The organism is Blastococcus sp. SYSU D00868 (assembly GCF_054050575.1).
Genome location: NZ_JBJGZO010000017.1, coordinates 1 through 55,052 on the forward strand (window position 1 = coordinate 1; position 55,052 = coordinate 55,052).

60 protein-coding genes (1 of these 60 running past the window's edge) are annotated in these 55,052 nt (G+C 75.9%); 36 read left to right on the forward strand and 24 right to left on the reverse strand.

The annotated features are described in order from the left end of the window. Nucleotides 1-34: 34 nt before the first annotated feature. The 3 genes from msrB to ACI79F_RS14935 are packed head-to-tail and all read right to left on the reverse strand — an operon-like array spanning nt 35 to nt 3,302. Nucleotides 35-454 (reverse strand): peptide-methionine (R)-S-oxide reductase MsrB, encoded by a 420-nt coding sequence (msrB, locus tag ACI79F_RS14925; RefSeq protein WP_456546470.1) that lies wholly within the window; start codon nt 452-454, stop codon nt 35-37. A gap of 44 nt (nt 455-498) precedes the next feature. After that, a complete protein-coding gene (locus ACI79F_RS14930) occupies nt 499-1,155 on the reverse strand; it encodes a response regulator (protein ID WP_456546469.1) in 657 nt (218 codons plus the stop codon). After that, complete coding sequence (locus tag ACI79F_RS14935; protein ID WP_456546468.1) at nt 1,152-3,302, reverse strand: histidine kinase; 2,151 nt, start codon at nt 3,300-3,302, stop codon at nt 1,152-1,154. The genes ACI79F_RS14930 and ACI79F_RS14935 overlap by 4 nt, the downstream gene beginning before the upstream one ends. A gap of 175 nt (nt 3,303-3,477) precedes the next feature. On the opposite strand from ACI79F_RS14935, the gene ACI79F_RS14940 reads away from it, so the two are divergent. Both ACI79F_RS14940 and ACI79F_RS14945 read left to right on the forward strand, forming a co-directional pair. Beyond that, entirely contained in the window at nt 3,478-4,119 is a 642-nt protein-coding gene (locus tag ACI79F_RS14940; RefSeq protein WP_456546467.1) for a hypothetical protein, read from the forward strand. A gap of 69 nt (nt 4,120-4,188) precedes the next feature. Beyond that, nucleotides 4,189-4,650, forward strand: a complete 462-nt coding sequence (locus ACI79F_RS14945) for a hypothetical protein (RefSeq protein ID WP_456546466.1) — start codon at nt 4,189-4,191, stop codon at nt 4,648-4,650. 4 nt (nt 4,651-4,654) lie between these two features. Here the strand turns inward: ACI79F_RS14945 and ACI79F_RS14950 are convergent, their stop codons facing one another. Then, nucleotides 4,655-4,891: a hypothetical protein gene (locus ACI79F_RS14950; protein WP_456546465.1), complete on the reverse strand. Its 237-nt coding sequence runs from the start codon at nt 4,889-4,891 to the stop codon at nt 4,655-4,657. 130 nt (nt 4,892-5,021) lie between these two features. Continuing rightward, nucleotides 5,022-5,225: a cold-shock protein gene (locus tag ACI79F_RS14955; RefSeq protein WP_456546464.1), complete on the reverse strand. Its 204-nt coding sequence runs from the start codon at nt 5,223-5,225 to the stop codon at nt 5,022-5,024. A 227-nt stretch (nt 5,226-5,452) separates the two neighbouring features. On the opposite strand from ACI79F_RS14955, the gene ACI79F_RS14960 reads away from it, so the two are divergent. From ACI79F_RS14960 to gndA, 3 genes are all read left to right on the forward strand, one after another. Beyond that, the gene (locus ACI79F_RS14960; RefSeq protein WP_456546463.1) at nt 5,453-5,710 is read left to right on the forward strand and encodes a hypothetical protein; all 258 of its coding nucleotides are present in this window, start codon (nt 5,453-5,455) and stop codon (nt 5,708-5,710) included. Between the two features lie 149 nt (nt 5,711-5,859). Continuing rightward, nucleotides 5,860-6,927, forward strand: coding sequence for an NADH:flavin oxidoreductase (locus ACI79F_RS14965; protein WP_456546462.1), 1,068 nt, complete (start codon nt 5,860-5,862; stop codon nt 6,925-6,927). After that, on the forward strand, nt 6,924-8,420 hold the full coding sequence (gene gndA / locus ACI79F_RS14970) for an NADP-dependent phosphogluconate dehydrogenase (protein ID WP_456546461.1): 1,497 nt from the start codon (nt 6,924-6,926) through the stop codon (nt 8,418-8,420). The genes ACI79F_RS14965 and gndA overlap by 4 nt, the downstream gene beginning before the upstream one ends. A gap of 93 nt (nt 8,421-8,513) precedes the next feature. On the opposite strand, the gene ACI79F_RS14975 is transcribed toward gndA, so the two are convergent. The 4 genes from ACI79F_RS14975 to ACI79F_RS14990 are packed head-to-tail and all read right to left on the reverse strand — an operon-like array spanning nt 8,514 to nt 11,864. Further along, nucleotides 8,514-9,095, reverse strand: a complete 582-nt coding sequence (locus ACI79F_RS14975) for a TetR/AcrR family transcriptional regulator (protein WP_456546460.1) — start codon at nt 9,093-9,095, stop codon at nt 8,514-8,516. After that, nucleotides 9,092-9,685 carry a sugar O-acetyltransferase gene (locus ACI79F_RS14980; protein WP_456546459.1) on the reverse strand — a complete coding sequence of 198 codons (594 nt, stop codon included), beginning with the start codon at nt 9,683-9,685 and terminating at the stop codon, nt 9,092-9,094. Before ACI79F_RS14980 ends, ACI79F_RS14975 begins: the two co-directional genes overlap by 4 nt. A gap of 26 nt (nt 9,686-9,711) precedes the next feature. After that, the gene (locus ACI79F_RS14985; protein WP_456546458.1) at nt 9,712-10,716 is read right to left on the reverse strand and encodes an SMP-30/gluconolactonase/LRE family protein; all 1,005 of its coding nucleotides are present in this window, start codon (nt 10,714-10,716) and stop codon (nt 9,712-9,714) included. Beyond that, nucleotides 10,713-11,864 carry a phosphotransferase family protein gene (locus ACI79F_RS14990; protein ID WP_456546457.1) on the reverse strand — a complete coding sequence of 384 codons (1,152 nt, stop codon included), beginning with the start codon at nt 11,862-11,864 and terminating at the stop codon, nt 10,713-10,715. The genes ACI79F_RS14985 and ACI79F_RS14990 overlap by 4 nt, the downstream gene beginning before the upstream one ends. Before the next feature lie 124 nt (nt 11,865-11,988). Here ACI79F_RS14990 and ACI79F_RS14995 point away from each other — a divergent pair, with 124 nt between their 5' ends. Continuing rightward, a complete protein-coding gene (locus ACI79F_RS14995; RefSeq protein ID WP_456546456.1) occupies nt 11,989-12,960 on the forward strand; it encodes an NADPH:quinone oxidoreductase family protein in 972 nt (323 codons plus the stop codon). A gap of 10 nt (nt 12,961-12,970) precedes the next feature. On the opposite strand, the gene ACI79F_RS15000 is transcribed toward ACI79F_RS14995, so the two are convergent. Continuing rightward, nucleotides 12,971-13,255, reverse strand: coding sequence for an STAS domain-containing protein (locus ACI79F_RS15000; protein WP_456546455.1), 285 nt, complete (start codon nt 13,253-13,255; stop codon nt 12,971-12,973). A gap of 92 nt (nt 13,256-13,347) precedes the next feature. Beyond that, nucleotides 13,348-14,076, reverse strand: coding sequence for a GerMN domain-containing protein (locus ACI79F_RS15005; RefSeq protein WP_456546454.1), 729 nt, complete (start codon nt 14,074-14,076; stop codon nt 13,348-13,350). A gap of 90 nt (nt 14,077-14,166) precedes the next feature. Between ACI79F_RS15005 and ACI79F_RS15010 the strand changes: the two genes are divergently transcribed. The 9 genes from ACI79F_RS15010 (at nt 14,167) to ACI79F_RS15050 (ending at nt 20,167) form a co-directional block, all read left to right on the forward strand. Then, nucleotides 14,167-14,517: an STAS domain-containing protein gene (locus ACI79F_RS15010; protein ID WP_456546453.1), complete on the forward strand. Its 351-nt coding sequence runs from the start codon at nt 14,167-14,169 to the stop codon at nt 14,515-14,517. 108 nt (nt 14,518-14,625) lie between these two features. Next, a complete protein-coding gene (locus ACI79F_RS15015) occupies nt 14,626-14,781 on the forward strand; it encodes a hypothetical protein (RefSeq protein ID WP_456546452.1) in 156 nt (51 codons plus the stop codon). 146 nt (nt 14,782-14,927) lie between these two features. After that, complete coding sequence (locus ACI79F_RS15020) at nt 14,928-15,866, forward strand: VOC family protein (RefSeq protein WP_456546451.1); 939 nt, start codon at nt 14,928-14,930, stop codon at nt 15,864-15,866. A gap of 75 nt (nt 15,867-15,941) precedes the next feature. Next, nucleotides 15,942-16,178: a hypothetical protein gene (locus ACI79F_RS15025; RefSeq protein ID WP_456546450.1), complete on the forward strand. Its 237-nt coding sequence runs from the start codon at nt 15,942-15,944 to the stop codon at nt 16,176-16,178. A 2-nt stretch (nt 16,179-16,180) separates the two neighbouring features. Then, nucleotides 16,181-16,846 (forward strand): RNA polymerase sigma factor, encoded by a 666-nt coding sequence (locus tag ACI79F_RS15030; protein WP_456546519.1) that lies wholly within the window; start codon nt 16,181-16,183, stop codon nt 16,844-16,846. Then, a complete protein-coding gene (locus tag ACI79F_RS15035; RefSeq protein WP_456546449.1) occupies nt 16,843-17,133 on the forward strand; it encodes a hypothetical protein in 291 nt (96 codons plus the stop codon). Before ACI79F_RS15030 ends, ACI79F_RS15035 begins: the two co-directional genes overlap by 4 nt. An 83-nt stretch (nt 17,134-17,216) precedes the next feature. After that, nucleotides 17,217-17,942, forward strand: coding sequence for a DUF4383 domain-containing protein (locus ACI79F_RS15040; protein WP_456546448.1), 726 nt, complete (start codon nt 17,217-17,219; stop codon nt 17,940-17,942). A 31-nt stretch (nt 17,943-17,973) separates the two neighbouring features. After that, nucleotides 17,974-18,510 carry a DUF2231 domain-containing protein gene (locus ACI79F_RS15045; RefSeq protein WP_456546447.1) on the forward strand — a complete coding sequence of 179 codons (537 nt, stop codon included), beginning with the start codon at nt 17,974-17,976 and terminating at the stop codon, nt 18,508-18,510. Between the two features lie 151 nt (nt 18,511-18,661). Next, on the forward strand, nt 18,662-20,167 hold the full coding sequence (locus ACI79F_RS15050) for an MFS transporter (protein ID WP_456546446.1): 1,506 nt from the start codon (nt 18,662-18,664) through the stop codon (nt 20,165-20,167). A 16-nt stretch (nt 20,168-20,183) separates the two neighbouring features. Here the strand turns inward: ACI79F_RS15050 and ACI79F_RS15055 are convergent, their stop codons facing one another. From ACI79F_RS15055 to ACI79F_RS15090, 8 genes are all read right to left on the reverse strand, one after another. After that, on the reverse strand, nt 20,184-20,660 hold the full coding sequence (locus tag ACI79F_RS15055; RefSeq protein ID WP_456546445.1) for a DUF5709 domain-containing protein: 477 nt from the start codon (nt 20,658-20,660) through the stop codon (nt 20,184-20,186). 387 nt (nt 20,661-21,047) lie between these two features. Continuing rightward, nucleotides 21,048-22,289, reverse strand: a complete 1,242-nt coding sequence (locus ACI79F_RS15060) for an epoxide hydrolase family protein (RefSeq protein WP_456543329.1) — start codon at nt 22,287-22,289, stop codon at nt 21,048-21,050. Between the two features lie 13 nt (nt 22,290-22,302). Next, on the reverse strand, nt 22,303-23,529 hold the full coding sequence (locus ACI79F_RS15065) for an epoxide hydrolase family protein (protein ID WP_456543328.1): 1,227 nt from the start codon (nt 23,527-23,529) through the stop codon (nt 22,303-22,305). A gap of 32 nt (nt 23,530-23,561) precedes the next feature. Continuing rightward, nucleotides 23,562-24,602 carry a redoxin family protein gene (locus ACI79F_RS15070; RefSeq protein WP_456543327.1) on the reverse strand — a complete coding sequence of 347 codons (1,041 nt, stop codon included), beginning with the start codon at nt 24,600-24,602 and terminating at the stop codon, nt 23,562-23,564. A 46-nt stretch (nt 24,603-24,648) separates the two neighbouring features. After that, the gene (locus ACI79F_RS15075) at nt 24,649-25,314 is read right to left on the reverse strand and encodes a DUF6875 domain-containing protein (RefSeq protein ID WP_456543326.1); all 666 of its coding nucleotides are present in this window, start codon (nt 25,312-25,314) and stop codon (nt 24,649-24,651) included. 85 nt (nt 25,315-25,399) lie between these two features. Continuing rightward, nucleotides 25,400-25,720 (reverse strand): DUF6510 family protein, encoded by a 321-nt coding sequence (locus ACI79F_RS15080; protein ID WP_456543325.1) that lies wholly within the window; start codon nt 25,718-25,720, stop codon nt 25,400-25,402. Then, nucleotides 25,717-26,475 (reverse strand): FAD-binding oxidoreductase, encoded by a 759-nt coding sequence (locus tag ACI79F_RS15085; RefSeq protein ID WP_456543324.1) that lies wholly within the window; start codon nt 26,473-26,475, stop codon nt 25,717-25,719. The genes ACI79F_RS15080 and ACI79F_RS15085 overlap by 4 nt, the downstream gene beginning before the upstream one ends. Then, entirely contained in the window at nt 26,445-27,053 is a 609-nt protein-coding gene (locus ACI79F_RS15090; RefSeq protein WP_456543323.1) for a molybdopterin-dependent oxidoreductase, read from the reverse strand. The genes ACI79F_RS15085 and ACI79F_RS15090 overlap by 31 nt, the downstream gene beginning before the upstream one ends. Before the next feature lie 231 nt (nt 27,054-27,284). Here ACI79F_RS15090 and ACI79F_RS15095 point away from each other — a divergent pair, with 231 nt between their 5' ends. Continuing rightward, nucleotides 27,285-27,755: a CBS domain-containing protein gene (locus ACI79F_RS15095; RefSeq protein WP_456543322.1), complete on the forward strand. Its 471-nt coding sequence runs from the start codon at nt 27,285-27,287 to the stop codon at nt 27,753-27,755. On the opposite strand, the gene ACI79F_RS15100 is transcribed toward ACI79F_RS15095, so the two are convergent. Together ACI79F_RS15100 and ACI79F_RS15105 are read right to left on the reverse strand one after the other, a co-directional pair. After that, the gene (locus ACI79F_RS15100; protein ID WP_456543321.1) at nt 27,748-30,543 is read right to left on the reverse strand and encodes an AAA family ATPase; all 2,796 of its coding nucleotides are present in this window, start codon (nt 30,541-30,543) and stop codon (nt 27,748-27,750) included. The genes ACI79F_RS15095 and ACI79F_RS15100 overlap by 8 nt on opposite strands. Before the next feature lie 188 nt (nt 30,544-30,731). Beyond that, entirely contained in the window at nt 30,732-31,478 is a 747-nt protein-coding gene (locus ACI79F_RS15105; protein ID WP_456543320.1) for an alpha/beta hydrolase, read from the reverse strand. A gap of 211 nt (nt 31,479-31,689) precedes the next feature. On the opposite strand from ACI79F_RS15105, the gene ACI79F_RS15110 reads away from it, so the two are divergent. The 5 genes from ACI79F_RS15110 to ACI79F_RS15130 all read left to right on the forward strand — a co-directional run bounded on the left by ACI79F_RS15110 (nt 31,690) and on the right by ACI79F_RS15130 (nt 36,414). After that, a complete protein-coding gene (locus ACI79F_RS15110; protein ID WP_456543319.1) occupies nt 31,690-32,292 on the forward strand; it encodes a TetR/AcrR family transcriptional regulator in 603 nt (200 codons plus the stop codon). Between the two features lie 124 nt (nt 32,293-32,416). Then, nucleotides 32,417-32,797 (forward strand): cupin domain-containing protein, encoded by a 381-nt coding sequence (locus tag ACI79F_RS15115; protein WP_456543318.1) that lies wholly within the window; start codon nt 32,417-32,419, stop codon nt 32,795-32,797. Nucleotides 32,798-32,823: 26 nt separating this feature from the next. Continuing rightward, nucleotides 32,824-33,759 (forward strand): alpha/beta fold hydrolase, encoded by a 936-nt coding sequence (locus ACI79F_RS15120; protein WP_456543317.1) that lies wholly within the window; start codon nt 32,824-32,826, stop codon nt 33,757-33,759. Between the two features lie 572 nt (nt 33,760-34,331). After that, a complete protein-coding gene (locus ACI79F_RS15125; protein WP_456543316.1) occupies nt 34,332-35,942 on the forward strand; it encodes a hypothetical protein in 1,611 nt (536 codons plus the stop codon). A gap of 73 nt (nt 35,943-36,015) precedes the next feature. Next, nucleotides 36,016-36,414 (forward strand): hypothetical protein, encoded by a 399-nt coding sequence (locus ACI79F_RS15130; protein ID WP_456543315.1) that lies wholly within the window; start codon nt 36,016-36,018, stop codon nt 36,412-36,414. A gap of 24 nt (nt 36,415-36,438) precedes the next feature. On the opposite strand, the gene ACI79F_RS15135 is transcribed toward ACI79F_RS15130, so the two are convergent. Beyond that, entirely contained in the window at nt 36,439-37,350 is a 912-nt protein-coding gene (locus ACI79F_RS15135; protein ID WP_456543314.1) for a LysR family transcriptional regulator, read from the reverse strand. Between the two features lie 171 nt (nt 37,351-37,521). On the opposite strand from ACI79F_RS15135, the gene ACI79F_RS15140 reads away from it, so the two are divergent. Genes ACI79F_RS15140 through ACI79F_RS15170 form a run of 7 tightly spaced genes read left to right on the forward strand, consistent with a single transcriptional unit; the run spans nt 37,522 to nt 44,282 of the window. Beyond that, complete coding sequence (locus ACI79F_RS15140) at nt 37,522-38,730, forward strand: cytochrome P450 (protein ID WP_456543313.1); 1,209 nt, start codon at nt 37,522-37,524, stop codon at nt 38,728-38,730. Then, nucleotides 38,727-39,584, forward strand: coding sequence for a fumarylacetoacetate hydrolase family protein (locus ACI79F_RS15145; RefSeq protein ID WP_456543312.1), 858 nt, complete (start codon nt 38,727-38,729; stop codon nt 39,582-39,584). The genes ACI79F_RS15140 and ACI79F_RS15145 overlap by 4 nt, the downstream gene beginning before the upstream one ends. Then, nucleotides 39,581-40,702 carry an AraC family ligand binding domain-containing protein gene (locus tag ACI79F_RS15150; RefSeq protein WP_456543311.1) on the forward strand — a complete coding sequence of 374 codons (1,122 nt, stop codon included), beginning with the start codon at nt 39,581-39,583 and terminating at the stop codon, nt 40,700-40,702. The genes ACI79F_RS15145 and ACI79F_RS15150 overlap by 4 nt, the downstream gene beginning before the upstream one ends. Next, a complete protein-coding gene (locus ACI79F_RS15155; RefSeq protein ID WP_456543310.1) occupies nt 40,699-41,655 on the forward strand; it encodes an ornithine cyclodeaminase family protein in 957 nt (318 codons plus the stop codon). The genes ACI79F_RS15150 and ACI79F_RS15155 overlap by 4 nt, the downstream gene beginning before the upstream one ends. Then, complete coding sequence (gene dapA / locus ACI79F_RS15160) at nt 41,652-42,626, forward strand: 4-hydroxy-tetrahydrodipicolinate synthase (protein ID WP_456543309.1); 975 nt, start codon at nt 41,652-41,654, stop codon at nt 42,624-42,626. The genes ACI79F_RS15155 and dapA overlap by 4 nt, the downstream gene beginning before the upstream one ends. A gap of 19 nt (nt 42,627-42,645) precedes the next feature. Continuing rightward, nucleotides 42,646-42,843 (forward strand): ferredoxin, encoded by a 198-nt coding sequence (locus ACI79F_RS15165; protein WP_456543308.1) that lies wholly within the window; start codon nt 42,646-42,648, stop codon nt 42,841-42,843. Beyond that, nucleotides 42,843-44,282 (forward strand): aldehyde dehydrogenase family protein, encoded by a 1,440-nt coding sequence (locus ACI79F_RS15170; protein ID WP_456543337.1) that lies wholly within the window; start codon nt 42,843-42,845, stop codon nt 44,280-44,282. Before ACI79F_RS15165 ends, ACI79F_RS15170 begins: the two co-directional genes overlap by 1 nt. A gap of 117 nt (nt 44,283-44,399) precedes the next feature. Here the strand turns inward: ACI79F_RS15170 and zwf are convergent, their stop codons facing one another. Then, nucleotides 44,400-45,887 (reverse strand): glucose-6-phosphate dehydrogenase, encoded by a 1,488-nt coding sequence (gene zwf / locus ACI79F_RS15175; protein WP_456543307.1) that lies wholly within the window; start codon nt 45,885-45,887, stop codon nt 44,400-44,402. Between the two features lie 297 nt (nt 45,888-46,184). Then, the gene (locus tag ACI79F_RS15180; RefSeq protein ID WP_456543306.1) at nt 46,185-47,105 is read right to left on the reverse strand and encodes a sensor domain-containing diguanylate cyclase; all 921 of its coding nucleotides are present in this window, start codon (nt 47,103-47,105) and stop codon (nt 46,185-46,187) included. A gap of 286 nt (nt 47,106-47,391) precedes the next feature. Between ACI79F_RS15180 and ACI79F_RS15185 the strand changes: the two genes are divergently transcribed. From ACI79F_RS15185 to ACI79F_RS15220, 8 genes are all read left to right on the forward strand, one after another. After that, the gene (locus ACI79F_RS15185) at nt 47,392-47,979 is read left to right on the forward strand and encodes a carboxymuconolactone decarboxylase family protein (protein ID WP_456543305.1); all 588 of its coding nucleotides are present in this window, start codon (nt 47,392-47,394) and stop codon (nt 47,977-47,979) included. A gap of 2 nt (nt 47,980-47,981) precedes the next feature. After that, nucleotides 47,982-48,695, forward strand: coding sequence for an SDR family NAD(P)-dependent oxidoreductase (locus ACI79F_RS15190; protein WP_456543304.1), 714 nt, complete (start codon nt 47,982-47,984; stop codon nt 48,693-48,695). A 320-nt stretch (nt 48,696-49,015) separates the two neighbouring features. Then, nucleotides 49,016-50,266: an acyl-CoA dehydrogenase family protein gene (locus ACI79F_RS15195; protein ID WP_456543303.1), complete on the forward strand. Its 1,251-nt coding sequence runs from the start codon at nt 49,016-49,018 to the stop codon at nt 50,264-50,266. Beyond that, a complete protein-coding gene (locus ACI79F_RS15200; protein ID WP_456543302.1) occupies nt 50,263-51,072 on the forward strand; it encodes an SDR family NAD(P)-dependent oxidoreductase in 810 nt (269 codons plus the stop codon). Before ACI79F_RS15195 ends, ACI79F_RS15200 begins: the two co-directional genes overlap by 4 nt. A 10-nt stretch (nt 51,073-51,082) precedes the next feature. Further along, complete coding sequence (locus ACI79F_RS15205) at nt 51,083-52,111, forward strand: NADP-dependent oxidoreductase (RefSeq protein ID WP_456543301.1); 1,029 nt, start codon at nt 51,083-51,085, stop codon at nt 52,109-52,111. A gap of 76 nt (nt 52,112-52,187) precedes the next feature. Next, nucleotides 52,188-53,498 (forward strand): CaiB/BaiF CoA transferase family protein, encoded by a 1,311-nt coding sequence (locus ACI79F_RS15210; RefSeq protein WP_456543300.1) that lies wholly within the window; start codon nt 52,188-52,190, stop codon nt 53,496-53,498. Beyond that, entirely contained in the window at nt 53,495-54,760 is a 1,266-nt protein-coding gene (locus ACI79F_RS15215) for a CaiB/BaiF CoA transferase family protein (RefSeq protein ID WP_456543299.1), read from the forward strand. The genes ACI79F_RS15210 and ACI79F_RS15215 overlap by 4 nt, the downstream gene beginning before the upstream one ends. Before the next feature lie 86 nt (nt 54,761-54,846). Beyond that, on the forward strand, nt 54,847-55,052 hold the beginning of the coding sequence (locus ACI79F_RS15220) for an acyl-CoA dehydrogenase family protein (RefSeq protein ID WP_456543298.1). Its footprint extends 1,090 nt past the window's final position; only the first 206 of its 1,296 coding nucleotides appear in the window; its start codon is at nt 54,847-54,849; its stop codon lies off the right edge, out of view.

Here is a 55,052-nt window from a genome sequence, read left to right on the forward strand (position 1 = left end):
GCTGGGGAACGGGACCGTTCCCCAGCGACTCCGGTCACTGCGCCGGACGCAGCGTGATGCTGACGGAGTTGATGCAGTAGCGGTCGCCGGTCGGGGTCTGCGGCGCGTCGTCGAACACGTGCCCCAGGTGGCTGTGGCAGGTGCCGCACAGGACCTCGGTGCGCAGCATCCCGTGGCTGCGGTCCTCCCGGAGGACGACGTTGTCGGCCGAGGTCGGCTGGTAGAACGACGGCCACCCGCAGTGGCTGTCGAACTTCGTCTCCGAGGTGAACAGGTCGGCCCCGCAGGCCCGGCAGGTGTAGACGCCGACGGTCTTCGTGTCGACGTACTCGCCGGTCCACGGCCGCTCGGTGCCGGCCTGGCGCAGCACCGCGTACTCCTCGGGGGAGAGCTGCGCGCGCCACTCGGCGTCGCTCTTGGTGACCTTGGGCTGCTGCTCCGCGGACGTCGTCATGCGTCCACGCTACGACGTGCGTGCCACCGGCCGGGGCCGCCCGCTCACCGCCCCAGCCCCGCCTCCCGCGCCCGCACGATCGCCTGCGCCCGGTCGGTGACCTGCAGCTTCGTCAGCACGTTGGACACGTTGTTGCGGACGGTCTTGGGCGACAGGTACAGCGCCGCGGCGATCTGCGCGTTGGACCGGCCGGCCGCCACCAGGTCCAGCACCTCCCGCTCCCGCGCGGTCAACTGCGGGAAGGCGGCGTCGGGCCCGCTCGGGCGGCCGGCGAAGAACTCGGCGATCCGCCGGGCCAGCGCCGCGCCGAACACCGCACCGCCGGCCGCCACCGTGGTGATGGCCCGCACGACCTCCTCCTGGTCGGCGCCCTTGAGCAGGTAGCCGCGGGCGCCGGCGCGGACGGCGGCGAACACCGTGCCGTCGTCCTCGCTCATCGTGAGCACCACGACGCCGACCGACGGGCTCTCGGCGGTGATCCGCCGGGTGGCCTCGATGCCGTCGAGCACCGGCATCTGCACGTCCATGACGACGACGTCGGGCTGCTCGTCCAGCGCCATCGCCACCGCGCTCGCCCCGTCGGCGGCGGTGCCGACGACGGCCAGCCCCGGCACCGAGCCCAGCAGCATCGCCAGGCCGTCCCGGTAGACCGGGTGGTCGTCGACCACCAGCACCCGCAGCGGCTCCTCGGGCTCGCTCACCCTCGCGCTCCTCCCTCGACGGGCAGCTCCGCCCGCACCACCGTGCCGCCCTCCGGCGGGCACGTCACCGAGCACCGGCCGCCCAGCTCGGCGGCGCGTTCCCGCAGCGACACCAGGCCCACGCCCGCGGGGGCGGCGGGGTCGATGCCCCGGCCGTCGTCGGCCACGGTCACCGCGAGCCGGCCGCCGGCGTCGCGCTCCAGCGTCACCCGCACCGCGGTGGCGCGGGCGTGCCGGGCGACGTTGGCCAGCGCCTCCGAGGCGATCCGGTAGGCGGCCACCTCCACGGCCGCGGGCAGCCCGTCGGTGCCCGGCCCGGCGGTCACCGTGGTGGCGACGGCCGCCGGCAGCAGCCGCTCGGCCTGCTGGCGCACCGCGCCGGCCAGGCCGAGGTCGTCCAGCGCCGGCGGGCGCAGGTCGTGCACCAGCCGCCGGACGTCGGCCAGCGCGCCGGCGACCTCGTCGCGGGCCTGCCGCAGCACCGCGTCGGCGTCGTCGGGCCGGGCGCGGGCGAGGTTGCGGGCGGTGTCGATGCGCAGCACCACCGCGCCGAGGGCGGGACCGAGCCCGTCGTGCAGGTCGCGGCGCAGCCGGCGACGCTCCTCCTCGCGGGCGGCGACCAGCTGCTCGCGGCTGGCCTGCAGCTCGGTGGCGAGCGCGCTGGCCCGGGCCGCGGCGGCGGCCTGCCGGACGACGTCGGCGAGCAGCCGCTCGTCGCGGGCGACGAGCGAGGCGCGCACGCCGTCGCGGGGGAGCAGCAGCCGCCCGACCTCCTCGCCGCGGTAGGCGATCGGCAGGGTCTGCACCGCCGGCGGGCGCCGTCCCGTCTCGGCCAGCAGCCGCCCGCCGGAGGCGGAGTCGACCTCGACGCCGACGTAGGGCGACCGGAAGGCCTCGGCCACCGCGGCGGTGACCGCCATGAGCTGCTCCTCGGCGCCGCCGGAGCGCTCCAGCCGCTCGGCCAGCCCGGAGACCACCCGATAGGGGTCCTCCCGCTCGCCGAGGACCCAGCGGCGGACCAGCCGCCACGCCTGGGCGCGCAGGGGCACGTACAGGCCGGTGACCACGAGCAGGGCGAGCAGGGTGGCGTCCCGGTCGCCCAGCCGCTCGCCGAGCAGCGCGCCGGCGGCGGCGATGACGGCGAGGTCGAGCAGGACGACGGCCACCGCCAGCCCGCCGTAGACCAGGGTGCCGCCGAGCAGCCGGTCGATGTCGACCAGCCGCGGCCGCAGCAGGCCGACGGCCACCGCGCCGCCCGTCAGCCCCACCGCGGTGCCCAGGGCGATCGAGGTGAGGTCCCCGGGCACCAGCAGGGTGGCCAGCATGACCAGGCCGTCGACGACGCCGGCCCACATCAGCCAGCGGATCTGCTCCCGGCGCGCGCCGGAGGCCCGGCGGTAGCGGGCGACGACCACGGCCAGCGGGACGGCGATGCCCAGCACGGCGGCCGGGAAGGCGACCGCCCGCAGCGGGAGGACGAGCCCGGCGGGCAGCGGGAGGCTCGTGGGGTCGAGGTCGATCCGGTCGTAGAACGCCGGCGTCGTCGAGCCGGCGCCGGCGTCCAGCAGCTCGGCCGGGGCGACCAGGAGCAGCAGCGGCAGCACGGAGGAGGCGAGCAGGCTGGCGACGGCGACCGGCCGCCAGCGGCCGGCGGGCAGCCGCCCGTCGGGGTAGACGAACAGCAGCAGCGGCAGGCCGAGCAGCAGCCACGCGCCGAAGCGGGAGACGAACCAGAAGGCGGCCGTGGCCCCCGGCAGGACCTCCTCCCCGCGGAGGGCGAAGACCAGCCAGGACTGGGCCAGCCCGTCCAGGCCCCAGACCACGGCGTTGCCCGCGAGCACCCACGCGACCGGGTGGCGCGGCAGCCGCGCGACGAGCAGCGCCGCGGGGACCGCCAGCAGCAGGCCGGGCAGCCCGATGAACCAGCCCGGCGACGCCAGGGCCTCCGCGCGCACCGCGGCGGGCGTCAGCAGGTCCAGCACCGCGGCGGCGACCAGCGACCCCGCGCTCACCAGGGCGACGGCCCAGGCCGCCACCCGGCTGACCCGGCCGCGCGGCGGCCGCTGCGGCCCCGGTCCGGGCGCCGGCGGCCGGGCGGCTCCGGGCGCGGCGGCGACCGGGGTCGCGACGTCGGGGGCGGCGGTCACCGGGGGATCGTGCCCGACCGGCGTCCCGCCCGGCACGAGGCAGCTGTCCCGAGTCGCCCGGGACGGTGAGCGTGACCGGATCGAGGGCGGCGGCCCCTGGGTGCCCGGGACACCGCCCGCCGACGGTGGGAGCAGGCCGGGGCACGAGGCGCCGGCACCCGTCCCGGAGGTCCCCATGACGCTCAGCACCAGCCCCGTCCCCGCCCGCACCGACACCGCCCGGCCGGCCGGCGCCCCGCCGCGGCAGGTCCCGATCCGCGCGGTCCGGGGCGCCGGCGCCGCCGTGACCGCCGGCGCCGCCGCCTGGGCCGGCTGCATCCTGGCCTTCGGGCTCGGCGACACCGAGGGCGCCGGCCTGGTCGTCTACGGCATCTCCGGGCTGCTCTTCCAGTTCGGCCTCGTCGCCCTGGTCGCGGTGCAGCTGCGCACCGGCGCGACGGGGACCGGCCGGCTGGCCCGCGGGTTCCTGCACGCCGAGCACGCCATGCTCGGTCTCGCGATCCTCTCGTCGCTGCAGACCATCGTGGTCCCGGCCTGGGACGACCACCCGGCGGCCCTCGCCCTGGACGCCTTCTGGCCGCTGTCGATGCTCGGCATGTTCGCCATCGGCATCCGCATCGCGATCGCCGGCCGGTGGCGCGGCGCCGCCCGGTTCTGGCCGCTGGGCGCCGAGAGCTGGGCGCCGGTGTGCATCCCCGTCGCCGGGGCGCTGCCCGACGCCGCGCCCTACGTCGCCGCCGGCCACCTGCTGGTCGGCTACGGGCTGCTCGGCGTCGTCCTGGCCCTGCGCCCGGAGCTGACGCTGCCCCGCGACTGACGACGGGCACGGCCGGCGCCCCGCCGTCCCCGGAGGGCGGGGCGCCGCGCGCGGGGGAGACTGGCGGCCATGACCGCCCCCGACGGCCCGCTGCCCGACGTCTGGTTCACCCGCGACCTGCCGGTGCTCCGGGCGATCGCCCGGCTGGTCGACGGCCCCGAGTACGGCGGCAACCCCTACCTGGGGCAGGTCGTGCCGGCCAGCGGGCTGGCCAAGCCGGAGGTGGTCGCCGCGGCGCGGGCCCTGGTCTCGGCGGGCTACGTCGAGGCGCTGACCAACTACGCCGGGGAGATCGTCCGCTTCACCGGCATCTCCCCGGAGGCGCGGCGCCTGGCCGGGCTCTGGCCCACGCCCCAGGAGGAGTGGGCCCGCCTGCTGGAGCAGGTGGCCGCCCGGGCCGGCAACGCGCCGACCGACCTCGAGCGGGAGCGCTGGCGGGCGCTGGGGGAGGCCGCGGCCGCCGTGGGCCCGGACTCCGGGGCGCTGCTCATGTCCGCGCTCATCGGGGGGTACGTGCCCCGGGCGCGCTGAGCGCTCAGGCCGAGTCGGCGACCGGCGCCCCGTCGTGGACCTGCCGGGCGCAGTGCGCGCAGCAGTAGAAGTGACCGTCGACGACGACACCGTGGCCGATGACCTTGCAGCCGCAGTGCTCGCAGACCGGCGCCATCTTGTGGATCGCGCACTCGAAGCTGTCGAAGGTGTGCCGCGCGCCGGCGGCCACCACCTCGAAGCTCATGTCGTAGTCGTTGCCGCAGACCTCGCAGACGCCCATGGCCCCTCCTCGCCGCGCCGGGCAGACCCGCCGTCCGTTCCCCGGACGGGGCCGGCCGACACCGCCCCCGGCAACGACAGCGCCCCGCCCGGCGGAGCCGGACGGGGCGCTGCGGACTGATCGGGGAGGATCAGAGCGGGGTGACGTTCGCCGCCTGCGGGCCCTTCTGGCCCTGCTCGATGTCGAACGAGATCCGCTGGCCCTCGTCGAGCGAGCGGTACCCGCTGGTCTGGATGGCCGAGTAGTGGACGAAGACGTCCGGTCCGCCACCGTCGGGGGTGGCGAAGCCGAACCCCTTCTCAGCGTTGAACCACTTCACTGTTCCTTCGGGCATTGCTCGCTCCTTGCTGCGATGGTGCATCGGGGTCCTGCCATAGCGCAGGGCCTTCCCGACGACGCTGACCTTAGCCGTTCGGGACGCCCCAGGGGGAGCGGGGCGTGCGCCTCCCGTCGCGCAGTTCTTGCGGTGATCGTGCGGGAGCCGGGCGGGTGAGCTGCGGTGCGGCCCCGAGAGTCGTCCGTGCCGGACGAACCGGCCACGGACACGCAGGGAGCCCCGTCATGAGCACCGCCACCACCGCGCCGCAGTTCGTCGCCCTCGTCGACGTCGACGACCTGGAGGACGGCGACCTCGCCGCCCGGATCGCCGAGATCGGCATGCCCGCCGCCCCGGCGCCCCGGCGCTCGGTGCCCGCCTCGCCGGCCGGCCGGCAGGCCGAGATCGACGCCGTCGTCACCGCCTGGACCGTCGTGCGCGACCGGCGCACCGCCGTGCACGCCCACCGGCTCGGCGCCCGCGCCGCCGCCCTGGTCGCCTGAGGCCGGCAGCCGCCCACGGCCTCCGGCCCGAGCCAGGTGCCGCCGCTCGACCAGGCCCTGCTCCCTCCTCGCCGGGCCACCGGGTCGGGGCAGGCGGGACCGGTCTCGCCGCGCGGCGACGGGGAGGCCGCGGCGGCTACCGTGCGGCGGTGCCCGACCTCTTCGCGCCGCTGCCCCTCGCCCACGGCCGCCCGCTGCCCAACCGGCTGGCGCTGGCGCCGCTGACCAATCGGCAGAGCCACGACGACGGCCGCCTGTCCGAGGCCGAGCGGCGGTGGCTGGTCCGCCGCGCCCGGGGCGGCTTCGGGCTGACGATGACCTGCGCCTCGCACGTGCAGCCGAACGGCCAGGGCTTCGGCGGGCAGCTGGCGATCCACTCCGACGACCACCTCGAGGGCCTCACCCGGCTGGCGGCCGACCTGCGGGCGACCGGCACGCACGCCGTCGTGCAACTGCACCACGCCGGCGCCCGGGCCGACCGCGGGTGGGTGACCGACCCCGTCTCCGCCTCGGAGCTCGACGGCGCACGGGCGCTGACCCCCGACGAGGTCGGGCAGCTCGGCGCCGACTTCGTCGCCGCCGCGGTCCGGGCGGAGCGGGCCGGCTTCGACGGCGTGGAGGTGCACGGCGCGCACGGCTACGTGCTGACCCAGTTCCTGTCGGCGGAGACCAACCGGCGCACCGACGCCTACGGCGGGTCGCCGGAGAACCGCGCCCGGCTGCTGCTGGAGGTGCTGGCCGGCATCCGCGCCGCCTGCGGGCCGGACTTCTCCCTCGGCCTGCGGCTGTCGGTCGAACGGTTCGGGCTGCGCACGCTGGAGATGCGCGACCTCGTCGCCGAGCTGTACCGGCGGGCCGACCTGGACTACCTGGACCTGTCGCTGTGGGACGTCGGCAAGCACTCGATCGACGAGGACGCCCAGGGCGAGCCGCTGCTGGAGCTGTTCGCCGGGCTGCCGCGCGGCGAGGTCCGGCTCGGGGTCGCGGGGAAGGTGCGGACGCCGGCCGACGCGCGCGCCGTCCTCGAGCGCGGCGCCGACCTCGCGTTCATCGGGCGCGCCGCGATCCTGCACGGGGAGTGGCCGCAGCTGGCCCGCGACCCGGCGTGGCAGCCGCTGCGCGGACCGGTCGACGCCGACCACCTCGCCGGCCAGGACGTCTCGCCCGCCTTCGTCGAGTACCTCCGCAGCTCCTTCCGGGGCATCGTGGCGCCGTGAGCGGTGGGACGAGCGAGAGCGGGACGACGATGAGCGACGCAGCGCAGGAGCCGGGCCGGGCGAACATCGGGGTGGTGGGCCTGGCGGTGATGGGCGCGAACCTGGCCCGCAACCTGGCCTCCCGGGAGGGCAACACGGTGGCGGTGTGGAACCGCTCGCCGGAGCGCACCAAGGCGCTGGTCGACCAGTTCCCCGAGACCGGCTTCGTGGCGGCGGACTCCGTCGACGAGTTCGTCGCGTCGCTGGCCCGGCCCCGCACGGCGATCGTCATGGTGCAGGCCGGCGCGGGCACCGACGCGGTGATCGAGCAGCTGGCCGAGCGGTTCGAGCCCGGCGACATCATCGTCGACGGCGGCAACGCCGACTTCCACGACACCATCCGCCGGGAGGCGGCGCTGCGGGAGCGGGGGCTGGACCTCGTCGGGGCCGGGATCTCCGGCGGCGAGGAGGGCGCCCTGCACGGGCCCTCGATCATGCCCGGCGGCTCCGCGGAGGCCTACGCGACGCTGGGGCCGATCCTGGAGTCGATCGCCGCGGTGGCCGAGGGGCGGCCGTGCGTGACCCACGTGGGCACCGACGGCGCCGGGCACTTCGTGAAGATGGTGCACAACGGCATCGAGTACGCCGACATGCAGCTGATCGCCGAGTCCTACGACCTGCTGCGCCGCGTCGGCGGGCTGGACGTGGCGGCGATCGCCGACGTGTTCGCCGACTGGAACACCGGCGACCTGGAGTCCTACCTGATCGAGATCACCGCGCAGGTGCTGCGGCAGACCGACGCGCGCACCGGCGGGCCGCTGGTCGACGTGATCGTCGACGAGGCCGGCTCCAAGGGCACCGGGGTGTGGACGGTGCAGAACGCCGTCGGGCTCGGGGTGCCGGTGTCGGGGATCGGAGAGGCGGTGTTCGCCCGGGCGGTGTCGTCCAAGCCGGCCCAGCGCGCCGCGGTGCGGGCCACGGTCGGGCAGCGGCCAACGGTGGCCGAGGTCGAGGACCGGTTCGCCGACGACGTCCGCGCGGCGCTGTACTCGTCCAAGGTGGTGGCCTACGCGCAGGGCTTCGACCTCATCGTCGCCGGCGCCAGGCAGTACGGCTGGGACATCGACCTGGGCGAGATCGCCTCGATCTGGCGCGGCGGCTGCATCATCCGCGCTCGCTTCCTGAACCGGATCGTGGAGGCCTACCACCGCGATCCGGACCTGCCCACGCTGCTGGCCGACGCCTACTTCGCCGACGCCGTCGCCGCGGGCGAGGACGCCTGGCGGCGGATCGTGTCGACCGCCGCGCTGTCCGGCGTCCCCGCGCCCGGGTTCGCCTCGGCGCTGTCCTACCACGACTCGCTGGCCGCCGAGCGGCTGCCCGCGGCGCTGATCCAGGGCCAGCGGGACTTCTTCGGCGCGCACACCTACCGGCGCACCGACGCCGAGGGCGTCTTCCACACCCTCTGGTCCGGCGACCGCAGCGAGATCGCCACCCGGCCCTCCACCCACTGAGCCCGGCGACCCACCGAGCCCGGCGAGATCTGCACACTCGTCGCCATCAGCCCGTGATGGCGACGACTGTGCAGATCTCGTCGAGGGACCGGGTCAGCCGGCCAGGCGGCGCAGCGCCGAGCGGATCTGCGCGGCGTCCATCGGGTCGGTGGACAGCGCGCTGTGCAGCACCAGGCCCTCGACCAGGGCGTCGACCTCCCGGGCGGTCGCCGGGTCGAGGTGCCGCTCGAGGCTGCGGCGGCTGCGTGACATCCAGTCCTGGGTGACCGCGCGCAGCGCCGGGTCCCGGGCCGCGGCGACGTACAGCTCGACCGCGAGCACCAGATCCCGGGGGGAGCCGAGCAGGTCGCCGGTCACGTGGCCGACCAGCGCCTCCAGCGCCGCCTCCCGGTCCGGGGCGGCGCGCATCCGCTCGTCGAAGCGGGCGGCGACGACGTCGACGTGCCGGGTGAACGCCGCGGCGAGCAGGTCGGTCAGCGAGGCGAAGTGGTAGGTCAGCGACCCCAGCGGGACGTCGGCCGCCCGCGCGATCGCCCGGTGCGTCGCCGCGCCGACGCCGCGCTCGGCGACCACGTCGAGGGCGGTGTCCACCAGCCGGTCCCGGCGGCCCGGGTCGTGCCGGCGCGGCCGCCGGGCGGGGACGGCGGGCACGGCGGGGGCGCCGTCGGCGCTCACCGGTCCCCGGGGTCCAGGGTGCGGACGACGCGGGCCGGGTTGCCCACGGCGACCACGTTCGCGGGCAGGTCGCGGGTGACCACGGCCCCGGCGCCGACGACGGTGTTCTCGCCGATGGTCACGCCCGGCAGCACGATCGCCCCGCCGCCGAGCCAGACGTTGTCGCCGATGGTGATCGGCTCGGCGGCCTCCCACTTGTCGCGGCGCGGCTGCGGCTCGACCGGGTGGGTCGGGGTGAGCAGCTGGACGTTCGGGCCGATCTGCACGTCGTCGCCGATGGTGATGGCCGCGACGTCGAGGGCGACCAGGCCGAAGTTGGCGAAGCAGCGGGCGCCGATGCGGACGTTGCTGCCGTAGTCGACGTGCAGCGGCGGCCGGATCTCGGTGCCCTCGCCGACCGCGCCGAGCAGCTCCGCCAGCAGCCGCCGGCGCAGCGGCGCCTGGCGCACGGTCGTCGCGTTGTAGGCCGCGGCGAGGTCCAGCGCGCGGGCGCTGTCCTCGGCGATCTCCGGGTCGTCGGCGACGTACAGGTCGCCGACGAGCATCCGCTCGCGCATCGTCCGGCCGTCGTCCTGCGGTGCGGGCTGCATGAGAACGACCGTACACATCGCCGCGGTCAGGACGTCGGCGGATCCAGCAGCACCACGTCGTCCTCGTGCAGGCTGCAGGCCACCAGGACGCCGTCCCGCTCGGCCACCGCGGTGACGAAGCCGTAGCCGGCGTCGGTGGAGCGCAGGTCGTGCACCGGCTCGCCGTCGGGGGTGAAGGCCATGACCCAGGCGACCGGGGTGGCCGCCGGCCGGATCCGCTCGGGGACGTTCCACAGCAGCAGCCGCAGCACGCCGGGCAGCGGCAGCAGCCGGTCGAGCAGGGCGTTGCGCGGGGCGGCGACGGCGACCCACAGCAGCCCGTCGCTGCCCAGGCTCATGTTGTCGGGGAAGCCGGGCAGGTTCTCCACCACCGGCTCGACCCGGCCGGCGTCCGGGCCGGTCAGCCGGTAGCGGGAGACGCGGTAGGCGGTGGTCTCGGCGAACAGCAGCGATCCGCCGTCCGGGGCGACGACGAGGCCGTTGGCGAAGTCCAGGCCGCGCAGCACGGTGGTCACCGTGCCGTCGGGGTCGCGGCGGACCAGCCGGCCGGTGCCGGAGTGCTCGAAGACGTCGCCGAGGTGGGCGTCGACGTGCCAGCGGCTGGTCGAGGTGGTGAACCAGATGGTGCCGTCGGGGGTCTGCGCCACGTTGCTGGCGAAGGTCAGCGGCTCCCCGTCGACCCGGTCGACGAGCACCTCGACGGCGCCGTCCGCGCCGAGGCGCAGCAGGCCGCGGTCGTGGTCGCAGACCAGCACCCCGCCGTCCGCCGTCGGCTCCAGGCCCAGCGGCCGGCCGCCCGTGTCGCCGACGACGGTGACCTCACCGGTCGCCGGGTCCATCCGGACCACCCGCCCGCCGGCCACCCCGGTGAGCACCCGCCCCTGCGCGTCGAACACGACGTCCTCGGGGCCGTGCCCGCCGGGGGGCAGCCGCCGGGCGATGCGCAGCGGGGCGGTGCGGGGGGTGCGCCCGCCGTCGGGCGGCGCGGCCGGCGGCCGCCAGCGCCGCGGCCGGATCAGCCGGCGGGTCACGCCGCGCCCCCGACCGGGGCGGCGGCGCGCTCGGGGGTCATCCGGCGGGTGCGGGCGATGATCCGCCGGCAGCGCAGCTCGAGGACGACGACGGCGACGCCGAAGAGCCGGAACTGCCGGTTCGTCGTCTGCCCCGCCCGGTAGCGCGCGTAGACCTGCTGGGCGATGACGGCGACCCGGAACAGGCCGAACACCTCGTACCAGGCCCACTCGGCGCGGGTCACCCGCCGCCCGGTGCGCTCGGCGTAGCGGGCGACGACCTGCTCGCGGGTCATCATCCCGGGCAGGTGCGTGGGCTGGCGGCGGAAGGCCTGCATCAGCCGGCCGTCGTCGGCCTGCACCCAGTAGCCCAGGGAGCTCGCGAGGTCCATCAGCGGGTCGCCGACGGTGGCCAGCTCCCAGTCCAGCAGGCCGACCGGTCGGGTGGGGTCGGCGGGGTCGAGGACGACGTTGTCGAACCGGAAGTCGTTGTGCACCAGCGTGTGCGGGCGGTCGGCGGGCTGGTGGTCGGCCAGCCAGCGCATCACCGCCTCGAACCGGCCGACGTTCCACGTCCGCGCCCGCCGGTAGCGCTCCGACCAGCCCTCCACCTGGCGGCGCACGTAGCCCGGCCCCCGGTCGAGGTCGGCCAGGCCGGCGGCGGCCACGTCCACGCCGTGCAACTCGACGAGCAGGTCGACCACGTTCCGGCACAGGGCGGCGACCTGCTCCCGGTCGAGCTCGACGCCCGGCGGCAGCTCCTTGCGCGGGATCGGGCCGGCGATCCGGCGCATCACGGAGAACGGCGTGCCGATGACCGCGGTGTCCTCGCACAGCGCCACCGTGCGCGGCACGGACGGCAGCACCCGGCCCAGCGCCTCCTGGATCCGGTGCTCGCGGGCCACGTCGTGGGCGGGGCCCCGGTGGGAGCCGCGGGGCGGGCGGCGCAGGACCAGGTCGCCGTCGGGGTAGCGCAGCAGGTAGGTCAGGTTGGACACCCCGCCGGAGAACTGGCGCAGCTCCGGCACGGCGGACAGGTCGACGCCGGCGGCGCCGGGGTCGGCGTGCGCCGCCAGCCAGGCCGCCACCGCGGCGACCTCGAACGCGTCCTCGGCCCGGACCTCGCGGGCGCCGTCCGACCGGGTCCGCTGCGGCGCCTGCTCGTCCATCGCCGACAGCCTGCACGGGCGCCGGGGCCCGGGCGCCGCCGGGGTGCTGGTGCCCGCCGCCGGCCGGACCGGTAGACAGGGGGACCGGCACGCCGCCCATCCCCCGAGTCCCGAGGAGCCGTCCGTGCGCGCAGTCCAGATCCAGACCCTGGAGGGCCCCGAGGCGCTGCGCGCCGTCGAGGTCGACGAGCCCGCCGCCGGCGGCGGCCAGGTGGTCGTGGACGTGCACGTCGCCGGGGTCACCTTCCCCGAGGTGCTGCAGAGCCGGGGCGAGTACCAGATCAAGCCGGAGCTGCCGTTCGTGCCGGGCTCCGAGGTCGCCGGCGTCGTCCGGTCCGCGCCGGAGGGCGCCGCCGTCCGGGCGGGGGACCGGGTGGCCGCGTTCCCGGGGCTGGGCGCCTACGCCGAGGTGGTGGCCGTGGACCCGCGAGCGGTGTTCCCGCTGCCCGACGGGGTGTCCTTCGCGCAGGGCGCGGCGCTGCCGATGAACTACCTGACCGTGGACTTCGCGCTCACCCGGCGCGGCGAGCTGCGCGAGGGGCAGACCGTGCTGGTGCACGGCGCCGCCGGCGGCATCGGGACGGCGGCGGTGCAGCTGGCCTCCGCCCTCGGCGCGCGGGTGATCGCGGTGACCTCGTCGGAGGAGAAGGGGGAGACCGCCCGGGCCGCGGGCGCGTCCGACGTCGTCCTCGCCGACGGCTTCCGCGACCAGGTCAAGCAGCTGACCGGCGGGCGGGGCGTCGACCTCGTCGTGGACCCGGTGGGCGGGGACCGGTTCACCGACTCCCTGCGCAGCCTCGCCGTCGAGGGTCGGCTGCTGGTCGTCGGCTTCACCGGCGGCGAGATCCCCACGGTCCGGGTCAACCGGCTGCTGCTGAACAACATCTCCGTCGTCGGCGTCGGCTGGGGCGCCTTCTGGATGAGCACCGGGCCGGAGTACCTGCAGGAGCAGTGGGCGCGGCTGCTGCCGCTGCTGGAGGCGGGCCGGCTCGACCCGGTGCTCGGCACCCAGTACCCGCTGGAGCAGGCCGCGCAGGCGCTGCTGGAGCTGGACCAGCGGCGCGCGCAGGGCAAGGTGCTGCTGACCGTGCGCTGAGCGCGCCCGGTCAGCGCGGCTCCGGGTGGGCGGGCGCCGGGTCGAGGGGCGGCTGCAGCAGCAGCTCGGACCCGCCGGCGGCCGTCGCCCGGGCCACGTCGCGGAGCACGTGGACGCCGGCCGGGTCGGTGGCCCGGACGTCGTGCAGGTCCACCAGCACCCGCCGGTGGCCGCCGCGGAGCAGGGACTCCACGGTGCCGCGGAGCAGGTCGGCGCCCTGCACCGTGAGGTGCCCGCTGACCCGCACCGCGCCGCGGCGGGTGTCCACGACCTCGGTCATCGCGCCGGTGCTCATGGCCCACCCTGGCAGCCGCCGGGGCGGCCGGAGGGGTCCCGCGGTGAACGGTCACGGGCTCGTCACACAGCCGCAGCGCGGGCGTCGCGGCGTCACGACGGCGGGGCGACGAGCAGCTCCTGGTAGTCGGCGGCGGTGACCGGCCGCGTCGTCAGCTCCCCGGTCGGCAGCGGGGTCTCCAGCGGTTCCCCGTCGTGGGTGAGCAGCACCCCCCGCACCTCCGGCAGCGTGCCGGCGGTGAGCACGATCTGGGCGACGGCCAGCCGGCTCTCCGACCCGTCGGGGGTCTCGCCGGGGCCGGTGAGGTCGACGGTCACCGTGCCCTGGTCGACCGCGGTCACGGCCAGCCGCACGCCCGGCGCCAGCACGGTGGTCAGCTGCCGGGCGCGCTCGTCGGCGGTCGGGCCCGCGGCCAGCTGGCCGAGCCGGTCGCCGAGCCGGTCGCACAGCCCCGCGCCGCGGACCTCGCGGGGGCTGGGCACGAGGACGTCGTCCGGGCCGAGGAGGTAGAGCTCGGCCCGCTGCTCGGTGGCCTCCGACGGCGGCTGGGCCGAGGGGCTGCTGGACGGCGACAGCAGCCCGTAGGGCCCCTCGGCGGAGTCGAGGAACGCACGGCCGGCCGAGCCGGACTCCACGACGGCGCGCAGCGAGGCGGGCACTTCGCTGACCGCCTCGTCCACCGCGTACCCCTCGTCCTCCAGTGCCCACCGCAGCGCGGTGCGGATGGGGTCGTCGTCCTCGACGACGAGCAGACGGGGGAGCCACTTCGGCCATGCTGCCACCCCCGCGCGGCGCCCCAGGGCGGCCGGGGCAACCGTCACGGAACCGCAAAGCTCCCGTCCGGCAGGCCGCAACGTCGCCCCGGCACGCTGGACCGGGACACCGACCCCTGCCGATCGGAGGCCCGCGCCATGACCAGCCCGGCGGTGGACGCGGCTGCGGACGAGGTGGTCGTCGCGCTCGACGAGGCGCTGCTCGCCGACGGGCTCGCCGACGCCCGGTGGCTGCTGCGCGACGCGCTGCTGGCGGGCGCGCGGCGGATCGTCGTCGACCTCGGCGGCGTGCAGCACCTGGCCAGCCCGGCGCTCGCCAGCTTCCTGTGGGCGCACCGCACCTGCCGGGCCCGCGGCGGGGGCGTCGTGCTGCGCAACGCCGACCGGCGCACGCGCGACATGCTGCTGCGGACCGGCCTGTGGCGGGTGCTGCAGGTGCAGGGCGGCCGCGGCGCGCGCCGGGTCCGCCGCGACCGGTCCGATCGCTGAGCGGGAGCGGCGGCGGAGCATGACGGTCCCGTGACGACCGGCCGCCGGCCGTGTCCGCCCCACCGGCCCGGGTAGCGCCGGGCGCAGTCGACATCCGAGGAGGTCCCCGTGCTGGGGTTCATCGCACTGCTGCTCGTCATCTGGCTGGCGCTGACCGTCGTCGGTGCCGTGGTCAAGGGGCTGTTCTGGCTGGCCGTGATCGGCATCGTGCTGTTCCTGGTCACCGGCGCCGTGGGCTGGACGAGGCGGCACACCCGGACCTGACCGCGCGTTGACGCCCCGGCCGGCCCGCCGCTAGCTTCCGGGCTCCCGAGCCACTCCCACCGAGGAGCCGGCTCGGGAGCTGCGCGGTGCCACGGGGACACGACGCCGGTGCCGGCCGCCGTCCGACACCCCTCCGAGGAGAAAACGTGAAGCACCAGGCGCGCAGGACCGGGCCGTACGGCATCGGGCTGGGGATCCACACCGTGCACGTCGCCGAGTCGGTCGAGCCGGTCGCCCGCTTCCTGGAGGACGTGCTGGGCGCGGTGCTCTTCATGGGCGTGGACGAGCCCGGCTACCTGGAGCCGGAGGACCGCTGGGCGTGCGTCGGCGTGGTCAGCGACTGGGCGATCGAGGTCATGGCCCCCAACCAGCCGGTGGACGCGACCAAGCCGGTCGGGCGGTTCTTCACCAAGTTCGGCTCGCACCTGCACTCGATCGGCTTCGAGGTGGACGACGTCGTCGGCCTCGGCAACGCGCTGATCTCCGCCGGGCTCTACATCGGCGCGCCCGGTGGGGGACAGCTGGAGAAGATGCCGGAGGACGCGACCTACTGCTTCCCCAGCCCCGCCCAGACGGCCGGCGTGATGGTCCAGCTGACGGCCTTCTCGATCCCCGGCGACCCGCGGGTGCTCGACAGCTGGAGCTCGCAGGTGAAGCAGTGGGCGAACATCCACCCGATGGGCATCACCGGGCTCGCCCACCAGACGGTCGGGGTCCGCGACCTCGACGCGGCGGTCGCCCGGTGCGTCGAGCTGTTCGACGCCCGCCCCGTCGCCTCCGGCGTCTCGGAGGTGGAGGGGGCGCGCTACCAGCTCGTGCAGATGGGGGACCTCCTGCTCCGCCTGGCGGAGCCGACCGACGAGACGTCGGCGCTGGGCCGGCACGTCGCCCGCTGGAAGAACATGCTCTACAGCGTGACCTTCCGGGTCCGGGACCTGGCGGCGGCGGAGGCCTGGCTGACGGCCAAGGGCGTCGGCGCCGAGCGGCTGTCGGAGGGCCTGCTGGCCGCCGACCCGGACGACACCTTCGGCATGCCCCTGTTCTTCACGACCGACCCGGTGGAGGAGGTCCCCGCCGCGTCCTGACGGCGCCGGACCACCCGGACGGGGTCCGCCGGCGGCGCGCGGTAAGAGCGTCGCCCCCGGCGACGCCAACGGGACATGACCGCCCACCGCACCGCCGGGGCGACCTCCGTCCGGCGGCCGCCACCGGACGTCGAGGCCTGGCGCCGCCGGCGGCTCGCCGACGCCGGCTTCCCGGCGCCGCTCGCCGCCCGGCTCGCCGCCACCCCGGGGGTCGACCTGCACGCCCTGCTCGACCTGGTCGACCGGGGCTGCCCGCCCGAGCTCGCGGCGCGCATCCTGGCGCCCGTCGACGACGCGGAGGTGGCTCCGTGACCATGGCCGGGCCCGGGCGGTCGGCCCCGGAGCGGGCCGGCGGGTCGCCGCCGCCGCCCGACGACTGGGTGGCGGCGCTGCGCACCTCCGGCCCGGTCCGCGAGGACGCCCTGCGGCGGCTGCACGGGCTGCTGCTGCGCGCGGCGCGGGTCCAGGTCTCGCGGATGGCGGCGACCCGGGCGGCGATGGGGCCGGCGCAGGTGGAGGACGTCGTCCACCTGGCGGCCGACGAGGCGATGGTCGCCGTCCTCGGGAAGCTGTCGACCTTCGAGGGCCGCAGCCGGTTCACCACGTGGGCGTACAAGTTCGCGGTGCTGCAGGCGGCAGTCGAGGTGCGCCGCCAGGCGTGGTCGGGGCGGGAGGTGCCGCTGGAGGCGGCGCCGGCGCTGGTCGAGCAGCGGCCCTCGCCGGACCAGTACGCCGAGGCGGCCGACCTGGCCGCCGCCGTCCGGCGGGCCATCGACTCGGCGCTCACCCCGCACCAGCGGCGCATCGCGCTGGCGCTGATCGTCGACGAGGTCCCGATCGACGTGCTGGCGGAGCGGTTGGGCACCAACCGCAACGCCCTCTACAAGACCCTGCACGACGCCCGCGGGCGGCTGCGCGCCGACCTCGCCGCCCGGGGCTACCCGGTGCCGGCGGCCCGCCCCGGAGGAGGAGCACCGTGACCGCGACCGGAGGACCGCTGCCGCCCGACGCGCTGCGGCGGCTGACGACCGATCCCGGGCCGTGGCTGTCGTGCGACGACTGCTTCCGCCTGGTGGACCGCCACGTGGAGGGCCTGCTCGCCGGAGCCGAGCACCCGTCCGGCGGCGAGAGCACCGCCATGGCCGCTCACGTCGCCGGCTGCCCGGCCTGCGCCGAGGAGGCCGCCACCCTGCTGGTGCTCGCCGCGGCGGACACCGGGACCGACCCCGGTCGGGCGCTGCGCCGGCTGCTGGACGGCGGGCGGTAAGACCGGCCGCCGCCGGGACGCTCACCTGTCAGTGACCCTCCCCGCGACCGGGCGGGGAGGGACCGTCCGGACGGAGCGAGGCCATGACCGTGCTGCACCACCTCGGTCGCCACGGCGCGCAGGAGTCGCACCCGGCGCCGCGCGGGGACGACGCCGCGGCGCCGGACGCCGACCCGCGCGTGTACGCCGTCCAGCGGCTGGGTGCCGTCGCCGTCGGCGGCACGTTGCTGGTCTTCGGCGCGTGGGGGGCCACCACCGGCGTCCCGTTCCTGGACATCGCCGGGGAGGACGTCCTCGGCATGTCCGTCAACGGCCTGCTGTCGCTGCTGTCGCTCGTCGTCGGCGCCGGGCTCCTCGCCGCGGCCTGGCGCGGCCCGCGGGTCGCCTCGACGGTGATGATCACGCTGGGGGTGCTGTTCCTGCTGTCCGCGCTGGGCAACCTCGCCGTGCTCCGGACGGGCCTGAACCTGCTCGCGTTCCAGATGAGCAACGTCGTCTTCTCCGTCGTCGTGGGGCTCGTGCTCCTCGTGCTCGGCGCCTACGGCCGCGTCAGCGGCAACCTCCCGCCGGACAGCCCCTACGCCCACCCGCACCCGGACCCCGACGAGCCGCCGGACCTCCCGGAGACGCCGGCGGAGGTCGCCGCCGAGTCCGCGATGCGCGCGGCCGAGATCGCCGTCGTCGAGCACCGGGCGACCGAGGACCAGCGCCGCCGGGTGGCGGCGATGGCGCAGGTGCACCGCCGGTACGACCGGCGCCGGGTGTGGACGACGTTCGACCGGCCGGCCGGCGACCCGCCGCGCCGGTGACCACCGCGATCCCGTCGCCGAGGAGGCACCCATGGTCGAGAGCTCCGCGAAGGCGGCCGGCCACCCGATCCACCAGCAGCTCGTGGCCTTCCCGCTCGGGCTGCTCGCCACGGCCGTCGTGTTCGACCTGCTGCAGCTGGCCACCGACCGGGACGGCTTCACGATCGCGAGCTACTACATGATCGCGGCGGGCGTGCTCTCCGGGCTGTTCGCGGCCGTCTTCGGGGCCATCGACTACCTGGGCATCCCGGCCGGCACGCGCGCCCGCCGGGTGGGCGCGGTGCACGGGCTGGGCAACGTCGTCGTGGTGGTGCTGTTCGCGGTCAGCTGGCTGCTGCGCGGGGACGAGCCCGGCCACGTGCCCACCGGCGCGGCGCTGGCCCTCGCGCTCGTGGCCGCCGGGCTCGCGCTGGTCACCGGCTGGCTCGGCGGCGAGCTGGTCGACCGGCTCGGCGTCGGCGTCGACGCCGACGCCTCGGTGGACGCCCCGGCGTCCTTCCACACCGGGATCCACCTGGGCTCCGCCGCCCGGTCCGGTCGCCGCGTGGGCGCGTCGCGGACCCGCTGACCGGGCCGGCGTCGAGCGGCCGTCCGTCCCGGGATCCCCCCCACCCGGGACGGACGGCACCTTCCCGGCCGGCCGGAACGGGTGGAGGCTGGCCCTCCGGGTGCGGCTGCGCAGGCACCGCCGCCGACCGCACAGGGACGGGTCCTCGCCGATGAGCAGCACGGGTGCAGCCGGGGCGCCGGGCGGCCTCCGCTACGGGCAGGCCTCGGGACGCTGGGTGCTGCTGGCGACGGTGCTGGGCTCCGGGATGGCCTTCATCGACGGCACCGTCGTCACGATCGCCCTGCCGCAGATCGGCGGCGACCTCGGCGACGCCCCGGCCGGGCTGCAGTGGGTGGCCAACGGCTACACGCTGCCGCTGGCGGCGCTGATCCTGCTCGGCGGCTCGCTGGGCGACCAGTTCGGCCGCCGGCGGGTGTTCGTGGTCGGCGTCGTCGTGTTCGCCGCGGCCTCGCTGGCCTGCGCCGTCGCGCCGAGCATCGGCACGCTGGTCGCCGCCCGCGCGGCCCAGGGCGTCGGCGGGGCGCTGCTGACGCCCGGCTCGCTGGCGATCCTGCAGGCGTCCTTCGCGCCGGACGACCGCGGCCGGGCCATCGGCGCGTGGTCGGGGCTGACCGGCGTGGCCGGCGCGCTCGGCCCGCTGCTCGGTGGCGTCCTCATCGAGGCGACCAGCTGGCGGCTGGTCTTCCTCATCAACGTGCCCCTGGCCGCGGCGGTGCTGTGGGTGACGGCGCGGCACGTGCCGGAGTCGGTCGACCCGGAGGCGGCGCGGGGCGTCGACGTCGCCGGCGCGCTGCTCTGCGGGCTCGGACTGGGCGGGCTGACCTACGGGCTGACCGCGTGGGCCGGCAGCGGGGGAGGGGACCCGCTCGTGGTCGGGACGATCGCCGCCGGCTGCGTCGCCCTCGCCCTGTTCGTGTGGGCCGAGCGGCGCACGCCGCACCCGCTGCTGCCGCTGGGGCTGTTCGCCTCCCGCACGTTCAGCGCGGTCACGGTCGTCACCTTCGCCGTGTACGCCGCGCTCGGCGGCGTCTTCTTCCTCGTCGTCGTCCAGCTGCAGGTCGTGGCGGGCTTCTCGCCGCTGGCGGCGGGCAGCTCGATGCTGCCGCTCACCCTGCTGATGCTGGTCCTGTCGGCGCGGGCCGGGGCGCTGGCGTCGGCGGTCGGGCCGGGGCTGCCGATGACCGTCGGCTGCGGGATGTGCGCGGCCGCCCTGGTCCTCATGAGCCGGATCGGCCCGGGCGCCACCTACGTGGCCGACGTGCTCCCCGCGGTGACCCTGCTGGGCCTGGGCCTGTCGCTGACGGTCGCGCCGCTCACGGCCACGGCCCTCACCGCCGTCGAGGACCGGCACGCCGGCGTGGCCAGCGGGGTGAACAACGCGGTCGCGCGCACGGCCGGGCTGCTCGCCGTCGCCGTGCTGCCGCTGCTCTCCGGGGTCGGGTCCAGCCTGACCGACCCGGCCACGCTCGACCCGGCCTTCGCCACCTCGATGCTGATCTGCGCCGGGCTGATGGCGGCCGGGGCGCTGGTGTCGGCGACGGCGCTCCCGCGGCGTCCGGTCCGCGAGGAGCCGGCCGCGCAGCCGGCCGCCCGGCACTGCGCGATCGACGCGCCGCCGCTGGCCACGACCCCCGCCGGGCCGGCGTCGTCCTGACCCGGGTCGCCCGCGGTCAGGAGGAGGGGTCGCCCCAGGTGGCCGCCCGGTCCGGGTCGCGCTCCGGGACGACGTGCACGGCCGCCTCCTCCGCCGACGCGGCGCCGGAGTCGATGCCGACGTCGGAGGCGTACAGCTCGGGCTCCTCGTCGTCCCACTCGCCGTCGTCCTCGACCAGCCGGCCGGCGCGCCGGTCCCCGACCTCGTCGTCGAGGGGCTCGCCGTCGGTGTCGGAGGTGTCGCCGAGACCGTCGCCCTCCGGGTCGTCGAGGTCGGGCAGCTCGCGGGCGAGGCGGCCGTCCAGGCTCTCCCCGGCGGACTCCTCCTCGCCGGTGGTGCCCCACTCGTCGACGCCCCACGGCCGCTCCGCCGGGGACCAGCCCCGGTCGAGGACGTCGCCGACGCCGCCGAGGTCCTCGAGCGTGTCGGAGGCGTCGAGCAGCCCCGAGGCCTCCTCCGGGTCCGTTCCGTCGGTGCCGTACGGGTCGGTCATGCCGATCCACCTCCCGGTCGGGGGACGAACGGGCGCCAGCGTGCCAGGTCGTCGCCGCGCCGTCTGCCCTGCCGCGACCGGCGCCGTCCTCGCCGGACACCGTCCGGGGGCGCCCGTGACGGTCTCGTGACGACTCGTCCCACGCCGCGTCGTCCGGCGCCCGCCGGCCTGCCCGCGCGGCACCGTTCGACCACCACGACGACGCGACCACGACGACGCGGAGGAGACGCCGATGTGCTGCACCCGGGTGGCCGAACCGGACCGGCGGAGCAGGTTCTGCACGCGATGCGGGCGCCGGCTGGTGCCCTCGGCGACCCTGCGCCCGGGCGCGCGGGTGGTCCCGCCGGGGTCGCCGGTCCGCTGAGCGTGCGCGGGGGCGCGGGTCGGTCAGCCCCGTGGCTCGGGGATCGCCGGTCCGCGCAGCGACCGGAAGCCCGCCCGGAGCTCCTCGACGAACAGCTGCGGCTGTTCCCAGGCGGCGAAGTGCCCGCCCCGGTCGAGCCGGTTGTAGTGCACCAGCCCGGGATAGGCGCGCTCGGTCCAGCTGAGCGGGGCCTCGTACTGCTCACCGGGGAAGACGCTCACGGCGACCGGGAGGGTGACGCCCTTCGCGTCGAAGAAGCCGCCCCGGTACTCCCAGTACAGCCGTGACGCCGACACCCCGGTGTTCGTCAGCCAGTACAGCGTGATGTTGTCCAGGACCTCGTCGCGGGTCAGCTCGCCGGTGCTGCTCGCGGTCCGCTCGAGGGCCGCGGTGACCGCCGCGGCGGGCTGCCCGTCGGCGTCGTTGTGGTCCAGCAGCCAGGCGGCCAGCCCGACGGGGGAGTCCGCGATGCCGTACAGGGTCTGCGGGCGCGCGGCCATGTAGCGCGCGTACTCCACCTGGCCGAAGGTCCGGATCAGCTGCTCGTAGGCGCGCCGCTCCTCGGCCGACAGCCCGGCGGGCGGCGGCGCGCCGGCCAGCGCGGCGGCGTTGACGTCGGCCGGCACGGTCGCCGGCATGTTGGTGTGGATGCCGAGCAGGCCCGGCGGGGCCTGCAGTCCCATCTGGTCGACGACGAAGGCGCCCCAGTCGCCGCCCTGGGCGACGTAGCGGGGGTAGCCGAGGCGATCCATGAGCGTGGCCCAGGCCCGGGCCATGCGCTCCGGGCCCCAGCCCGTGCTCGTCGGCTTGCCGGAGAACCCGTAGCCCGGCATCGACGGGATCACGACGTGGAAGGCGTCGGCGGCGCTCCCGCCGTGCGCGGTGGGGTCCACCAGCGGGTCGATGATCTTCAGCTGCTCGATGATCGAGCCGGGCCAGCCGTGGTTGACGACGATCGGCAGGGCGTCCGCGTGCCGCGAGCGGACGTGCAGGAAGTGGATGTCGAGCCCGTCGATCTCGGTGACGAACTGCGGCAGCGCCTGCAGGCGCGCCTCGCAGCGGCGCCAGTCGTAGTCGGTCGCCCAGTGGCGCGCCAGCTCGTGCATCGTCGCCAGCGGCACCCCCTGGCTGGAGTCCGGGACGGTCTCCCGGTCGGGCCAGACCGTCGCGGCGACGCGACGGCGCAGCTCGACGAGCGCCTCCTCGGGCACGGCCACCCGGAACGGGCGGACGGCCTCGCCGGTCTGTTGCGCGACGGCGGTCACGGCGTCGTCCCCCTCAGGCTCGCGGCTCGGGGATCCGCGGTGCGCGCACCGGACGGAACGCGGCCCGGACCTCGGTCGTGAACAGCTCGGGCTCCTCCCAGGCGGCGAAGTGGCCGCCCCGGTCGACCTCGTTGAAGTACGCGAGGGTCGGGTAGCTCTGCTCGGCCCAGCGGCGCGGGGTCCGCCAGATCTCGCCGGGGAACGTGGTGAAGCCGACCGGGACCGAGACGTCGACCGGCGCCCGCGCGGCCGCCGCCGCGGTCGCGGCCACCCCGTAGCTGTCCCAGTAGGACCGGGCCGCCGAGGCGCCGGTGCCGGTCAGCCAGTACAGGGTGATGTTGTCCAGCACGTGGTCCCGGGTCAGGTTGCCCGTCGGCCGGCCGTCGGTGAAGGCCCGGGCGATCTTGTAGTAGCTGTCGGTGTCGTGGTCGAGCATCCAGGCGGCCAGGGCGACCGGTGAGTCGAGCAGGGCGTAGCCGATGGTCTGCGGCCGGGTCGCCTGCTCGAGGAAGTACGCGAAGCCGCCGGCGCGGAAGGTCGCGAGCGCGTCCAGGGCGGCCCGCTCCTCCTCGGTGTCACCCGGCAGGGAGCCGCCCAGCGCGGTGACGAGCAGGTTGAGGTGGATGCCCAGCAGCCCTGACGGTGCCTGGCGGCCCATCGCGTCGGTGACGCCGGCACCCACGTCGCCGCCCTGGGCCACGTAGCGGTCGTAGCCGAGGCGGGTCATCAGCTCGGCCCACGCCCGCCCGACGCGGGCGACGTCCCAGCCCGGCTCGGTCGGCTCGCCGGAGAGGCCGTACCCGGGCAGGGAGGGCAGCACCAGGTGGAAGGCGTCCCCGGCGTCGCCGCCGTGCGCGGTCGGGTCGGTCAGCGGGCCGACCGTCTCCAGCAGCTCGACGACCGAGCCCGGCCAGCCGTGCGTCATGACCAGGGGCAGCGCGTCCGCGTGCGGCGAGCGCACGTGCAGGAAGTGCACGTCGACCCCGTCGATGCGGGTGACGAACTGCGGCAGCGCGTTCAGCCGCGCCTCGCACCGGCGCCAGTCGTACTCGGTCGCCCAGTAGCGGGCCAGCTCCTGCATCGGGGCGAGCTGGACGCCCTGCGAGCGGTCGGTCACCAGCTCCCGGGTCGGCCAGCGGGTGGCGGCGAGGCGCCGGCGGAGCTCGGTGAGCGCCTCCTCGGGGACGTCCAGCCGGATCGGGCGGATGGCCTGGCCGGTCTCCTGCGCGGCTGTGGTCATGGCGGTGCCTCTCTGTACGGGGGAGGGCCGGGCTAGCCGAAGGTGACGGCGAAGGCCCGCGCGCCGGGCTCGCCGAACCGGATGTCGAAGGTGCGCTCGGCGGTCGGGTCGCTCTGACGGACGAGCTGGTACAGCCGCGGCTCCGTGGCCGTTCCGGTGCCGTCGCCGTCGACGTCGTCCCCGGCGTCGGGGCCCGGAGGGCGCCCGTCCAGGCGCACCTCGAACCGGACCGGGGCCCCGGACGGCGGCGGCGTCAGCACCAGGTGCAGGTCGCGGGCGGAGAAGCGGACGGCGAGGCGGCCGCCCGGCTCCTCGAGCCGCACGGCGTCCGGCTCGACCGTCCAGGCGCCGTCGAGCGCCCACGCGCCCAGGGGGAGCCGGGCCGGGGTGGTGTAGCGGCGCGGGCGGCCGGACGCCGCCCCCTCGGGCGAGGCGAAGCCCTCGGTCCGCTCGGCGCCCAGGTAGGTCTCCGCCGACGCGAGGTCGGTCCAGTCGGCGGCGGCCTCGATGCCGGAGCCCTCGACCCGGACCGGGTCCGGGAGCCGGTCGCGGGCGCCCGCCTCGGCGAGCAGCTGCCGGACCACCCGCTCGGACTCCTCGTAGGCGCCCTCGCCGAAGTGGGAGTACCGGATCTCCCCCTGCGCGTCGACGAGGTAGAGGGCCGGCCAGTACATGTTGGCGAACGCCGACCACACCGCGTAGCCGCCGTCCAGGGCGACGGGGTGGGTGATCCGCCGGTCCGCCACCGCCCGGCGGACGTTGGCCGGGTCGTGCTCGAACGGGAACTCGGGGGTGTGGACGCCGAGCACGACCAGGCCGGCCTCGCGGTAGGCGTCGGCCCAGGCGCGCACGTAGGGGGCGGTGCGCAGCCAGTTGATGCAGGTGAAGGTCCAGAACTGGACGGCGACCACCCGGCCGCGCAGGTCCTGCGCCGTGAGCGGCGGTGAGTTGAGCCAGCCGGTGGCGCCGTCCAGCGACGGCATCCGGCCGCCGGGCGGGCGCCGGCCGGGGGCCCAGCCGGGGCCGCGGACGGCCTCGCGGATCGCGTCGAGCAGGGAGCGCTCGGTGTCCATGACGGGTTCCTCCGTTCGTGCGCGCCGGGGGGACGCCGCGGCGGCCTCAGTCGCGCGGCGCCCGCTCCGGCCTGCGGCGCAGTTCCTCGGCGAGGGCGTGGACCGCGGCCGCGCCGAAGCGGCGCGCCCAGCGGTCGAGCCAGTCCGGCTGGTCCAGGAAGAACACCCAGTCGTCGACCACCGCACGCCGGATGAACAGGAACGGCACGGGCGACCGGAACGGGTGGAAGTCCGGGTTGTGGACGGCGGTCCCCTCGTGGCCGTCGTAGAACGGGCCGAACACGATCCCGTCCTCGTCGTAGGACGGGACGGCGAGTCGTCCCAGGACCTCGTCGAAGACGCCGCGGGCGCGGTCGGCCGGCAGGTCGGGGAAGACGACCACGATGACGTCGTACTGGGCGTCGGGCCCGTCGCCGGGTTCGATCGCCCGGAACAGCGTCCGGTACCCCTGCACGAGCTCGGCGACCGACCGCGCGTCCCGGCCGGTGATCCGCTCGGCGGCCAGCCGGAGCGTCCGGCGCTCCAGGGACCCCGGGACGAAGGGGCAGACGGGCCCGGGCCGGCCGAGCTCGGCGTGCGGTCGGACGATGAAGGTGCCGATCCAGTCCGCGACGGCGGAGAGCGCGGCCCGGTCGCCGTCCGGGAGCCGGCTCGCCCGCCCGGCGTCCCCGAGGTCCTCGGGGAGGAGGAGATCCGTGGTCTGCGTGGGCATCGGTCCTCCTCGGGGGCGGGGAGTCGGCCGTCGTGGGCCGCGGCCGGCCGGGCGAGGGCCACGCTAGGCGCGCGGGGGCGGCCCGCTATGCGTCATCCGACCCGTTCGGTGCAGCGGCCACCGGCACGGCCAGCAGCTCGGCGCCGCGCAGGTCGAGCAGGATGCGGTCCTCCTGTCGCGCGTAGCGGAGCACCACGTCGGCGCAGTTCGGGCAGCGGAGCACGAGCGCCGGCGCGTCCGCGTACAGGAGGTGCGCGCCGAGCATCGACGTCGTCCCGCAGGAGGCGCAGCGCGACCGCGCGGTGGTGAGGTCGACCGTGAAGAGGTCGGCGAGCAGGCCGGCGGCCGCGTTGCCGTCGAGCCGCCGCGCGTCGGTGGTGTCCACGGTGCCGGTCGGGACGGTCATGGTGGCTCTCCAGGGGTTCCGTAGCGTTCGATCCGGATGGACGACGGTGGGTGGCCGAGCCCGACCAGGGCCGAGCTCACAGACTCGGCGAACGTCGTGGCGCCGCAGACGAAGACCCGCGGGTCCTCGTCCGGGCCGAAGCAGCACCGGCGCAGCATGTCGGCGTCGATCCGGCCGGACTCGCCGGTCCACCCGGCCGGCGCCCCGCGGGTCAGCGTCACCGTCGTCTCGGGGCCGAGCACGTCCCGGGCCAGGACGTCCTCCCCGGTGCGCGCGGAGTACAGCAGGCGTACCCGGGTGGCCGAGCCGACCCGCCGGTGCTGGTCGAGCATGGCGACGAAGGGCGCGACGCCCGACCCGCCCGCGACCAGCTGCACCGGCCGCCGCGCCTCCGCCGTCCCCTCCTCGTCGGCGGCCGCGGACCACACGAAGTAGCCGCCGATGGGCCCGCGCAGCTCGAGCTCGTCGCCCTGGGCGAGCTCGTCGACGAGGTAGGGCGACACCTCACCGCCGTCGAGGCGCTCGACCAGCAGGTGCAGCTCGGGGACCTCGGGCGGTGACGCCAGGGAGTAGCTCCGCATGGCGGTGTACCCGTCCTCCGCCGTGAGCCGGACGACCAGGTGCTGGCCGGGCAGGTGCCCGGCCCAGTCGGGCACGCCGAACACCAGCCGGTGCACCCGGGGGCTCTCCGGCCGGTTCTCCAGGAGCCTGGCGCGCAGCCAGCTCAGTCGCCGCTGTACCGCTCTTCGCGCCATGGGTCACCGTGGGCGTGGTACCCGAACGTCTCCCAGAAGCCGGGCTCGTCGTGCGGCAGCAGGGTGAGGCCCCGCAGCCACTTCGCGCTCTTCCACAGGTACAGGTGCGGCACGAGCAGCCGGGCCGGGCCGCCGTGCTCGGGGGCGAGCGGCTGCCCGTCGTAGGTGTCCACCACCCAGGCGCGGCCGCCGGTCACGTCCTCCAGCGGTAGATCGGTGGTGTAGCCGCCGTCGGACCAGGCCACCACGTAGCGGGCCGTGTCCGGCCGGTCCTGCAGCAACGTGTCCACCGAGACGCCCTCCCACCGGGTGTCGAACTTGCTCCACGTGGTGACGCAGTGGATGTCGACCGACAGCGCCTCGCGGGGCAGCGCCCGGAACTCCTCCCAGTCCCACCGGCGCAGCTCGCCGGTCTGGTCGGAGACCGTGAGGTCCCAGCGGGTCAGCGGGGTGTGCGGCGTGGGCCCGGCGGACAGCACCGGGAAGCCGTCCCCGACGTCGTACTGGCCGGGTGGCAGCCGGCCGTCCTCTCGAGCCGCACGCCTCTGGCGGCCGAATCCACGCGACAGCACGGCCATGGGGGCTCCCTCCCGGGGGTGGTCGCGACGGTAGGGGCCGACGGTGGTGCGCTGCATGCGCCGGATGACTCGTCTGCCGCACCGGCCTGGGCCGTCGCCGGTGCGAGGGGGAGCGGCGCACCGGCGGACGACGATCCCGGCGGTGCCCGCGAGGGTCGGTCGACCCTTCCGCCGGGCGTCGCGGCGGACGACCGTGACCGGCGACCACGGGGAGGCAGGAGGGGGATGGCCGTGTCCACCAGCGGGACCCCGGCGGCGACGCCTGTGGCGGAGCAGGTCCGGCCGACGACGGTCGGCGACCTGATGCGGCCGGCCACCATGACCGTCGAGCTGCGCGCGCACCTGGCCGCGGCGGCCTACCTGATGAGCAGGTCCGGCGACGGCGCGCTCGTCGTCACCACCGACGGCAGCACCCGGGCGCCGCTGGGAGTGGTCACCGACTGGGACGTCACCCAGGCCGTCGCGCGGGGCGAGGACCTCGAGCGGGCGCGGATCAGCGACCTCCTGCCGCGCGAGACGGTGACCGTGGCCCCCGGCACGCCCGTCGACGACGCCACGCGCCTGATGCTCGACCGGGGTCTGCACCACCTGGTCGTCGTCAGCGAGGGCGGGGTGGTGGGCATCGTCGACCTCATGGACATGTGCCGGGCGCTGATCGGCTCGGCGTCCCCGCGTCCCGCCGGCGGCGCATCGGTCAGCTGACCTCCACGGCCCGGCCGGCGGGGGTGCCGAGCGCGTCCCGGAGCGCCGCGCGCGAGGTGATGCCCAGCTTCGGGAAGACCCGGTACAGGTGCCCGCTCACCGTCCGGGGCGACAGGTAGAGCCTGCTGCCGATCTGCTTGTTGGACAGCCCCGAGGCGGCGAGCATCGCGATCTCGTGCTCCTGCGAGGTCAGCGCGTGTGGCGCGGCCCCGGGTTCCGGGCCGCCCCGGGCCAGGCCGGTGGCCCGCAGTTCGGCGTCCGCGCGGCGGACCCAGGGGCCGGCCCCCAGCGTCCGGAAGTCCTCCGCGGCGCCCGTCAGGTGGGTCCGCGCCGCGTGCATCCGTCGCGCCCGGCGCAGGTGCTCGCCGTAGGCCAGCCGGATCCGCGCCCGCTGGAAGGGGTGCCGCGCCGCGCCCGGCAGCGCGAGGGCCCGGTCGAACAGCAGCACCGCCTCCTCCCCGGAGGCGACGAGGGCGGCGGACCCGGCGGCCGCCAGCGCGTGCCCCGCCGGGTCGGCGAACAGCGGGGCGCGGCTCATCGCGGCGACGTGGGCCTCGGCCTCCCGGGTACGTCCGGTGCGGACGGCCGCCTCGACCAGGTCCATGGCCACCGGCACCGCGACCGGTGCGTGGGGCGGGAACGCGCCGGCCCCGCTGATCCGCGTGAGGTGCTCGTACGCGGCCGCGGCGTCGCCCCGGCCGAGGGCGTCGAGTCCGCGGACCCGTGCGGCGAAGTCCTCGAAGACCCGCAGCCCGCGGGGGGTCGCCCACCGGAGCATCTCCTCCGCGAGGGCGTGCGCCCGCACCTCGTCGCCCCGTGCCGCGGCCAGCAGCGCCTGGCAGTAGACGCCGGTCAGGGTCACCAGGTCGTACCCCAGCTCGCCGCCCCGGGCGATCCCCTCCGCGGCCGTCCGCTCGGCCTCGTCCCAGCGGCCGGCCTCGAACGCGTCGTACGACAGGAGCACCAGGGCGTGGACCGCGGAGGCGACCGCGCCGCCCCCGCGACCGTCCCGCACGACGCGCCAGAGCGCCGGTCGGCACCGGGCGACGCGGTCGGCGTACAGGGCCGCGGTCGCGATCCGGACGACGCGGCTGGGGTCGACCTCGGCGTGGGCGGTCGCGACGAGGTCGTCGAGCCGGGCCAGCGCCTCGGGTGTCGCCCGCACCGGGTCCGCGAAGACGGTCCGGGAGACCTCGAGCACCGGCGGGACGGCCGCGCCGAGCGCCGCCAGCGCCCCCTCCCACGGGCGCCAGAGCTCCTCCCGACCGCCGAAGTGGCAGACGAGCAGCAGGCTGTGGAGGGCGTCGTCAACCGTGTCCGGGCCGGCCCCCCGGTCGAGGGCGTGGGTGACGGCACGGACGAGCAACAGGTGCGCCGTCGCCGCGTCCCCCTCGCCGTTGAGCAGGTGGTGGGCCGCGGCGACCGGCACCTCCGTGGAGCCGGCGGTCCCCGGGTCGGCGTCGCGCGCCTCGGACAGGAGCTCGGGCACGGCCCGCAGGTCGCCGGCGGCCTCCGCGCCGACGAAGGCGGCCGCGGCCAGCCGGCGCGCCCGCGTCCCGCCCTCGGCCGACAGCTCCGCGGCGTGGACGAACGCGGTGACGGCGCGGACGACGTCGCCCTTGCGCCGGGCCCGCCGGGCCGCCTCCTCGAGGAGGCCGGCGGCCAGGTCGTCGGTGCCGACGACGGAGCGGGCGAGGTGCCACGCGCAGCGGTCGGGCTGGTCGAGCAGCGCGCCGGCGAGCGCGGCGTGGGTGCGGCGGCGCTCGCCGCTGGTGGCCGACTCCACGACCGCCGTGCCGAGGAGCGGGGGGCGCAGGGAGACCCGGCCCCGTGCCAGGTCCACCCGGGCCAGGCCGGCGCGTTCGGCGGGGGCGAGGTCGTCGAGCCAGGCCTCGTCGGCCGTCGTGGCGCGCAGCGTCGCGAGGTCACCGGTCCCCTCCAGGGCGGCGGTGAGCAGCAGCAGCCGGGTCCGGTCGGGGAGCGCGGTCAGCTGCCGGGCGAGGCCCCGCCTCAACCGGGCGCTCAGCGGCAGCCACGGTGGGAGCGGGGCCGAGCCGGTGCGCTGGGCCTCGGTGAGGACGGTGGGGAGCTCCGCCAGGGCGAGGGGGTTGCCCTGGGCGGCCGCCAGGACCCGCCGTCGGACGGGGGCGGCCAGCGTCGGGAAGCGGGCCTCGAGCAGCCCGGCGGCGGCGTCCTCGTCCAGCGGCCGGATCTCGGTGGTGGGCAGGCCGGCCGTGAGCAGCGGGCCCGCCTGCTCCGTGCGACCGGCCCCGAGGACGCCGAGGCGCCGGCCCGGCGCGCGCCGCGCCACGAACCCCAGGACCCACTGGCTGGACCCGTCCACCCAGTGGAGGTCGTCGACGACGAGCAGGACCGGACGGGTCGCCGCGGCCGCCTGCAGCAGTTCCAGGACCGCCGAGGACAGCAGCAGCCGCTCCGGCTCCGCTCCGGCGCGGAGGCCGAGGGCCACGCGGATCGCCTCGCCGGAGGCGCGGGGCAGGCGTCCGAGCGAGGGGAGCAGCGGGCCCAGCAACTGGTGGAGGGCGGCGAAGCCCGTCTCCGCCTCGAGCTCCACCCCGTCGGCGCGCAGAACCCGTGCCCCGGAGGCGGCGGCGTGCCGGGCGGCCGCCCCGAGGAGGGCCGACGTGCCGACCCCGGGTTCGCCGGCGAGGAGGAGCGCCCCGCCGTCCGCGAGCGCGGCGTCCAGGAACGAGCCGAGCTGGGCCAGTTCGGCGGCGCGCCCCACCAGGCCGCCGGGCGGCCCGCTCGCCGGTACGGGGACGGGCATCCTGCCCCCTCGCCCGCCCGCGACCCGGGCGACTCCGGCTGGTCTGGCGACTGAGAGCCTCTCTCAGTCCAGGACGCCGGGACCAGGGACCTTCGCCTTCGCCGGCGGTCGCCGAGCCGTGCCTCGCGAGGCCCCGCATGCCGAGCGCCCGTCCGGCCGGACGGGCGCTCGACGTGCGGACCGGACCGTCAGGACGGCGTCCTCGAGGACTCCCGCACGGCGTCGCGGATGACGTCGGCGACCACCTTCGGCTGCGACACCATGATCACGTGCGAGCCGTCGGCCTCGGTGATCCGGGCCCCCGCCCGCTCGGCCATGCGCCGCAGCACGTCCGCACCGGCCGCCGTGTCCCCGGTCGGCACCACCGCCCACGAGGGGAGGCTGCGCCAGGCCGGCGCCGAGGTCGGTTCGCCGAAGCCGCGGACGGAGATGGGCCGCTGGGTCGCCGCCATCACGCGGGCCTGCTCCTCGGTCACGTCGGCGGCGAAGGCGTCGTGGAACCGCTCCTCGTCGATGTAGAGCTCGGTCTCCGTGCCGCCGTCCCCGGTGGGGTAGGTGCGCGGGACGAGGGCGCTGTCCAGCACGCTGTCCTTGGAGCCGGCCTCGATGTCCTGGAGCGTCTCTCCCTCGTCGGGGGCGAACCCGGCCACGTAGACCAGGCCCACGACGTTGCCGGCCTGCAGCGCGGCGTTGGTGATGACCGCCCCGCCGTAGGAGTGCCCCACGGCGAGCACGGGGCCGGGGATCTGCGCGAACGCGCTGGCCGCGTAGGCGGCGTCGTGGGCGATGCCGCGCAGCGGGTTGGACACCGCCCGCACGGACAACCCCTCGGCGAGGAGCTGGGCGGTGACGTCGTTCCAGCCCGAGCTGTCGGCGAAGGCACCGTGGACGAGGGCGACCGTCGGCCGCTCGCCGGCAGGGGTGCTCTGGGTCATGACTGGCTCCTCCGGGGTGCTGCAGCGGGCGTCCGGACGCGCGGCGGGATGTCGCGCGTCGGCGTCGTGCGGCCGGGACGTTGCCCTGGGCGACCGGGGTGCGGCATCGGTCATGTGACGGTGTCGGCCGGCGCGGATGGCCGTTCGCGGGCCGGCACCGGGATAGTGGCGACCGCATCGGTCGGTCGGACACCGGGGTGGGTCGACGGTCATGGTCACCAGCGCGCGGCTCGGCGGGACCCGCGCCCAGCGCCGTGCCCGCATCGAGCAGACGGCGCTGGAGATGTTCCGCGTCCGGGGCTTCGACCAGGTGACGGTCGAGGAGATCTGCGCCGAGGCCCAGGTCGCGCCGGCCACCTTCTACCGGCACTTCGGCACGAAGGAGGCGGTGCTCTTCGCCTACGAGGAGGGCTTCACCGCCGCGCTGCGGTCGGCACTGGACGCCGCCGCCGCCCTGCGCCCGGAGGCGCACCTCGGCGCCGTGCTGGACTCCTTCGCGCAGTTCCTGGAGTCGCAGCGCGACCTCCTCGCGCTGCGGGACCAGATCGTGCTCGGGCACCCGCGGCTGATGCAGCGGACCCTCCTCGTCCAGCGCGACCTCGAGGTCGCGCTGGCCGGCGGGCTGGCCGGCCTGCGCGGACTGCAGGCGCCCGACGAGACTGCGCTCCTCGAGGCCGGCGTCGGGCTCCTCGTCCTCCGGGTCGCCGTCCGGTCCTGGCGCGCCGGCCGCGCCCCCTCGCTCCCGGCCGCCGCCGCCGAGGCGCTGGACCGGCTGCGCAGCGTGGTCGCCGAGCGGACGGGGCGGGCCGGCTGACGCCCGGACCGCCGGCGGAGGCGTCGGCAGTCAGCTGACCGATGCCCGGCTCCCCTCGGGGCGGCAGGCTCGGGGACTCCGCTCGCCCGGAGACCACCGACCGCCCTCGGGCTGGAGGCACGCCATGGGATCCCGGCCGACCACCGACGTCACCGCGGGCAGCGACGAGCTCTCGGACAGGCTGCGCCGCACCGAGTTGCAGCGGAGCCCGTCCTCCGTCCCCGGCGTCGAGATCGTGCAGGTGCTGACCGAGATCCCCGTCGGGATCGCGTCGGGCTGGCACGTCCACCCGGGGGAGGAGGTCGGCTACATCGTGGCCGGGACGGTGGAGATGGCGATCGAGGGCCGGACGAGCCTCGTCCTGCAGGCCGGCGACGGTTTCCTCATCCCGCCGCGCACCCCGCACAACGCCCTCGACGTGGGGCCGGGCCCCGGCCGCATGCTCTCCACCTACTTCGCCGCGGCCGGAGAGCCGCTGTCCTCGCTCGTCCCCGGTCGGCCGTGACGCCGACCGAGAGGGGGGGAGAGCCGATGCCGCACGCAGCCGGCGCAGCGCGCTCCCTGCCGCGCGCGTTCGAGCAGCTCCCGCTGTCGCAGGTCACCGTGGGCGAGGTCTCGCTGCGCGTCCGGACGGGTGGCTCCGGGCCGCCGCTGCTGATGCTGCACGGTTACCCGGAGACCCACTACGCCTGGGCACTCGTGGCCGGGGACCTGGCCGAGGACTTCACGGTCGTGGCGCCCGACCTGCGCGGCTACGGAGGGAGTTCCCGCCCGCCTGCGGTCCCCGGGCACGAGAGCTACGGCAAGCGGGCCATGGCGAGCGACTGCGTCCAGCTCATGCACCTGCTGGGTTTCGACGAGTTCCACGTCGTCGGGCACGACCGGGGTGGCCGGGTGGCCTACCGGATGGCGCTGGACTCGCCGGGAGCGGTGCGCCGGATGACCGTGATGGACGTGATCCCGACGGCGGAGGTCTGGGCCCGGGCCGACGACCGGTTCGCCGTCGGCTACTGGCACTGGGGCTTCCTCGCCCAGCCCCACCCCGTCCCGGAGCGGCTCATCGGGCGGGACCCCGAGTTCTTCCTCTTCGACGCCGAGTTCGGCGGGGCGATCCGGGGGTTCCCGGCCGAGGCGGTCGCCGACTACGGCCGCTGGGCCCGGGAACCGGAGGCGATCCGCGCGATGTGCGAGGACTACCGCGCGGGGGCGACGTGCGATCGGCGCTGGGACGAGGAGGACCGGGCCGCCGGCCGCCGGATCGGCTGCCCGACACAGGTGCTGTGGGCGGGGCGAGGGCTCCTGGAGGCCTGGTACGACACGCTCGCGGTCTGGCGGGACTGGGCCGACGACGTGTCCGGCCGCGCCCTCGACTGCGGGCACTTCCTGGCCGAGGAGCGCCCCCAGGAGGTCGTGGCCGCCGTCCGCGGGTTCCACGCGGAGCACGACCGGGGGCGCGGGGTCGGTTGACCTGCTGCGTCGCAGCGCCACGCCGGTCGGCCGCCCACTGCGGGTCGAGGCCCGCTTCGCGCGTGCGGAAGGGCCCCAAGCGCACGGGCTGGGGTCGAGCTGCGTGTAGGCGTGCCCTGACCGATGGCCGGACGGCGGTCGCGAGCGGGATCACCACGGTGTGCGGTGACGAGCGTCACATCGGTGACGAACGCGCCGGGGCCATGGAGTGCGGTGCCGGCACTGGCGTGTCCGCGCCGGGACGGCCACCCCGCGACTGAACGATCGCGGCCTCAGCCGGCGCCAGGCTGACCGACAGGCCGAGACGATCGGACGGTGCCCCCATGCAGCAGTTCCTGGACCGGAGGCAACCCGCAGCCCGGGTCCGACCCCAGTCCCGCGAGATCCCGCTCCCACGCAGGTGCGACGCCGCCGGGAGCGGGACCGCCGCAGGCCAGGACGACCGGCAGCAGATCACCCGCGACGCCCGGCCGACGCCGGTGACGTCGGCCGTGACGCCTCCTCGTGGTCGCCCTCGTCGATCGGGCAGCCAGCGCCGGACGGGCGACTCGTTCCAGGAGACCCCAGTCGTCGTGGACCTCCCGGGGGCCCTCGAGCCGGTGGCCGGACCGGATGCCGGGGTCGTGACGGCGGCGGCTGCCGTGCCCGGGGCGCTCGAGCCGGACGGCCCGGAGCTCGTCGCTCACGGGGTCCCCGTCGGGGACCTGCCGGAGGGCACCGGCGTGCCGATGGTCGCCGCGGCGACGCCGGTCCCTGGTGAGCCGGCGGAGGTCCTCGAGGCGCAGGTCGGTGCTGGTGACGGCCCGGGCCTCGAGCCGCGCAGCCTCGAGGAGGCCGACCCGGACCCGACGGCGGGGTCCACCGGTGGGGACGTCCCGGAGGACGCGGGTGACGCGAGGGAGATCGCAGAGGAGCCGGTCGCCGCCGACGGGTCGGGGGAGACCCCCGACGTCCTCCCCGGTCTTGAGGTCGAGGAGGGCCGGGCGGAGCTGGTGGCTGCCGAACCTCCCCGCGCGGAGGTGCCCGCCGACGCCGGTGACGCGCTGGTGGTCGCGGCCGAGCCGGTCGCCGCGGCCGAGCCGGTCGCCGCCGCCGAGTCGAGGGAGACCCCCGACGTCCTCCCCGGTCTCGAGGCGGTCGAGGAGGGCTCGCCGGAGCGGGTGGCTGCCGGGCCTCCCGACGCCGAGGTCCCCGAGGGCGCCGGTGACTCAGTCGCCGGTGACGCGCTGGTCGCGGTGGCCGAGCCGGTCGCTGCGGCGGAGCCGGTCGCCGCCGCCGAGTCGAGGGAGACCCCCGACGTCCTCCCCGGTCTCGAGGCGGTCGAGGAGGGCTCGCCGGAGCGGGTGGCTGCCAGGCCTCCCGACGCGGAGGTCCCCGAGGGCGCCGGTGACTCAGTCGCCGGTGACGCGCTGGTCGCGGTGGCCGAGCCGGTCGCCGCGGCGGAGCCGGTCGCCGCCGCCGAGTCGAGGGAGACCCCCGACGTCCTCCCCGGTGCTGAGGCGGTCGAGGAGGGCTCGCCGGAGCGGGTGGCTGCCAGGCCTCCCGACGCGGAGGTCCCCGAGGGCGCCGGTGACTCAGTCGCCGGTGACGCGCTGGTCGCGGTGGCCGAGCCGGTCGCCGCGGCGGAGCCGGTCGCCGCCGACGGGTCGAGGGAGACGCCCGACGTCCTCCCCGGTGCTGAGGCGGTCGAGGAGGGCTCGCCGGAGCGGGTGGCTGCGGGGCCTCCCGACGCGGGGGTCCCCGAGGACGCCGGTGAATCGCTTGTCGCCGCGGCCGAGCCGCTCGCTGCCGGTGGGGTGCCGGATGTCGCTGATCCCCCTCGTGACAGCGCGGGTGGGACGGCGGATCAGCCCGTGCCGGGGGTGGTCGAGCAGGCCGGCCAGCAGCTCGTGGCGGTCGAGCCCACCGGTGGAGGCGCGCCCCAGGGCCTGGGGCGGCTGTTCGTCGCCGCGGCCGAGCAGATCGCAGCCGGCGGGCCAGCCGGGAGCTCCTGTCTCCTCCGCGGCGACGAAGGCCGAGTCGTCGAGGACGGCGACCCGGAGGTGCTCGACGGCGGCATCCAGCTGGTGGCCGGCCAGGGGAGCCGGCAGGTCCCCTGGCTGACAGGTCCGGGGGTCGTGCCGGGCGTCGTCAGACAGGCGGCGCCGATCGTGTGGACCGGCCCACGGTGGAGCGGGAGGTGATCACGTAGCCGCCACCCGCAGTCGGCGGACCCGTGGAGGCAGAGCTCCTGGGGACGACGAGCAGCAGCGTGTCGTGCCGGTAGGAGCCGCGCTCCGCCTGACCCGGCCCGGGGACCGCGTCGCGACCACCCAGCAGGCGCGGCTCCCCGGCGACGACCACCACGTCACCGCCGGGGGGCCGGTCGCGGATGACCTGGTGCGCGTGGGGGAGAAGCTGGAGGTGCGGGTGCGCGGCGCGGACGTGACCCCGGCTACGACCGCCGTCCCGACCGCGGGCGGGCCGGACGGAGGCCTCCCCCCGTTCGAGCAGGAGCGCCGGCACCTCGCCGCCGAGATCCGGTCCGGGACGATCGCTCCCGGCGCGGTGCTGCCCTCGACCCGCCGGCTCGCCGCGGAGGGCCTCGTGTCGCACGTCCGCGGGACCCCCCGGTGGGTCGTGCCGGCCGTGCTCACATCCCCACCACCGGGCTGACGGTCGGGGAGACGAGGGGACCGATCACGCCGGGCTCCCGGGTGCGGCTGCCCGGAGGGCGTCGATCGCGGCCTGCTTCAAGGGGGAGAGGTAGGCGTCCGCGCGCAGGTACAAGCCGACCCCCTCGTGCAGCGACGCGTCGGTGATCTCGACGGCGCGGAGCCGACCGGTGGCGAGCTCGTCGGCCACGGCGTAACGCGGGGCGAGGGTCACCCAGCCGTACTCGGCGACGGCGCGCTTGATCGGTTCGGCGTGCCCCAGCCGCAGGACGTGCGGCCACTCGGAGACCCCGTGGGCCCGGAGCTGGCTCTCGACCATGCCGTGGAAGGCGATGTCCTGGGGAACGCCGACGTAGGGGAGCCGCGTGATCGCGGTCAGCGGCACGGCGTCGCCGTCGGGCGGACCCGACGGGCTGGCGCACAGGACGAGGGGCTCCTCCCACAGCAGCTCTGCCCGCAGTTCGTCGTGGCCGGTGGGGGTCCAGGTCGCGACGGCGAAGTCGACGTCCCCGACCGCCGCGGCGCGCAGCATGGTCGCCGGCTCGCCCACGTGGACGGTGATGTCCGCGTGCGGCCGCTCCGACCGCAGCCGCGCCATGATCGGGGGGACGAGGTAGCTGCCGATCCCCATGCTCGACGCGATCCGCACCGAGCCCGCGGTGCCGCGAGTGAGCTCGTCGATGTCCCGGGCGACGGCCGTCGCGCCGGCGAGGACCTGCGTCGCCCACTGGTAGACGCGGCTGCCGGCCTCCGTGAGCACGAGCGAGCTTCCCCTCCGCACGAACAGCTGGGCGCCGAGGCTCGTCTCGAGCGCCCGGAGCTGCGCGGACACGGCCGGCTGCGCGACCAGCAGCCGTTCCGCGGCGCGGGTGACGCCACCGGCGTCCACCACCAGGCAGAAGACACGGAGCCGCTGGAGCGACACGCGGACGTCCATGCCGCCAGCCTGGCATAACCGAAGCCTTATCGGTGGATCAGTACATCGGTAGTGGTCTTATCCCTCGGCCGTCCCTAGCGTGTGACACGGGCAACAGGGCGCCGCTCGTCCCGCTCCGAGCCCGATCTCCTCCACCGCCCCCACCCGTGATGGGACCGTGCGATGACGCATGTGGAAGCACCCCTGTTCGACCCGACGTCCGAGGCGTTCCACCGGGACCGCCACGGCACGTACCGCAGGATCCGCGACCGTGCGCCGCTGCTCGAGCTGCCGGGCCCGGTGCCGACCGTCCTCGTCTCCCGCTACGCCGACATCGACGCGGTCCTGCGCGACCGGACGGTGCGGATGCTGCCGGAGGGGGCCGGCGCGCCGCCGTGGCTCGGGGACGGCGCCGCCGCCGAGATGTTCCTCGGGCAGATGCTGTTCACCGACCCCCCGGAGCACACCCGCCTGCGCCGCGTCACCTCGCCGGCGTTCCGGCCGCGGACCGTCAGCCGGCTGCACGACGCCGTGGACGCCGCGATGGACGAGCGGGTCGCCGTCCTGCGGGAGAAGGGGGAGTTCGACGCCGTCGCGGACCTCGCCGAGCACGTGCCCGCGGTCGCCGTCTGCACCATCCTCGGCATCCCCGAGGAGGACTGGCCCGCGCTCATCCGCGGCGCCGTGGACTTCGTGCACGTCCTGTCGCCGCTGCCGCCCGACGCGGACCAGCTAGCCCGCACCGAGGCGATCTGCCAGTACTACCTCGACTACTTCCGCGACCTGGTCGCCGACCGCCGGCGCCGTCCCGGCGACGAGGACGACTTCCTCACCGCGCTGATCCGGGCCTTCGACGCCGGGGAGATCTCCGAGCGGGAGCTCCTGGTGACCGCGCACTCGGTGCTGAACGCCGGCTTCGAGACGACGATGAGCGCGCTGGCGAACGGCCTGCTCGGGCTGCTCTCCCACCCGGCGGCCTGGGCCGCACTCGTCGCCGACCCCGGGCGCAGCGCGGCCGTCGTCGAGGAGGCGCTGCGCTGGGAGGCGCCCGCGCAGCTGTACACCCGGTTCGCCGCCGAGGACCTCGACCTGGACAGCGGCCGGGTGGCGGCGGGGACGGTCCTGGTCGTCGCCGCCGGCTCGGGCAACCGGGACGAGCGCCGGTTCGCCGACCCGGACGCCTTCGACGTCGACCGCCCGGCGCAGGCGCACCTGAGCTTCTCGGCCGGCCGGCACGCCTGCATCGGGGCGCACCTGGGCCGGATGGAGCTCGACATCGCCTTCCGCAAGCTCGCCGCGGCGTTCCCGCACCTCGCCCTCGCCGCCGAGCCGCACGCCGTGCGCGAGCCCAACCCGGTCTTCCCCACGCTGCGGCGTCTCGACGTCACGGTCGCGCCGTGAGGCTGGCCCGGTTCTCCGTCGACGGGGCTGAGCGCTTCGGCGTCGTGGACGGCGCCGAGGTCGTCGCTGTCGACCACCGCCTGCCCTCCTTCGAGGCCCTGGTGGCCGATCCCGCGGCGGGCACGCCGGCCACCGGGGACATGCGCCGGCCGGTCTCCGAGGTGGCCTGGCTGCCGCCGTTCACCGACCGGGCGAAGGTGGTCTGCGCGGGGCTGAACTACCGCGGCCACGCCGCGGAGGCCGTCCGCGCCGGAAGCGACCGGCCGACCCTCTTCCTCCGCTGGCCGGACGCCTTCGTCGGCAGCGGCCGGCCCGTGACCCGGCCCGCCGGGGCCCGCGCGTTCGACTGGGAGGGCGAGGCGGCGCTCGTCATCGGCCGCCCGGCCCGGCGGGTGGGCGTGGACCGCGCCGCCGGCTGCATCGCCGGGGTCACCTGCATGGCCGAGAACAGCGAGCGGGAGTGGCAGCAGCACTCCGGCCAGGCGACCGCCGGCAAGAACTGGCCGGCCAGTGGGGCGTGCGGTCCGTGGATCACCACGGTCGACGAGCTGCCGGCCGGGCCGCTGCGGGTGACCACGCGGCTCAACGGCGAGGTGGTGCAGGACGACTCGACCGACCACCTGACCCACTCGTTCGCCGCGCTCGTCAGCTACATCAGCACCTTCACCGAGCTGCGGCCCGGCGACGTCGTCGCCACGGGGACACCGGCGGGCATCGGCTACCGCCGCACCCCGCCGCGGTTCCTGACGCCCGGCGACGAGCTCTCCGTCTCCGTCACCGGCGTCGGCGTCCTCACCCACGGGGTCGTGGACGAGGAGCCGGCCGCCGCCCATCCCGAGGAGGACGCCGCATGACCACGACCCACGGGCGGGAGGCCCCCGTCCGGGCCGCCTTCGCCGACCGCAGCGGCGCGCTGCACGAGCACCCCACACCCTGGCGGCCGGTGAAGGTGCCCGCGGCGGAGATCGAGGCCGAGATCGACCGCCTGGCCGCACTGCCGCGGCCGGTCGACGGCCGGCGCGCCGCGGCGATCGTCCACCCCGAGGCCACCGGTCCCGGCCGGGGCCTCGCCCCGGGCATCGACGTGACCGTCGAGGTGCTGCTGCCGGGGGAGTCCACGACTCCGGTGCGCCGCAACAGCAGCCAGGTGGTGCTCGGGATCCAGGGCAGCGGCCAGGTCCGCTCGGGCACGCGCGCCATCGCGCTGGACCGCTGGGACGTCTGCAACCTGCCGTCGATGGAGGTCTTCAGCTACCGGAACACCGGCGAGCGGCCGTGGGTGCGCCTGGTCTACTCGAACGCGCCGCTGCTGGCCACGCTGGGCGTGGCCTACGCCGAGACGATTCTCGACTCGCTCGTGGTCCCCGCCGGCCCTGTCACGGACTCCTCGTACAACCGCGGCACCGCGCCGGACTTCCCGGTCTCCGACCTCGGGTCGAGGGTCCGCGGCTACGAGTGGCTCGTCGACATCGAGGTCGTCGAGAACCTCGCGCAGCACTGGCCCTGGCAGGAGGTCTCGCGCCACCTGTCCAGCGAGCTGGGAGACGGCAGGCGGACGATCCTCGCGTACTACAACCCGGCCACCGAGCGGCGGAACGGGGCGACGCACAGCTTCTTCGTCACCGCCACGAAGATCCCGCCCGGCGCTCCCGAGATCCCCGAGGACGCACCCGGCCACCGGCACAACTCCGTCGCCATCAACTACCACGCGGAGGGCACCGGGTTCAGCGTCGTCGACGGCGAGACGATCCACTGGGGTCCCGGGGACCTGCTGCTGTCCGCGCCGGGATGGCGCGAGCACATGCACAGCCCGGGTCCCGCCGGGATCACCGTCTTCACCGTCCAGGACCACCCGCTGCACATCGGCATGGAGTCGCTGATCTGGCAGGAGGACATGGGCGGCCCGATCCTGACCCTCGGGTCCGACCCCGGGCTGACCGGCTACGTCGGACCGCGCGAGGCCGGCCGGTGAGCGCCGCGGGCACCGTGACGGTGCCCTTCCACACCGAGGACGACGTCCGGGGCGCGCTGGACCTGCCGTCCGTGATCGAGGCCGTGGAGTCGGTGCTGGTCGCCCAGTCCACCGGCCTGGCCACCACCCTCGCCAAGACGATGACGACCTGGGCGCCGGCGAGCAGCGCCCACGCCCTCGGAGCGGTCGACCTGGGCAGCGGCCTGGTGGCGTTCAAGACGTGGGTGAACACCCCGCAGGGGGCGAGCGCGACGGTGACGGCGTACGACGCCACCGACGGCGCCCTCGTCGCGGCCGTCAGCGCCGGCGCACTCGGCGCCCTGCGCACCGCGGCGGTCAGCGCCGTCGCCACCCGGTGGCTGTCCGCCCCGGACGCCGACGAGCTGGCCCTGCTGGGAACCGGGCGGCAGGCGCTGGGCCAGGTGCGGGCGGTGCGCGCCGTCCGCCCGCTGCGCCGGGTCCGCGTCTGGGGCCGGGACCCCGGACGGCGTACCGCGCTGGCCGAGCGGGTCACCGCCGACCTCGGGGTCGAAGCGGTGCCGGTCGCCACGGTGCCGGACGCCGTCGCGGGCGCGCCGGTGGTGACGCTGGTGACGCGGGCCGCCGAGCCCGTCCTCCCGGCCGGCGTCCTCGCCGAGGGGGCACACCTCAACGCGGTCGGCGCGATCCTCCCGGCGAACGCCGAGTTCGAGCCGGGGCTGCTGGCCGCGGCGCGGCTCACCGTGGTCGACGACCTGGACAACGCGCGGCGGTCCTCGCGCGAGCTCCGGGAGTTCTACGGCGACGACTGGTCGCCGGTCCACCGCCTCGCCGACGTCGTCACCGGCGCGGTGCGAGTACCCGGCGGGCGCGGCCCGACGGTGTTCAAGGGCCTGGGCACCGGCCTGGCCGACCTCGCCGCCGTCACCGCGTTCCTCCGCGCGGTCCGGCCCGGACAGGAGACCCACCCGTGAAGTTCCGATCGGACCCCTCGGCCCTGCGCGGCTCGATCGCGCCGCTGGTCACCCCCTTCACCGACGACGGCGAGCTCGACCTGGAGTCGCTGCGCCGCCTCACCCGCTGGCAGATCGACTCCGGGTCGCACGGCGTCTCCCTCGGCGGCTCGACCGGCGAGCCCTCGGCGCAGAGCACCGACGAGCGGATCGCGGCGTTCCGGGCCGTGGCTGCCGAGGTCGGCGACGCGGTGCCCTTCGTGCCGGGCACCGGGTCGGCGAAGCTCGAGGAGACGATCGCGCTCACCGGTGCCGCCCGCGAGGCCGGTGCCGACGCCGTCCTCGTCATCACGCCGTACTACGCGCGCCCCACCCAGCAGGGGCTCTACGACTGGTACGCCACCGTCGCCCGCGAGTACCCCGACCTGCCGCTGATCGTCTACAACGTCCCCTCCCGCACCGCCGTGGACATCGCCCCGGAGACCGTCGCCCGGCTCTTCGCCGACGTCGAGAACATCGTCGGGATCAAGGAGACGACGAAGGACTTCGAGCACTTCTCCCGGGTGATCCGGGCGGCGGGCCGGGACCTGATGGTCTGGTCGGGGATCGAGCTGCTCGGGCTGCCGCTGCTCGCGCTGGGCGGCGTCGGCATGGTCAGCGCGGTCGCCAACCTCGCGCCCACCGCCGTCAGCCGGATGTACGAGGCCTGGGTCGCCGGCGACCGGGAGACCGCTCTCGACCTGCACTACCGGCTGCACCCGCTGGTCGACCTGCTGTTCGTGGAGACCAACCCGGCGCCGGCGAAGTGGGTCCTGCGCGAGTGCGGGCTCCTCGCCTCCGACCGGGTCCGTCCGCCGCTGGTCCGGTTGAGCGACGCCGGGCGGGAGGCGGTCACGGCCCTGCTCGCGGAAGCGGGGGACCTGTCGCCCGTCCGCCCCGGCCGGTCACCCGTGGACGTGACCGCCGGTGCCCAGCCGGATCCGACCCGCTGACGTGAGGAGCCCCGAGACCATGGACGTCCGCGTCGACACCGGCGTCTGCAGCGGCTACGGCAACTGTGTCCTGGCCGCTCCCGAGGTCTTCGACCTCGACCCGGACGCCGGCGTCGCGCAGGTCCTGCCCGGGCGGCCGCTGCCCTCCGACGCCGCGGCGGTGGGGGAGGCCGCGGCGGACTGCCCCACCCGCGCCATCAGCGTGCGCGGGCGGTGATGCGGCCGGAGCCGTACTGGGTCGCCGGTCGGCCGCGCATCGGCAGCGAGGTGCTCGAGGTCCGGTCGCCCCATGACGGAGCCGGGGCCGGGTGCACGACGGTGGCCACCCCGTCGGACGTCGAGGCCGCCGTGGCCGCCGCGTGGGCGGCGCGCCGCGAGTTCGCCGCGGCGCCGGCGCACGTGCGTGCCGACGCCCTCGACCACGTCTCCCGGCGGCTGGCCGAGCGCAGCGACGAGTTCGCCGCGCTCGTCACCGCCGAGTCCGGCAAGCCGCTCCGGTGGTCCCGGGCGGAGGTGACCCGCGCGGTCTCGACCTTCCGGTGGGGAGCCGAGGAGGCCCGCCGGTGGTCGGGTGAGCTGCAGCGGCTCGACACCGATCCCGCGACGGTCGGCCGCATGGCGCTGGTCCGGCGGGCCCCGCGCGGCCCCGTCCTCGGCATCACCCCGTTCAACTTCCCGCTGAACCTGGTGGCCCACAAGGTGGCTCCCGCACTGGCGGTCGGCGCACCGGTGGTCGTCAAACCCGCACCGGCGACCCCGCTCACCGCGCTGCTGCTCGGCGAGGTGCTCGCCGAGACCCGGCTGCCCCAGGGTGCGTGGTCGGTCCTGCCGGTCACGAACGACGTCGCGGCGGGGATGGTCCGGGACCCGCGGTTGCCCGTGGTGTCGTTCACCGGCTCCGTGCCCGTGGGGTGGTCCATCCGCGACGCCGTCCCGCGCAAGCACGTCACGCTGGAGCTGGGCGGCAACGCCGCGGTCGTCGTCGCCCCGGACTGGGCCGACGACGCCTCGGTCGCCTGGGCGGCGCAGCGCATCGCGACCTACGCGATGTACCAGGCGGGGCAGTCCTGCGTCTCGGTGCAGCGGGTGTTCGTCCACGCCGACCTGGCCGACCGACTGTGCGCGGCGGTGGTCGACGCCGTCCGGTCGCTGGGGGACGGCGACCCAGGGGACGAGGCGACGGACGTCGGCCCGCTCATCGACGAGTCCGCGGCGGGCCGGGTCGAGGAGTGGGTGGCGGAGGCGGTGGACGGCGGTGCCCGGGTCCTCACCGGCGGATCGCGCACCGGGGCCCGCTACGCCCCGACGGTGCTCGCCGACGTGCCACCCGATGCCCGGGTGAGCCAGGACGAGGTCTTCGGACCTGTCGTCGTCATCACCGTCGTCGACTCCGTCGACGAGGCCTTCGCGCGGGTCGACGAGAGCCGGTTCGGGTTGCAGGCCGGCGTCTTCACCCGGGATCTGACGCTGGCCTTCCGCGCCGCACGGGAGCTCGAGGTCGGCGGCGTCGTGATCGGGGACGTCCCGAGCTTCCGGGCCGAGCAGATGCCCTACGGAGGGCTCAGGGACTCCGGGACCGGACGAGAGGGCGTCCGCGCCGCCATGGAGGACCTCACCGAGCAGCGGGTCCTGGTGCTCACCGGCATCGAGGTCTGACCTCCCGCACGCCCTCGTCTCGCACGTCCGCGGGACCCGCCGGTGGGTCGTGCCGGCCTCGCTCACGTCGCCACCACCGGGCTGACCGGCGGGACGGGCCGGCACCCGCCTCGCCGGTCACCCGGACTGGCGCCACCTCCGGCCGTCCCGGGCGATCAACATCCCCGCCTCGGGAGGACCCCACGTGGCCGCCTGGTACAGCGGGATGGGGCCGGGGTCGGCGGTCCAGTACTGCATCACCGGGTCGACGATGCGCCAGGACCGACCGACCTCGTCGGCGCGGATGAAGAGCGTGGGGTCACCGATCAGGGCGTCGAGGATGACCCGCTCGTAGGCCTCGGGGGACTCCTCCTCGAAGCTCTGGTACGAGAAGTCCATGGACGCCTTCTGCACGCGGAAGGCGTGCCCGGGCACCTTCGCACCGAACCGCAGGCTCAGCCCCTCGTCGGGCTGCACCCGCACGATCAGCGCGTCCGGCTCGAGGTTCTCGGTCGTCCCCGGGAACAGCGGCAACTGGGGCGGACGGCGGAACTCCATCGCGACCTCGGTGACCCGTGCCGGCAGCCGCTTCCCGGTGCGGACGTAGACCGGCACGCCGGTCCAGCGCCAGTTCTGCACCTCCAGACGCATCGCCACGAACGTCTCGGTGGTGCTCAGCGGGTCGACGCCCGGCTCCTCGCGGTAACCGGGCATCAGGTCGTCACGGGTCCCGCCGCGCGTGTACTGGCCGCGGACCGCGTTCGCCGCGATCTGCGCCTCCGTGTCCAGCGGCTGGATGGCGCGCAGGAGCTTCACCTTCTCGTCGCGGATGGCCTCGGCGTGGAACGAGGTCGGCGGCTCCATGAGGAACAGTGACAGGACCTGCAGGACGTGGTTCTGGACGATGTCGCGCATCGCGCCGGTGGTCTCGTAGAAGCCGCCGCGGTCGCCGACACCGAGGGTCTCGGCGACGGTGATCTGCACGTTGTCGACCCAGGTGCGGTTCCAGATGGGCTCGAAGATCGAGTTCGCGAACCGCAGCGCGAGCAGGTTCTGCACCGTCTCCTTGGCCAGGTAGTGGTCGATCCGGAAGATCTGCTCCTCGGTGAACGCGGTGGACAGGTCCGCGTAGAGGTCGCGGGCGCTGGCCTCGTCCCAGCCGAACGGCTTCTCGATGACGGCGCGGACGAACGCGTCGCCGTCCGGCACCGACAGCCCCGCCTTGCCCAGGCTCAGCGCGATCGGCCCGAACAGCCGCGGGGGAGTGGAGAAGTAGTAGACCCGGTTGCCGGCGCAGCCGTGCGCGTGGTCGCACTCGGTCATCACGTCGGCCAGCCGCTGGTACGTGGCGGGGTCGTCGTAGCCGCCGTGCACGTAGCGCGCCGTCGACGTGAGTTCGTCCCACCGCGGGTGGTCCTCGCCGGACACGCTGCGCCGGCACAGGTCGCGGAACTCGTCGTCGGTCATCGGCGTGCGGGCCACGCCGACCAGCACCACCTCGGGCGGGAGTGCGCCGTAGCCGGCCAGCCGGGCGAGCGCCGGCAGGAGTTTGCGGGCGGTGAGGTCGCCGGAGGCGCCGAAGATCACGAGCACGCACGGTGGAGAGCGGCGATCCACGTCGGTCATGGGACCGGAGCATGCCGCATCGAGACGACCCGGTCGGCCGCAGCGACCTCGCGCAGTGGCCGGTCGACCAGGGCATCGAGACGATGTCCCTCAACCCGGACACCGTCGTCGACACCTGGCTCCCCCCTGGTCGGGGCGGGGGCGGACCGGGAGCTGAGTCCGGGGTGGGCGCACAGGGGGAGGGCGCCGCGCGCTGTCCCTGAGGTGGACCGGACGTGGCAGGTGTGGGCGGACGGCGACCACAGCGTCGACGGTCCGCACGATGGCAGCGTGCCGCGCGCCGAGCGGCGGACCGACTCAGGCGGACAGGTTGCGGGACGTCGAGGCTGCACGAGGGCGACTGCGTCGCCGCCGCCTCTTCGCTCCGTACATGTCCAGATCGGCTGAGGTCATCAGCTCGTCGGGATCCTCGCCGGGGCGTCCGACGGCGGTGCCGATGCTCATGTGGATCGACATCGCACCGGCACACGTCCGGACCGGCGCACGCATCCCCTCGTCCAGGCTCCGGACCAGCTCGAGGAGGTGTGTCGGGTCCCCGTCAGGGGTCAGCAGCACGAACTCGTCCCCGCCGAGCCGTGCGACCACGTCGTCGGGTCCGGCCAGGTGGCGCAGCCTCTGTGCCAGCTCAACCAGCAGTTGGTCTCCGACGGCGTGCCCGTGCTCGTCGTTGACCTCCTTGAACCAGTCGACGTCGCAGAAGAGCAGCCCGCACCCTGCGCCGGTCGTGGGGTCCAGGTGGTCCCGCAGTGCCTCGAAAACCGCGCGCCGGTTGCTCAGCCCGGTCAGGGGGTCCGTGGTCGCCTGCAGCACGCTCAGCGCTTCACGCTCGCGTTGCTCGGTCACATCGGTTCCGACGAAGGCGGTGGCGTAGGGCCGGCCCATGTCATCGGCCAGCACGCTGTGGTGCAGGGCCACGCGCCGGCGTACGCCGGATGCAGCCAGCCAGTCGACCTCACCGGGGATCAGGTGGCCCCCCGCCATCGCGGCGGCGACGGCGGCGCGGGCGAGATCCGCCTCTTCCGGGATGACCAGGACGTCCCAGAGGTAGCAGCCCATCATGTCGGTGGCCGGGCGCCCGGTGAACCGCTCGACCGCCGGGTTGGCCAGCAGGATGCGTCCGTCGCCGTCCACGACGCAGATCAGCGTCGCGGTGGCCTCGACGAGGGCGTGCGACAGCTGCGCGGCGGAGGGCCGGACGGTCTCGAGCTGTACGGCCACGGTGCCTCCTCCGGGTCGTTGGCCTGCTGGGCGGGTCCTGACGACGCCTGCCGGCTGTTCCGGCAGCGCGCGACTCCCCGTACATCGGTACCGAGCGGTCCGTAACTGACGGTCCCGATGGCGTCCTCCCCCTACTGGGTGACGGTCGTTCGCAGGGGCATCGGGAACGGCTGCGCCGACATCCGCTCCGAGCCTCCGACCTCCAGGTCGCCCGTCGGCGGACCACAGGGCGATTGCTCATGAGCAACCATTGCGCCGCGGTATGGCCGGACCCTACGGTCGTCGCGTGTCCCGAGTCACACCGGTCGACCCCGCCGCCTTCGCCGCCGATCTCGCCGAGGCGCTGGGTCACCCGACCTCCGAGGAGCGGGTGCGACTGGGAGCGTTCACCGTGTGGGCCCACCGCCCCGGGGTCGCGCTCGCCTTCCTCCGCCTCCAGGAGGAGCTCGACCGGGCGACCTCCCTGTCCCCGCGCCTGCGCGAGCTGGTGCGCCTGCGCATCGCCTTCCACAACCGCTGCCGCAGCTGCATGGCGGTCCGGTCGGGGGTGGCCATCGCCGACGGCATGACCGACGGCGCGGTGTGCAGCCTCGAACGGCCGGAGGAGGCGGACGACCTCACCCCCGCCGAGAAGGCCGCCCTGCGCTATGCCGATCTCATGGCGACCGACCACCTCAGCATCGACGACGCCGTCTTCGCGCAACTGCGTGAGCACTTCGACGAGGACGCTGTGATCGACCTCGGAATCCACATCGGGACGTGCGTCGGTTACGGCCGGCTGGCCATGTCCTGGGACCTGGTCGACGACCTCCCGCAGGAGTACCGGGGCGACGGCACCATCACGCCCTGGAGCGGTCCCGCGACCGTGCGCTGAGCGTGACCGCCGTCGTCGTCGGGGTCGGGGACGTCGTCGGGGCGGCCTGCGTCCAGCGCTTCGTCCAGGACGGCCACCGGGTCCACGCCGTCGACGAGGACGAGCAGGCCCTCCGCGCGTGCCCCGACGGCGTCCGCACCCACCGTGCCGGGCTGGTCGACGAGGTCGCCCTCGCGCAGGTCGCGGCTGGTGTCGGTGGGCCCGTCGACGTGCTCGTCCTGGCCCACTTCGCCCTGGAACCGGGCACGCCGATCGGCACGCCGATGGCGTCCTGGGCACGCGTCCTGACCACCAACGTGCTCGGACCGGTCGCCGCGGTGCAGGCCCTGCTGCCCCGCCTGCGAGCGGCGGAGGGAGCCTGCGTCGTGCTCCTCGGCTCGGTCGACGGCACGTCGGGCAACCCCTCGGCCGCGGCCTACTCCGTCTCCAAGGGGGCGCTGGTCCCGCTGACGCACGTCCTCGCGCACGAGCTCGGGCCGCTGGGGGTGCGGGTCAACCTGGTCGCACGGGCCGCTGTGGCCGGCTCGGTCGCCGGTGGCCCGCTGTCGGCGATGGAGCGGGATGCGGTGCGGGCGACACCGCTGGGTCGGTCCGCGGACCCCGCCGAGGTCGCCGCAGCGGTCGCCATGGTGGCCTCGTCCGACGCCACCTACGTCACCGGCGCGACGCTGGTCGTCGACGGCGGCCGCAGCGGCCTCACTCCCGGGACGGCGTGACGACCCGTCCTCCGACCCGCCGTGGAGCACCGGTTCCCGACTGACGGGTCCGGCGCGTGCCCGGCCGGGGATCGGGAGCGGTGGATTCCTCAGGATGAATCTTGACGCGGCCTCGGTCGCACCGGTGTACTCAGGGCGGCCACGAAGGTGACCCTCGTCACGGCCCCCGCCGGCCGGGACCCCTGGAGGTCTGTGTTGATTCCCGCCCGTCCCCCCGCTGCCGCGGCTCCCCGCGGCACCCGGTCACCCGACCGCTCGGCCCCTCCACCCGCCGTGGTCCGCCGCGGCGGGGCCGGGCCTGCGTACGAGGGGGGGACGGCGTGACCGGCACGCAGGTCCTGGCGTCCCCGGACACCGACCTCGAGGCATTCGCCCGGGAGGTCCGCAGCTGGCTGGCCGCCCACGCCGAGCCCCGCCCGGCGCAGGACGACGACCACTCGCTGGCCGTCTTCCACGACCTGGGCGAGGCCGAGGAGCGGGCCCTCCTCGAGCGGATCTGCGCGTGGCAGCGACTGCTGTTCGACGCCGGCTACGGCGCCCTGACCTGGTCCCCCGAGGACGGCGGGGCGGGACTGACGAGCGCCCACGAGGAGGTGCTCGCCGCCGAACTGTCCGCCTACCGGACGCCGGGCACCCACGAGTTGGCGTCGGTGAGCGTGCACCTGGTCGCACCGACCGTGCGCCTGCTCGGCACGCCCGAGCAGCGGGAGCAGCTCGTCCGCCCCCTGCTGCGCGGCGACGCGCTGGCCTGCCAGCTGTTCTCCGAGCCCTCCGCGGGCTCCGACCTGGCGGGCCTGGCCACCCGCGCCGTCCGCGACGGCGACGACTGGGTGGTGACCGGGCAGAAGGTGTGGAGCAGCGGCGCGCAGTTCGCCGACTGGGGGGAGCTCATCGCCCGCACCGACCCCGACGTGCCCAAGCACCGGGGCCTCACCGCCTTCCTCCTGCCGATGGACACCCCCGGCGTCGAGGTCCGGCCGTTGCGCCAGATGTCCGGGGGGAGCTCCTTCTGCGAGGTCTTCTTCGACGAGGTCCGGATCCCCGACCGCCTCCGGCTGGGCGGCGTCGGCCAGGGCTGGAAGGTCGCCCTCACCACCCTCGGCTTCGAGCGGGGCCACAGCGGCGCGGACAACCAGACCGGCGGCGGCTGGCGGGAGGTGTCCGCGCTGGCGCGGCAGCTCGGGCGCACCGGTGACCCGGTCGTGCGCCAGCGCCTCGCCGACGTCTGGATCCACGAGAAGGTCGCCCACCTGCAGGCCATGCGGGACCGGGAGGGCCGGCTGGCCGGCGACGAGCCCGGCCCGATCGGCTCGCTGCGGAAGCTGCACTGGGTCGAGGGCCTCACGCTCGTCTCCCGGGTGGTCGCCGACCTGCTCGGGCCGCGGCTGATCGCCGACACGGGGGAGCGCCGCACGTTCGAGTGGACCGAGCACGTGCTCGGCGCCCCGGGGTACCGGATCGCCGGGGGCTCGGACGAGGTCCAGCGCAACATCGTCGGCGAACGGCTCCTCGGCCTGCCCGGGGAACCCCGGGTCGACCGCGACCTGCCCTGGCGGGAGGTGCCGCGGTGACCGCCCTGGAGCCGGACCAGGTGGCCGACGCCCTGGCCGACGCGGTCGCGTCCCGGCCGCTGCGCGGCCGGACGGCGCTGGTGACCGGTGGCGGCCGGGGGCTGGGCTGGGAGATCGCCGCCGCGTTCGCCGCGGCCGGTGCCGACGTCGCCCTCGCCAGCCGCAAGAAGGAGTCGTGCGAGCGGGCCGCCGCCGACCTGGCCGAGCGGACCGGGCAGCGCGTCTCCGCGCACGGGGTGCACGTGGGCGACTGGGCGGCCCTGCCGCGGCTGCTCGACGAGGTCGAGGAGGAGCTCGGCCTGGTCGACACGCTGGTCAACAACGCTGGGATCGCGCCGACCTACCCCAGCCTCGAGGAGGTCAGCGAGGAGCTCTTCGACAAGGTCATCGGGGTCAACCTCAAGGGGCCGTTCCGGCTCTCGGCGCTGACCGCCTCCCGCCTGGTGGCGGCGGGGGCGACCGGGTCGATCACCAACATCAGCAGCATGGCGTCGCAGCGCCCCACCGCCGCGGACCTCCCCTACGCGGCGGCCAAGGCGGGGCTCAACACGCTGACCGCGGGACTGGCGCAGGCCTACGGCCCGGCGGTCCGGGTGAACACCATCCTCGCCGGGCCCTTCTTCACCGACATCAGCCGCGGGTGGGACATGTCCGCCTTCGCCGAGATGGCCGAGACCTGGCCGCTGCACCGGGGTGGACGGCCCGCGGAGATCGTCGGCGCGGCGCTGTACCTCGCCGGACCGCTGGCCAGCTTCACCACGGGGGCGCTGCTCGCCGTCGACGGCGGACGCCTCGCCGCGCCGTGAGGGAGCCCGCGTGACCCCCAGCAGGGAGTGGCAGCTCGCCCGCCACCCGGAGGGCCGGCCGGTGGACGACGACGTGGCCCTGGTGACCGTCGACGTCCCCGACCCCGGTCCCGGCGAGCTGCTGGTCCGCAACGTCGTGATGTCCGTCGAGCCCTACATGCGCGGGCGGATGGCGGCCGGGACCTCCTACGCCGAGCACTACCGGATCGGCGAGCCCATGACCGGCCACGCGGTCGGCCGGGTGGTGGCCTCCCGCCACCCCGCCGTCCCCGAGGGCAGCTGGGTGCTGCACGAGGCGGGCTGGCGGGAGTACGCGTCCGTCCGGGGGGAGGACGCGACGGTCGTCGACGTCGGCCCGGTGCCCGCGTCGGCGCACCTCGGCGTCCTCGGGCTCACCGGCTTCACGGCCTGGGTGGGGCTGACCCGCACTGCCGGGCTGCAGCCGGGGGAGACGGTCCTGGTCACCTCGGCCGCCGGCGCGGTCGGCTCGGCAGCCGGGCAGCTGGCCAAGGCCCGCGGGGCCACGGTGATCGGCAGCGCCGGCGGGCCGGCCAAGGTGGCCCGCCTGGTCGGCGACCTCGGCTTCGACGCGGCCTTCGACCACCGGGAGGGGCCGGTGCGGGACGCGCTGGCGGCCGCCATGGCGCGGGCCGGAGCCGACGGCGTCGACGTGTTCTTCGACAACGTCGGCGGCGAGCAGCTGGAGGCGGGCATCCGCGTGATGAACACCTTCGGCCGGATCGCCCTGTGCGGCGCCATCTCGGTCTACAACTCGACCGAGCCGGTGCCCGGGCCGCGCAACCTGCTCCTGATGATCTGGCGGCGGCTGCGGATGGAGGGCTTCCTCCTCGCCGACCACGAGGACGACCGGGCCGGCTTCCTCGCGGAGATGACGCCCCTGGTGGCCGCGGGCACGGTGCGCCAGCTCGAGACGGTCACCCAGGGCGGGATCGAGCAGGCGTGGCCGGCCTTCCTGGCGATGCTCGACGGCGCCCACGTCGGGAAGTCGGTGGTCGCGCTGGCTTCCACCGAGGAGTGACCTGGGTTACTCTTCCGCTAGTTCCTCATGATGAAAGGCGCCCGATTCGACCGGGTGCCTCGGCCAGCGAAGGCGGATGAGCACCGTGCAGCAGCCCCCCGGAGCGGACGGCGACCGCACCCCGCGGCCGAGGACCGGTCCGCTCGCCGGCGTGCGGGTCGCCGACTTCTGCTGGATGGGCGTCGGCGCAGTCGCCACCCGGCTGCTGGCGGACTTCGGGGCCGAGGTCATCAAGATCGAGAACCGGCACCGGCTGGACACGCCGCGCCGGCTGCCCTTCTACAAGGGCGACGTCCGCGCCTACGGCGAGGAGGACCCGAACCCGGACCCGGACAAGGGCGGGCTGTTCAACAACTACAGCCGCAACAAGCTCGGCGTGACCATCGACATGAAGAAGCCGCGCGGCAAGGAGCTGGCGGAACGGCTGATCGCGGCCAGCTCGATGGTGACCGAGAACTTCGCCCCGGGGGTCATGGAGCGCTGGGGCTTCACCTACGAGCGGTTGCAGGAGCTCAGCCCCGGGGTCATCTACGGCCGGATGAGCGGCTACGGGCACAGTGGCCCGCACACGGAGTACCGCAGTTACGGGCCGGTGGTGCAGGCGGTGAGCGGCATGTCGTTCATCAGCGGGCTCCCGGGCCGCGAGCCGTCGGGGTGGGGCTTCTCCTACATGGACAACCAGGCCGCCTACTACAACTCGGCGGCGCTGCTGGCGGCCCTGCTCCACCGGGAGGCGACGGGCGAGGGCACGCTCATCGACGTCTCCGCCGTCGAGGTCGGCATCAACCTGCTCGGGCCGGACATGCTCGACGTCACCCTCAACGGGCGGGCGACCCGCCGTCCCGGGTTCCCCCTGGGCAACCGGCTGGAGCACCCCCAGGCCGCGCCGCACGGGGTCTACCCGAGCGCCGGCGAGGACCGCTGGGTGGCGATCGCGGTGTTCGACGACGCCGGGTGGGAGCGGCTCGTCGGCGCCCTCGGCTCCCCGGCGTGGGCCGCCGACCCCCGGTTCGCCACCCAGGCCGACCGCCACGCGCACCAGGACGAGCTCGACGAGCACCTGTCCCGGTGGACCCGTGAGCGGACCCCGCACGAGGCCATGGAGCTGCTGCAGGAGGCCGGCGTGGACGCCGGCGCCGTGCAGAACGCGCAGGACCTCGACGAGCGCGACCCCCAGGCCGCCCACCGCGGGATCTTCTTCGACATGGACCACCCGGTCATCGGCAAGGCGCGGTTCGAGGGCAGCCCCGTGCTGTTCTCCCGGCTCTCCCAGGACAACTGGCGGTCGGCGCCGCTGCTCGGCGAGGACAACAGGTACGTCTTCACGCAGATCGTCGGGCTCTCGGACGACGAGGTGTCGGAGCTCATCGACGAGGGGGTGCTGTGAGCGACTCCGCGGAGACGCCCGCCCGACCGGGCGGCCGTGCACCGGACGACGCCGCGGACGGCGGACGGGCGAGCTCGCCGTACGCGCCGCTGCGGGTGGTCGAGATCGCCGACGACCCCGCCGGTGAGTACACGGGCAAGCTGCTGGCCGACCTCGGCGCCGAGGTCGTCAAGGTCGAGCCGCCCGAGGGCGTGCGCAGCCGGCACACCGGGCCCTTCGCCGAGGGGGAGAGCGGGCCGGAGGCCGGCCTCCCGTTCCGCTGGTACAACACGACCAAGCGCAGCGTCGTCCTCGACGACACGGCCGCGGACCGGGAACGCCTGCAGCGGCTGGTCGGCGACGCGGACGTGCTGATCAGCACGCTGTCGCCGGCCGAGGCGCAGGCCCGGGGCGTCGGCTACGCCGACCTGCTGGAACGTCACCCGGGCCTGGTCGTCGTCGCGGTGACGGCGTTCGGCCTCGACGGGCCCTGGGCGCACTACCGGGCCAGCGACCTCACGGGTCTCGCCGTCGGGGGGCTGCTGCACAGCTGCGGCTACGACGACCACAGCATCCCGCCGATCCGGCCCGGCGGCGACCAGGCCTACGCGACGACCGCGAGCTTCGCCCACACGAGCATCCTGCTGGCGCTGCTGGACCGCCGGCGCACCGGCCGCGGCCAGCTCGTCGACGTCTCGATGCACGCGGCGGGCGCGGTCAGCGGCGAGCTGTCCAACCCGTACTGGTTCTACCCGCGGGCGATCGTGAAGCGGCAGACCTGCCGGCACGCCCAGCCCGTCCCGACCCAGCCGGCGCTGTTCGAGTGCGCCGACGGGCGCTACGTCTACTTCGCGCACATCCTCTCCGACCAGCGCGCCTGGGAGGCGCTGATCGGCTGGATGCAGGAGCTGGGCGTGGCGGCCGACCTCGTCGAGCCCGAGTACCGCGACTTCGCGTACCGGCAGGCGCGGTACGCCCACGTGCAGGACCTGGTCGAGGTCTTCTTCCTCATCCAGGACGCCGACTCCGCCTACCACGGAGGACAGCGCCGCGGGCTGCCGATCGGCGTCCTGAACGCGCCCGAGGAGCTGCTCGACGACGAGCACCTGCGGGCCCGGGACTTCTTCGTCCCGGTCGAGCAGGCCGACGGCCGCACCGCGCTGCAGCCCGGCAGCCCCTTCCGGTTCAGCGCCTTCACCGGGCCGGGCCCCACGCGCGCGCCCCGGCTCGGCGAGCACACCGACCGGCTGGCGCCGCCGACGGGCGCCGACGCCGGCGGCTGACCGCACGCCGGCGGCTCGACGGGGACCGCCGGACCCGACACGGACCGTGGCGGCGGGGCCGCCACCGGAGACGACAGGAGCGAGTCGTGGGCTGGGACTTCGAGACCGATGCCGACTTCCAACGCGAGCTCGACTGGGTCGAACAGTTCGTCACCGAGGAGGTGGCGCCGGTCGACCGGGTGATCGAGCACGCCTGGGACGTGCGCGACCCGGTGCGCAACGCGCTGATCAGGCCGCTGCAGCAGCGGGTGCGCGAGCGCCGACTGTGGGCCGGCCACCTCGGCCCGGAGCT

Coding starts and splice junctions, on each gene's coding strand:
- msrB (WP_456546470.1), bottom strand. CDS start 454: ATGACGACGTCCGCGGAGCAGCAGCCCAAGGTCACCAAGAGCGACGCC.
- ACI79F_RS14940 (WP_456546467.1), top strand. CDS start 3,478: ATGACGCTCAGCACCAGCCCCGTCCCCGCCCGCACCGACACCGCCCGG.
- ACI79F_RS14945 (WP_456546466.1), top strand. CDS start 4,189: ATGACCGCCCCCGACGGCCCGCTGCCCGACGTCTGGTTCACCCGCGAC.
- ACI79F_RS14950 (WP_456546465.1), bottom strand. CDS start 4,891: ATGGGCGTCTGCGAGGTCTGCGGCAACGACTACGACATGAGCTTCGAG.
- ACI79F_RS14955 (WP_456546464.1), bottom strand. CDS start 5,225: ATGCCCGAAGGAACAGTGAAGTGGTTCAACGCTGAGAAGGGGTTCGGC.
- ACI79F_RS14960 (WP_456546463.1), top strand. CDS start 5,453: ATGAGCACCGCCACCACCGCGCCGCAGTTCGTCGCCCTCGTCGACGTC.
- ACI79F_RS14980 (WP_456546459.1), bottom strand. CDS start 9,685: ATGCAGCCCGCACCGCAGGACGACGGCCGGACGATGCGCGAGCGGATG.
- ACI79F_RS14990 (WP_456546457.1), bottom strand. CDS start 11,864: ATGGACGAGCAGGCGCCGCAGCGGACCCGGTCGGACGGCGCCCGCGAG.
- ACI79F_RS15000 (WP_456546455.1), bottom strand. CDS start 13,255: ATGAGCACCGGCGCGATGACCGAGGTCGTGGACACCCGCCGCGGCGCG.
- ACI79F_RS15010 (WP_456546453.1), top strand. CDS start 14,167: ATGACCAGCCCGGCGGTGGACGCGGCTGCGGACGAGGTGGTCGTCGCG.
- ACI79F_RS15025 (WP_456546450.1), top strand. CDS start 15,942: ATGACCGCCCACCGCACCGCCGGGGCGACCTCCGTCCGGCGGCCGCCA.
- ACI79F_RS15030 (WP_456546519.1), top strand. CDS start 16,181: ATGGCCGGGCCCGGGCGGTCGGCCCCGGAGCGGGCCGGCGGGTCGCCG.
- ACI79F_RS15040 (WP_456546448.1), top strand. CDS start 17,217: ATGACCGTGCTGCACCACCTCGGTCGCCACGGCGCGCAGGAGTCGCAC.
- ACI79F_RS15045 (WP_456546447.1), top strand. CDS start 17,974: ATGGTCGAGAGCTCCGCGAAGGCGGCCGGCCACCCGATCCACCAGCAG.
- ACI79F_RS15050 (WP_456546446.1), top strand. CDS start 18,662: ATGAGCAGCACGGGTGCAGCCGGGGCGCCGGGCGGCCTCCGCTACGGG.
- ACI79F_RS15055 (WP_456546445.1), bottom strand. CDS start 20,660: ATGACCGACCCGTACGGCACCGACGGAACGGACCCGGAGGAGGCCTCG.
- ACI79F_RS15065 (WP_456543328.1), bottom strand. CDS start 23,529: ATGACCACAGCCGCGCAGGAGACCGGCCAGGCCATCCGCCCGATCCGG.
- ACI79F_RS15070 (WP_456543327.1), bottom strand. CDS start 24,602: ATGGACACCGAGCGCTCCCTGCTCGACGCGATCCGCGAGGCCGTCCGC.
- ACI79F_RS15075 (WP_456543326.1), bottom strand. CDS start 25,314: ATGCCCACGCAGACCACGGATCTCCTCCTCCCCGAGGACCTCGGGGAC.
- ACI79F_RS15080 (WP_456543325.1), bottom strand. CDS start 25,720: ATGACCGTCCCGACCGGCACCGTGGACACCACCGACGCGCGGCGGCTC.
- ACI79F_RS15085 (WP_456543324.1), bottom strand. CDS start 26,475: ATGGCGCGAAGAGCGGTACAGCGGCGACTGAGCTGGCTGCGCGCCAGG.
- ACI79F_RS15090 (WP_456543323.1), bottom strand. CDS start 27,053: ATGGCCGTGCTGTCGCGTGGATTCGGCCGCCAGAGGCGTGCGGCTCGA.
- ACI79F_RS15100 (WP_456543321.1), bottom strand. CDS start 30,543: ATGCCCGTCCCCGTACCGGCGAGCGGGCCGCCCGGCGGCCTGGTGGGG.
- ACI79F_RS15105 (WP_456543320.1), bottom strand. CDS start 31,478: ATGACCCAGAGCACCCCTGCCGGCGAGCGGCCGACGGTCGCCCTCGTC.
- ACI79F_RS15110 (WP_456543319.1), top strand. CDS start 31,690: ATGGTCACCAGCGCGCGGCTCGGCGGGACCCGCGCCCAGCGCCGTGCC.
- ACI79F_RS15115 (WP_456543318.1), top strand. CDS start 32,417: ATGGGATCCCGGCCGACCACCGACGTCACCGCGGGCAGCGACGAGCTC.
- ACI79F_RS15120 (WP_456543317.1), top strand. CDS start 32,824: ATGCCGCACGCAGCCGGCGCAGCGCGCTCCCTGCCGCGCGCGTTCGAG.
- ACI79F_RS15135 (WP_456543314.1), bottom strand. CDS start 37,350: ATGGACGTCCGCGTGTCGCTCCAGCGGCTCCGTGTCTTCTGCCTGGTG.
- ACI79F_RS15150 (WP_456543311.1), top strand. CDS start 39,581: ATGACCACGACCCACGGGCGGGAGGCCCCCGTCCGGGCCGCCTTCGCC.
- ACI79F_RS15165 (WP_456543308.1), top strand. CDS start 42,646: ATGGACGTCCGCGTCGACACCGGCGTCTGCAGCGGCTACGGCAACTGT.
- ACI79F_RS15170 (WP_456543337.1), top strand. CDS start 42,843: ATGCGGCCGGAGCCGTACTGGGTCGCCGGTCGGCCGCGCATCGGCAGC.
- zwf (WP_456543307.1), bottom strand. CDS start 45,887: ATGACCGACGTGGATCGCCGCTCTCCACCGTGCGTGCTCGTGATCTTC.
- ACI79F_RS15210 (WP_456543300.1), top strand. CDS start 52,188: ATGAGCACCGTGCAGCAGCCCCCCGGAGCGGACGGCGACCGCACCCCG.